Below are 56782 nucleotides of genomic sequence, written 5' to 3' on the forward strand. Positions count from 1 at the left end.
ACCACTTGTCTTTCGACACAGAAAATAGCGTACCATCTTTTCCCTTGACGTTTGAGAATCAGTTGCTTGATTGTTCCTTCGAGTGGTCTGTGAAGTATGATATCTATTTCTCCCAGCTTTGTATTGTATAATTTACCGTTATCAGAAAAAGACATGGCATAGCGATGCTTTCCATTTCGTTTGAACCCAAATTGCGGAAATGTCATACTCGTGTAGTCTTTATACTTTTTCTGTTTTGGATACTTTGCATCTTTACGAAAGAAATTATCAAACGCTTTTTTCAGACGCGCAAAAACTTCTTGTAGCGGCTGAGAAGGCATTTCTTTTAGAAAAGGATACGTATTCTTGTCCAATGTAAGTTGTCTTTGCATATCATAGCGATTGTAATTTTCTTTATTTTGCTTATATTTCCGTTCTTTGTCTAACAAGGCAGAATTGTAGGTTTGACGACAATATTGTAGCCAACAGTCTAGCACTTCTTTTTGCGCTTCTGTGGGAAAGATTTCATATTTTTGGTTCAACAACATTGTCATCACCCCCCATTCGTTTTGTCCTTGTGTTTCGGCATTGCTTTAGAATTTCTAATGGTGCACCGCCTACAGTCAGCAAACAATAACTTTGAGATCAAAGGTATTCTTTCTATAATTTCTGTCTTATTTGAGGAAATTCCTTTTTCATTCCTTTGGCTTACGCCAACCAAAATTCATCTCCTCCCTACTCATTGGGCTTCACCCTTCTCATTCCTTGAGGAAAGGGAATTCTTTTGGAAGTATGTTAAAGTCTTGCAGAAGCTTTTTAATGAAAATACCAAAACAAAAAGGCCGCTTTACACGGCCTTTTTACTCTTAGAAAGTGAATATTCCTTTTTAAGCTGAAGATCTTTATTTTGATTCCTTTCTGCCAACCAAAATGGATAGGACCGATAAAAGGATAAGAATACTTGCACATACAATAGAGTTAATTATATTCCCCGCATTGAACAAGAAGAAAATAAAAATAATTGCCAAGGCAGCTGCTGCAAACAAGGTGCTGTATGGAAAGAACCACACGCGAAAATACGGCATTTTAGGATACTGTTTACGCAACTTGAATTGCGCAAGGCAAATGCTAGTCCAAATGAGCAAAACAGTAAAGCCCGGGATAGACATCAAATAGCCAAAAACATGCTCTGGTGTAAGGAACGCGATAAAAGATCCAATTAATAAACCAGTGCAACTGACAAGAACTCCCCAGACAGGAACACCGCGCTTAGTAAGACGCGAGAATAAAGCAGGAGCTTCTTTATTTTGCGCTAGAGAGTACAAAATACGGGAAGTAGCATACATTCCTGAATTGGCAGCCGACAACACAGCGGTCAATAAAATAAAGTTCATAATATGTGCTACACCTTGTAATCCGGTTGCCGAGAAGACCTGTACGAAAGGACTGCCTTGCTTTCCTACTTCGTCCCAAGGGATAAGTCCAGTGATGATGAGAATAGGTAATGTGTAAAATAAGACCACTCGAAACATGACCCCTTTTATTACTTTAGGAAGCGTCTGTTCCACGTTTTTCGTTTCTGTTACAGTTAATCCGATTAATTCTGAGCCTCCGAAAGAAAAGACAACTATTAAGAGTGCTGTAAAAATACTTCCCCATCCTTTTGGAAAGAATCCGCCGTGACTTGTATAGTTTGTAAAATATGCTGCTTCATGATTTGGAATGAGGCCAAATAATAAGGCAAAACCAAGCAAAATAAATAAAACAAGCGTAATAATTTTGAAACTCGCAAGCCAAAACTCTATTTCACCGTAAAGTTTGACGCTAAACAAATTGATCAAGAGGAGAAGCGCAGTACATGCTAAACTAAGCAACCATAAAGGAGCGGATGGAATCCAGTATTGTAAAAAGCTCCCTCCTGCCAAAACCTCAACAATAATAACTAAAATCCAGTCGACCCAGTAGAGCCAACCAATGACAAAGGCGAAACGGGAACCGAAAGCTTTTTGAATCATCCCTTGAATATTTAAACCTGGATAAGCAATAGCCATTTCTGCTATTGCACTCATAACAATGAGAAGAAGAAACCCTGCAAATAAATAAGAAAAAACGATACCAGGTCCTGCAGCTGAAATCGTATCTGCACTTCCTTTGAAAATTCCTGTCCCAATCATCCCGCCTATTGCCATAAGCCTGATGTGGCGCGGTTGCAGTTCGCGTTTCAATTGTTGTTGTGCCATGTCTAATCCCCCTTTAGTAATAAAATAGAAACAAGATTAATATCTTTTTCTAGAAAGTGATTACGTAACATCACTAACTGCTGCATAGTTCTCCCTAGTTGATGTAATATTTAAACTATACAATAATCTTTTTGATTTTGGCATATATTTTTGAAGCGTATTTTGAGGAAATATGAGGGAGAACATTTCATAATCAACAGTTTTTGAAACATCCTAAGTTAGTAAAAAGAACCTTTTATAAAAAAAGCCATTTTATAAGTATGGTGATGTTTTTAATTTTTAGCTCTTAATTTTTGCTTAGAATAGAAATTTTTTTGTACAAAGAAAAAAAATAGTGGCGATTTTTTCATCGCCACCGTTGCATCAGTTTTTTCTATTTAGAATTGTTTTTGAGTATTTGAATGTTTTTATCTCTTTCTCCACCATCGGAAAGTTCCTCTGAAAATTCATGGTCTGCTTTCTTTCCTAACAGGAGTTCAGATGACCGAATTGTGCTGGATGACAAATTATTATTCGGTGCTGCCTGTTCATTCCATTTTCCCATCAAAATCACCTCTTTTTTATTATCGGATTTTTGTCACGATTTTATTAAAAATCACCGATAAAAAATGCTTGATTTCATTTTTGCTTAGCAAGGTATAATGATGGAAAAGCGTGTTCCCTTTCCTTTTTTACTCCTTATTTCTATATCTCCGTTTAATTCTTTAATAATACTATAAGCGATCATAGTACCTAATCCAGTTCCTTTTTCTTTTGTTGAATAAAACGGCGTAGCAATTCGCTTTATTTCTTGTGGAGACATTCCAATTCCCGAATCGATAATATCAATCACAATATTATTTTTTATTTTTTGTGCATGAATTTGTAATACTCCACCATCTTCCATAGCTTCAATTCCATTTTGGATAATATTGATTAAGCATTGTTTTAGTTTCTCAGAGTTAGCATTTATATACAGATTACTTGTAACACTGCTCTTTATTTCAACACTATATGAAAGTGCTAATGGTGAAATAATATTTGTTACCTCTTGAAAAATAAAATTAATATTTAGTAATTGTTTTATCGTATTTTGTGGTCTCGTTAGAGATACATAATTATTAATAATAAATTGTACTTTTTCCAATTCCATTAACATAATCTTTAAATAATTATCTTGAGATGTTTTTGAAATTTCATTTTCATGGAATAATTGAGTAAATCCATACACAGTAGTCAGTGGATTATGAATCTCATGCGCAATCGATGCAGCTAGTTCACTAACCGCATAAAATTTTTCTGCCCTTTGAATTTTTTCTTTCATTCTAAATTTCTCAATCATTCCCTCTACTAAATAAACAGATAACATTCCTGTGAAAATATTAATCATTACATAATTAGCCAAAAATTCAATAAAAACAGCTTCGATTTTACCACTTATTTTAATTTGAGTTATTGTAGCAAAGATAGAAAGAGCACTGGTACAAATCAAAATAAATAGTATGTTAAACAATATTTTTTTTCTCCTAAAATGAACGGGTAGAAAGTAACGGAATATTGTCGTAACAGCCGCAGTCATACTATATATAATAACTGATGGAAAAAAGCCGTTCCCACCTAAATAAAACCTATAAGAAATAAATACAATACCTATAAAAATAATGCTTCTTGTATTTCCGTATAGCAAAACTAAAAGAATTGGAATAAAACGTAAATCATAAATATATCCATCATGTAATCGAAAAGGGAATGTCATACAAAGAACAATTGCAATCGATGAAAGAAAGGAAATTAGTATATCGTTACGTGCTTTTTTTTCTGTCTTATCTAGCCAAAATACTTGATAACTAAGGATACAAATTATAATAATAAATGCATTTAATAGTAGCGTAGAGATTCCCAAATTCTATACCTCCCTAATTTTGGGTAAGGGGGATAATACATTCATTCCAGAGTGTATATCTTTACATTCCGATATTCAAATCAACGTTTATTAGGTTTTTTATCCTTTAAAATAACAGATAAGTAGTGGTACCTTTTACGGCTTATATTAAATTTAATAATCATTTGGTATAGAAAAAATACATGAAAAATATTTCTGAAAATTCAGTTAATTAATAAAGAAATAAAAAAATCCACTTTATTATTTATCTAAAAATAACATGAAAGCGCTCTAATTACAATTACCAAAACTGAAATTTCTACCTTTTTCGTCATTTCTCTCGCATTAACGAGCAGTAAGACCCCAACCTCAAGGTGCAGAAAGGAACAAGGAAGATAGGTGAGGGATAACTGCCCGTTAAAACCCGATTGGTGAGAGCTTTCCTTCAGTGTGGGATGAAGCCCCCACTGAAGGAAGTTTCACCTTATCCCGCTATTTGCGGACAATAAGACCCTAAGGAGATTTCACCTTATATGATATATAAGCTACCTTTGAAGCGAATATTTTTCATTTCATCCAAAACTCTATTGAAACAACTCGTTCAAGACTTGCATATGATACTAGGACAAGCTTTAAAAAGTCGTTTTCTAGGTAATGTAAACGATCAATTTGTCCTACAGAGACTCTTTTCCTAACGGGATAGTAACCGTCTAATCTATATCCGAGAAGGTCCACATACCTAAAAAAGAAAAAATCACCTAACGTTTACAAAAAAAAAAGGACACCCGATAGCTTGATTAGACTAGTATATAAATAGAAAGGTGTAATGTGAAACAATGTCTAAATCAAAAAGATTAATTAGAATGGAAATGCAGTCAAAAGATGAAAACATTACAGTAAGAAATGTAAATGCACTTGCAAATGGAACGAATATACCACTCCCTGGCACTAATTCACCGGAGAATGAACCGAGTGTAGCAGTTAATCCAATGAATCCCTTAACCATTATTGCTGTCTCCCATGATTATACAAAGAATGGATTTGCTCTTTTCCGCTCCTTTAATGGAGGCAATACATTTACTGGCTCGATTTTACCTGTTACCACCAGTTTTGATGTCTTGTCAGATCCAATTATAGATTTCGGTTTAAACAATATATCATTGATATCAGGAATCGCAGTTAAGAATGCAACAAATGAGGCATCTATAATTGTCTTTCGTTCAGTAGACGGTGGACAAAATTACGCGAATTCAATCATCGTTTCTACTGAAACAGGTAACGGAATCTTTGATGACAAAGAATACCTGGCCATCGATAAATCTCCGACAAGTCCCTTTGTGGGCAATGCATATATTAGCTACACCCGGTTCACGGGTAATTTCACTAATTCACAAATTTTACTTCAAAGATCGGTAAATGGCGGATTAAACTGGTTACCACCAGTTCCCATCACACCCGTACTTCCCGGACTTCCTTTTGTTCAAGGATCAAATGTTCAAGTAGGTCCAAATGGAGGAGTATATGTCGCTTGGACTGAAGGAGATTTTAATAATGCCTTGTTTAAAATACGCCGTTCAGATGATGGCGGAATTACATTTGGACCTACGATTACCGTGAGTAATATCGTTGAGGTTCCTTCTCCATTGAATGCCAAGGTCCCTCAATGGGGATTCCGTGTTCCCACATTTGCTTTTCTTGCGGTAGATACTTCAGGATGTTTTGGTTCTGCAGAGTTTGCAAGAGTTTATGCGGCGTGGCAGGACTTTCGATCTGGAAATGCTCACATCCTCTTGTCTTTTTCCGATGACGGCGGAGCCAACTGGTCTGCTCCTATACGAGTCGATAATAGCCCAGAGGGTTCTCAAAATTTTTTCCCATTTGTTACAGCTTCACCGTGTAGCGGCACCGTAAACGTGATTTACTATACAAACCGGGAATCTACTACCCTTCTAGATGTTTTTGGAGCAAAATCCCTTGATGGAGGCCTTTCATTTACAAGCAATTCACGAATAACAGACGTTTCTTTTAATCCTAATGCCGATCCGTCTTTTGGTGAACCATGCCAATTTATCGGTGACTATATTTTTGCAGCTATAAGCCCACCAAATGCGTCAGAACCAGAAAAATTAATCTCAGTATGGACTGATACGCTCAGCGGAAGTCAAGATATCTTTGCTAACATCGATGACCAAACTCGCACCCCCATCATCAGCTGCCCCGCCAACATCACTCAAAATAATGCCCCTGGTCAATGCGGGGCGGTAGTGGTATTTCCACCACCTTCCGTAAATAATATCTGCCCAGGTGCTACTGTTGCCTGTACACCAGCATCAGGTTCCTTTTTCCCTGTTGGGACTACAACTGTCACTTGCATGGCTACCGACCCTTGCGGAGGATCAGCACAATGCTCTTTTACCGTTACAGTAAAAGATATCGAACCGCCTACTATTGCCTGTCCTGCTAACATTACTCAAGTGAACGATCCGAGCAAATGTGGTGCTATTGTTCATTATCCAGCACCCGTCATTTCTGATAACTGTCCTGGTGTGACTGCTGTTTGTTCACCTGCATCTGGATCTTTCTTTCCTGTTGGGACTACAACTGTTACTTGTACCGCTACAGATACTGCTGGCAATACAGCTATATGCTCTTTTACCGTCACAGTGAAAGATATCGAACCGCCTACTATCACATGTTCTGCCAACATTACTCAGGCAAATGATCCAGGGGAATCTGGTGCTATTGTTCATTATCCAGCACCTGTCGTTTCTGATAACTGTCCTGGTGTGACTGCTGTTTGTTCACCTGCATCTGGATCTTTCTTTCCTGTTGGGACTACAATGGTCACTTGTACCGCTACCGATGCCACCGGTAATACAGCTACCTGCTCCTTTACTGTAACAGTTACGAATGAAGCGCCGCCTCCCCTTATACCTTGCCCTGCAAACATTATTAATTGTCGCTTGTATCCCAACATATGTTGTCAATAATACAGCTATATACTCTTTTACTGTAACGGTCATGAACATTATTATTACATTCGCTTTTTTAACAGAAAAATCATAAATCCATTTTTTACTACCGATAATCTTGATTAAATGAATCAAAAAAAGAGCGGCCATTACGGACGCTCTTTTCATTTCTAACGAATTAAATAAGCATTTGACTAAGTCTTCAAAACGCAATCATATCTCAATGCGAAAAACGTTACATTAGCACTCTTCAGGCTTACCAGCATTCGTTGCTGTGCGGAATGATGATCCACAGCCGCATGATGCAATAGCATTTGGATTGTCGATTGTAAACCCGCCGCCAAGCATTGATTGCTTATAATCGATTTTTACTCCTTTTACAATCGGAGCACTTTCTTTATCAATAACAAATTCAACACCGAAAAATTCAAGAACTGTGTCGTCTTCGTTCGGTTCTCTTTCAAATCCTAATCCGTAAGAAAGACCGCTACATCCACCGCCGTGCACTGCAAGGCGAACGTATTTCTCTCCATCTTCAGCATCTTTTAACATATCTTTAATTTGATATGCTGCTTGTTCTGTTACAGTAATCATAGAATCCACCTTCCTTTCTTCTTTCATTCTATTATACATCTTTACTCTTCAATCTTATAATAATATACACCGCTGCAAGTGACTTCTGCAGGCCCATTCATTAAAACTGTTCCTTCTTCTGTCCACGTAATCATTAAATCTCCACCTGCTAAATGAACAGTAATTTCTTGCCCGCGCTTCATCTTCCCGTTCAAGATTGCTGCTACAACTGCGGCGCATGCTCCTGTTCCACATGCTTGTGTAATACCAGAACCGCGTTCCCATACACGGAAATGCAATTCACGATCATTTAATACTTCAATAAATTCCACATTTACGCTTTCTGGAAACATCTCATGTGTTTCCAAAACAGGTCCTAATGTTGTCAGCGGCGCTTCATCAATATCATCCACGAAAATAACAGCATGTGGATTTCCCATTGAGACAGCTGTAAATATATAACGATGGTTACTGTACAAGAAATCTTCACGAATAAATGGCGTTTCACCTTCACCTAGCATCGGTAAATCAATGCGTTTTAATCGCGGTGCACCCATATCAATCGTAGCTGAAGTTACGATTCCATTTTCAACCTTTACTTCTGCTGTAACGATTCCTGCTAACGTTTCAATTGTAAAAACAGTCTCTTCTACTAATTTATGCTCATATGCATACTTTGCAACGCAGCGCAGCCCATTCCCGCAGCTTTTTCCTTCTGATCCGTCTTTATTAAAAATACGCATTTTCACAGGAGCAACTTCAGATGGACAAATTAAAATCATTCCATCAGAACCAATCCCCGTATTCACATTTGACACTTTTTCAGCAACTTCTGCTAAATGCTCTTCTGCAATTTGTTCTTCAAACATATTTACATAAATATAATTATTTCCAAGGCCGTGCATTTTCGTGAAAGAAAGTTGTTCCATATTGTTTCACTCCAAAATTTTTTATTGTTATAAGTATAAAATGAGCGCTTTTGGAAAACAATAAGAATGTCCCCCGTTTCTCATATTCAACGACATTTTAGCGTAACAAGGTCGTGCTTACACGTATCGTGTAAGAAAAAAGCCCTTCAACAAAGGGCTTTCTTTTTTTATATACGTTGCTGCATTAGTTAGACTGTTCCTTCAAGGTGATTTTATGCGTTTCCCCTTTACCAAATAAAAAAGACGCTGCCTCTTTGCAACGTCTTAAAACATCGGATTTTCATCTAAATAATCGTATATGTTTTTCACAAGTTCTTCCGGTGTTTCGCCTTTTACAACTTCACCGTTCACAAGTGCATACGGTCCTTCAAAACAAATACCGCAATAACCAAGACAGCCATACTCAATCACATCTAAATTCGGATCTTTCTCCAGTTGTTCCCGTGCCTTTTGCGCGCCACTTGCAAGGTTGCCGACACAAAATTCAATTAACGGTTTAATCACCCTAATCCCCCCTACATCTATATATTAACCCTTGTTTTATAACAGTAAAACTAAGATGTTTGTATAAGTCGAGTTAAAACGACTAAAATTTTCAATCGTTTCATTCTGTAATCCTTAATAAAAAGCACTTTTCGGTCAAAAACTGCAGCATTCTACAATTTTTTCACAAATCGCCCCACTTTTCTTCTTATTGTACAACAGATTATGCATTCATACATTGTTATTTGCTTCTAAATTCGATATAATTTGAGTGGGTAAAGTCAAAATATTTTTGTAATATAAAAACTTTTTATGATCAGGGGATATTTCAATAGAAAAGGGGTAATCCATCATGAAGCACCTCGTAATACTTGGTGGGGGCTACGGTGGAATGAGAGTTTTACAGCGTCTTCTTCCGAGCAACCAACTTCCGGATGATGTTCAAGTGACATTAATCGACAAGGTACCGTATCACTGTTTTAAAACAGAATACTACGCATTAGTAGCAGGAACGATTTCTGAAACGCATATTCGCATTCCATTTCCAGAACATCCACGACTTAATATTCAATATGGGACTATAACGAATGTTGATTTAGAAAACAAAGCCGTTCATCTTGATGACGGTGCAATTGTGAATTATGATGACTTAATTATTGGACTTGGTTGTGAAGACAACTATCACAACGTTCCAGGAGCGCAAGAAAATACGTATAGCCTTCAATCCATTGAACAAGTTCGTCAAACATATCAACAACTAAACGGTTTAGAGCCACACGCAACAGTTGCTGTTGTAGGAGCTGGGCTAAGCGGTGTTGAAGTAGCAAGCGAGCTTCGCGAAAGCCGTCCAGACTTAAACATCTATTTATTTGACCGAAAAGATCGCATTCTTTTCCCATTCCCAGAAAAATTAAGCAGATACGTAGAAGAGTGGTTTTTGAAACATAACGTTACAATCATTCGTAACTCGAACATTACAAAAGTAGAACCAAATATTGTGTATAATCACGATGAACCACTTGAATGCGATGCAATCGTATGGACAGCCGGCATTCAAGCGAGTGAAATTGTTCGTAATCTACCTGTCGAGCACGATAATAGCGGTCGGGTTGTATTAACAAAATATCATAATATCCCAGAATATGAGAACGTGTATGTGTTAGGTGACTGCGCTGCATTGCCGCATGCACCATCTGCTCAACTTGCAGAAGGACAAGGTGAACAAATTGTCCAAATATTATTAAAACGTTGGAATAATGAAACATTACCAGAAGAACTACCTGTTATTAAATTAAAAGGTGTTCTTGGTTCTCTTGGTAAAAAACACGGTTTCGGTTTACTCGCAAATCAGCCGTTAATGGGCCGCGTACCTCGCCTTTTAAAATCAGGTATTCTTTGGATGTATAAACATCATAATGGTTAAGCAAAAAAACAAGAGCCGCCATGCAGCTCTTGTTTTTTATTACCTATATATACATTGGAAGCGATTTCAATGAAAACAAACAAAAGTATGAACTTCTTTTATCCCGCTATTCGCGGGCAGTAAAACCCCCACTGACAGAAGTTTCACTTTATCCCGCATTAACGGGCAGTAAGACCCCACCTCAAGATTCAAGAGAAACAAGGAAGATAGGTGGGGATAACTGCCCGTAAAAGCCCGATTGGTGAGAGCTAACCATCAGTGGGGGGGTGAAAAAACCTCCCCCACTGATGGAAGTTTCACTTTATCTTCCCCACTTCTTCTTGCATTCCTCTATCCCAAACAATAAGTACTGCTTCGTCATCTTAGCACGTCTCCATCTCGATAAGGACGGTTTCATCCCTTCCTTTTGACGCATCCGATACACGTCTTGCAGCAACGGTTCCCACTTCTTAGAAGATTTCATCATATATTGCAGCCCTTCATCTTTAGAAACAATACGTTCCGTTTCTAACGTGTATATGATACGTCCCATTGTCACAACTGCAAACTCCACCCATTCTGTGGATAAAAATAAATAAGAGCGTTTTACTTTCTCGCTCCAATATTGTTCCACATTGTATTTCATTGTGCTCACAACATCATCCCACGTTACTGCATATGGAAGCTCGTTTGCTGTTTTCCCCAAAACAGTAATACCTTGATTTTTTAATGTCCACCACGTCACAGAATTAATATCCCAATGTCCTTCATTCGTTTTTCCATCTGAACAATATAAATACGGTGACATCTCATGATTTTGCTTTCCTACATCAACAAGCGGAATATACATACCATCCATTCTCTTACCAAGATTGTGTTTATAGAGTTTCTTATGTAGTTCACGTATCTTCACTTTCTCTGCTTCACTTACTTGTTCTGTTGTCACCGTTACAAAATCAACATCACTCGTTTCCAAATGAAACGCTCCTAATGCTAAAGAACCATACAAATACACACCAACTAGCTTTTCTTTAACAACGATTTCCTGAAGTCCATTCACGTATTTGTCTAATAAGAGTTTCACTTCTTCTGGTATAGAACGCTCCATTACGATACCCATAAATATACTCCTAACGCAGCTGCCACATTAGGAATCGCTGCAAACGCATTCGTTTTAGCAGATTGAAAACGAGATTCTTTTCGCGTTGGCTTTGCCGAAGCAAATGTCCCCCGCGCTCCTAAAATGAATCCATCTATACAAAGAAATGCTGCACTAACTAAGAAGAAGAGGCTCAGCCAACCTGCTAACGAGTAAATCATCGCTGCATCTCCTTCCATATAGGCAATACCGCTAACTGCAAAAAGCCCTATACTCCCTATTACAAAGCCCTTCTTCATCTCATCCACCCTTTCGAATACAAAAAAAGCCCCTGCGTTTCGTAGTCTACGTTGCAAGAGCTCTGTGAGTTATATTATAGATATTTCTCAATTTCTTCGTATACATCCTTTAAGCGGGGATTACCTTCTCCCACGATTTCACCGTTCACAAGTACAACGGGATAAAATAAGTCTTCTTCAATCACACGCTCAGCAAAAGTTCGTTTTTCTTCCTCTTCTTGCTGTTCGTGAATGTCCACATATTCAAAATGAAATTTCTCTTCTTGTCCTTCATACTTCCGGCCAATTGCTGCTTGCAGCCATTCATACGTTTCTGTTGAAGACGGCATCCCAACACAGCTAGCACATACAACTTTCGCTCCGTAAACGCTAACTTTTATCATATTCTCTCCCCCATTTGCACATACATTTCTTTCTACATCTTATTGTCACATATAAGCAGGAATTTTCCATAAACTATTTTGACAACATAAGAAAGATATTAAAAATAGATTTTCCCCTGTATCTTGATTATAATAAAACTAATGAAAGGAGTCGATAAAAATGGAAAACGAAAACTTACACGAACAAGTAGCAGAAGTATTAGATAAATTACGCCCATTCTTACTTCGCGATGGCGGTGACGTAGAATTAGTAGATGTAGAAGACGGTATCGTTAAATTACGCCTTCTAGGCGCTTGCGGTAGCTGCCCAAGTTCTACAATCACATTAAAAGCTGGTATCGAACGCGCACTTTTAGAAGAAGTACCAGGCGTAATCGAAGTAGAACAAGTATTTTAATATAAAAGCGGAAGCGGCTCACTTAGAAAGCCGCTAAAGCAAAAGGAAGAGACCCACTATGGTCTCTTTTTTCAAAATTACATATTACGTTAACCAATCTAACTTACGAATTTCTAACTTATCAACGGGTAAATGAATAAGGTCATAAAACTGCTTAAGAAATTGTTCTGATTGACCTACCTGCTGCAAAATAGTTTCTAACCGATCTTGGTATACATATTTCTGCGTCTCACTTCCAGCTAAATAGTATCCTTCAATTGTTTCAAAATAATGGAGAGGAAAGAGAAGACGCGCATAGAGCAGACGCCATCCAAAAGAAGATAATGGGTAGTTTCGTTCATAGTCAGTTACAAATTGAACAATTTCTTCTTTCCAGTTTTCCTTTTTTTCAAAAGAAACGTGACGGATCCACTCTGCTAAGTCACGACTTGGATGATCGTATACCCAGTCAACCGGCAGCTTTAATCGCTTCGTTTGCCGCCAAAGTAATGGCGTAAATCGTTCCTGACAAATCGTTGCAGCATCAGCAAGTTGAGGAATATCATCAATTTCTGTATCTACTACATATTGAATCGCATTTTCGGCAAGACCTAAGTAGTAAGGGAATGATTCAATAAATAATTGTTCAAACATATCAGTAGGATGACTCACTACTTTTGACTGCCAAAAGCGTTCGAGCTGATCTAATCGTTTTTCCCACAGCGCCTTCCATTCACCAATTCGGCTGAGATGTTCAACATCATCCGAAAAAAACGTTCCGCGCTTATGAAATAACGATAGCTCGCTTCCTGAAGACATTACATTGCGCTCTAACATACGCATTCCTTTTAGCAAACAATAATTTGCATCTTCTATCTCGCTAACATAATAGCCTTGTATGTTTGGAACAAAAGTCGCAACTGTAAGATCACCTTGCTGATTCATATAATCACTTAACTTCTTCATTTCAACAAGCTCTTCTTCTTGCAAATTTCCCGTCGCAAGAAGCACATAAATTTTATTTCGAACCCAAAAGCTTTGATAGGGCCCGAGGGTTGTAAGTTCTTTGACGTGTATATGATAATGCTCATAAATATGTTGAATCATCGTACTCGCCACCTACATTTTTTCTATATATATATGAGCTTCTGGTTAACTTTCATTCCTATGCACATAGTACACCTATACGTATACAATATTAAAAAGAAAAAAAGGTGATAATTATGACACAACGAAATGAACTACAAGAAAGAGCATTACAATTACTACAAGAACGCGGTGTAACAATTGACGATATTGCAGAACTCGTTCATTTTCTTCAAAAAAAATATCATCCCAATTTAGCAATGGAAGAGTGCCGTTATAACGTAGAACGCGTCTTATCCAAACGCGAAGTACAAAATGCACTCATTACAGGAATTGAGCTGGACGTCCTTGCTGAAAAAGGATTGTTAAGTGCACCTCTTCAAGACATCATCCGTCGTGACGAAGGATTATACGGTGTAGACGAAGTGGTTGCCTTATCTATCGTCAACGTATACGGTTCAATCGGTTTCACAAACTTTGGTTATATCGATAAATTAAAACCAGGTATTTTAGAATATTTAAATGACAAATCAACAGGTAAAGTTCATACATTCCTTGATGATATCGTCGGAGCGATTGCCGCTGCTGCATCAAGTCGTTTAGCGCATAGAGCTGCACATTCTGAATAATAAACCAATAAGAAAAACCAGCTTCTTTAAGCTGGTTTTTCTTATTGGTTTTCACATTCCGCTGCGTCATACTCCATAAGCAAAAATTCCCTTCCCCTGCTCATGAAAGAAACCTTCTTTTGAAAACCTGCTTTCATATACAGATGAATGGCACGTTCATTAAAAGCTGCAACACTTAAACGAATTTTCTCTGGTCTAAATTGCTCTTTCGCAAACTGCAGTCCAGCTTGTAAAAAAGATATCCCCAACCCCTTTCCAGTTAACGTCGGTTTCATTCCAAGTCCAATATCCACAACACACTCACCTGTGTATAACTTTGCATCTTTTCCGCCCGGCACTCGCGCATTATCCCCAAAACAAAAATAACCGATGAGTTCATTACGCTCATTACAAACACCATAATATGTACCGTCCAACAATTCCTCCAGCGTTTCAGACGCTCCGGTAAAACTATATAATTCATACGGCGCATCATATTGCCATACATTTATATCTTTCGCTTCTTCTAACATAAGTGTATGAATGTTCATTTGTACGTTCACCTTCTCTTTCCTTGTACATATTCGCTCACGCTAGTAAAACCCCTGTTTCTCAATCTGTAAAAAGCGTCTTCTTTGACTTCTCAATACAATGTAACTACAATTGTTACAGAATATGTTTTATTCACACTTTGAACATACTACTAACATATCCACAGACAGGAGGATTTGTAATGAAACATTTAATCGTTTATGCACACCCGAATCCACAAAGCTTTAACCATGCAATTTTAGAGACACTTCAAGGACAGTTGCAAGAAAAAGGACACGAAGTACGTGTTCGCGATCTATATGCGATAAACTTCAATCCTGTATTAGCTGCCAATGATTTCATTTCATTTTCACAAGGAAATACACCGGCTGATATTCAGGCAGAACAAGAACATATTACGTGGGCAGATGTCATCACATTTATTTATCCAGTTTGGTGGACAGGTCTTCCTGCTATCTTAAAAGGGTATGTAGAACGTGTATTTAGCCAAGGATTTGCTTTTACATACGGTCCAAATGGCGTTGATAAATTTTTAACAGGCAAAAAAGGGCTACTATTATCCACAATGGGCAATTCGAAAGAAAATTATGATGCAAGCGGCATGTTTGAGGCAATGAAGAAAACAACTGATGCAGGTATTTTTGATTTTACTGGTATCGAAACAGTAGAGCACGCTTTCTATACGAGTGTTCCTTCTGTGGATAATGAGACAAGAAAACAATACCTTGAAGAAGTAAAGGAACTTGTAAATCGTTTATTTTAACGAAAAATCCACCTTGTGAAGGTGGATTTTGTAGTCTCCAATAATTTTAGATATATCTTTGCAAAATCTCCTCTAACTCTTTTGTATCCTTTTATCCCTTCGACTATAAGCTACTGTATAAATGGTTGCCCCAATTAATATGGTAACAATAAAAACGAGTAGTAAATTACTATACAAGTACGCTTTAGCATTTTGTGTAGTGGAAAGTAACGGATAGTCTAGAATATGTTTTGTTAACAGCCCACCAACAATAGCCATCCCTAATCCCTCTGCTAAGAAGCAGGCGAAGCTGAGAAATCCCATACCTGCACCGATTTCCTTCGGCTCCAGAGCATCCGCAACACTCGTAGAAATTACTGTTTTAACGAAGGAAAGTCCACCAAACATTAGAATTAACATACCTGAAACTAACCATGGTGTTTGATCTGCAAATAATGAAATAATAAAAAAGCTCACAATAATGAAAGATGAGCCCAGCCATAGAACAAATGTAGTTCCTCGTTTATCAACTAGGTTACCACCAACTATACCGAATAACATTACACTCATAGTTCCCGGAAATATGATCCACCCAATCATACTTGCAGATAGCTGGTGTACACCTCTCATCATATAAGGGATCATTGATATACAACCTGCCACAGTACCTAGCAGAATACAAGCAGTTAGAACTCCCAATATGAACTTTCGATTTATAAATAATCGTGGTTCTATAAAAGGCGATTCAGCCTTGTGTATATGAAAAACGAATCCTGCAAACAACACAGAACTAATCGCCAAATACAACCAGTTATATTGCGCTGTATATATAGTAAATGTGACAATCCCACAGGACAGTAACGCTAATCCCCAAGTATCTACCCTCTCTCCCTTTGTGGATTCATTAGGAAGTTCTTTTAGAAAAAAAGGGATAGTGAAAAGTGTTAACATGGGAATCATAAAAAGAAATGACCATTGTACATAATGGGCAATTACCCCGCCAAGGGCTGGACCTATTCCTTCTCCCATAGCTACCAACGAGCCGATTATACCAAATGCTTTACCACGATTCTCTGATTTCACGTAGCGTGCCACGATTACCATAATAAGCGCTGGCACTGCTGATGCACCAACACCTTGAATAAAACGCGCAGCAATTACAGCAAAAAAATTAGAATGTGCCAACACACCTAAAAGTGACCCACCACTATAAGCTAGCAGACCGAAAACAAGTAATTTCTTCACACCATATTTATCACTTATTGTTCCGTACGTGATTGACCCAATAGCAAATGAAAGCATAAAACTTGTATTTACCCAGTTAGCCAAAGACGGTGATATACCAAGGTCTTTCGCGATATCAGGTAAAACTACATTAAAAACCATTTCGTTCAATACGCTGAAGAAAGCAAGAAAGCCAAGCCATAAAAAAGCCTTCTTCACATCAGTAAACACATAATTCGGTAAATCGGTTGCTGTAGTTGTTACATTACTATTCTTTAATTCTTGTAAATCTTTTTCCACTAGGATGATACCCCCATATTAAAGGGGAACCACGCAGTTTATAGGGTAAATGATGCGTTTTCCCCCTAAATTTGTACCCCCATCATTTTTGTGCACTTCATAAATACGCCTCCTCATCACATTTGTTCCATATTATACCATTCACCTGTTCAGCAAGGAAGGAATAAAACCTCACACAATTCGACCATATACATCACCAGAACGAATTTTTTTGTTATAAAAAAATAGGCAACCTTTTACGATTGCCTATCTCTTCTTACATCTTTTCAATCCACTCTGTCAAACTGTGGACAACGTGCGTCGGTTGCACATCATATTCTGTTAATTTTTCCACAGATGTGACTCCTGTGTGGACAAGAAGTGTATCCATCCCCGCATTCATACCAGCTAAAATGTCTGTATCGTAGTTATCCCCAACCATTAACGTTTCTTCTTTTGTTGTACCAAGCACTTTTAGAGCCTGTTCCATAATAATGGATTCTGGTTTACCAATGAAGATTGGATTTACAGTTGTGGATACCGCTACAACAGATGTTAAAGAACCGTTCCCTGGTAATAAGCCGCGTTCTGTTGGAATCGCAATATCACCGTTTGTTGAAATGAATGTTGCCCCATTTCGAACGGCTAAGCATGCTTTTGCTAGCTTTTCATATGTAATTTCACGATCTAATCCAACAACGACAAAGTCCGGATTACTATCCACAAGTGTGAATCCTTTTTCCACAAGGGCATCACGTAAGCCCTCTTCTCCAATCATATATACAGAAGCATTTTGCTTTCTTTCATATATAAAATTCGCCGTTGCCATACTTGTCGTAAATACTTGCTCTGAGCTAGCTGGAATATCAAACTGCAAAAGCTTGTCTGCAACTTGCTCTGGTTTACGCGTTGAGTTGTTCGTAACAAATAAATATGGTAAGTTACGTTCTTGCAGCGCTTTTATAAAATCACTTGCCTCTTCAATTCGTTCTTCGCCTCGATACATTGTTCCATCTAAGTCGATTAAATAGCCTTTATACATAGGTGCCACTCCTTCTTGATACATACTCTCTTCTTATCGTATCCTCTTTTTCAAAATAAAAAAACGCTTTTTCAAAAAGCGTCCTATAATGTTCATTTTTTTTCTTTTATTTGATACGAACAGAAGCAATCCCCATCACACATACTAGATAATACTTTCACATCAGCATCTGGCAAAAGTGTATCATACATGTTTTTCTCATCATGACAAATTTGCGGAAACTTTTCAGCTACCTCTATTAACGGACAATTTTGCTTTTGTAATAGGAAGGAATGTTCACTTTCTTGTTGTATGCACACCATATAACCATTTTTCTCTTGCACAACTGCAATTTCTTTTAATCGCTCTACTGTTGTTTCTTTTCGATTTATACGGTTTGCTAATTGTTCTTCCATACGGTTCGTACGTGCCCTTAAAAGCTTCTTAACGAGTTCCTCATCGCCAATATGCAGCAAGTCTTCTAGCATTTCGATTGCAAACTGCTTATATTGTTTCGGAAACAAGTCTTCCCCTTTTGTACTTAAACTATAAACATACATCGGTCTTCCGACATGTTGGCGTACCATCTTCGCTTCAATCAGCTCTTCCTTTTCAAGCCTGCTTACATGACGACGCACTGCCATCTCCGTAATTTGCAATGCTTCCGCTAACACCGCAACAGTTTGTTCTCCCCTTACTTTCAAAAGTTGAATAATTTCTTCTTTTGTAGAACGTGCTGCTTCCCCCATTTTTCTACCTTCTTCCCTTTAACAAACTTTAATGAGCAAAGTACATCATTGTCCATTAGAGCCACATGAATTCATCCCTTATTCGCAGGCAGTAAAACCCCCACCTCAAGATTGTGAGAAAACAAAGAAGAGAGGTGGGGACTGACTACTGGTATGCGCCTGCCTGGTAAGAGCTTTCCATCAATGGGGGTCAACCTCCACTAATGAAAGTTTCATTTTACTCTCCTGCAAATGCAGATACAGGACCAAGTTCTTGCTCCAAATAACGGCGAATATTAGCAGGATACTGTTTAATCATATCAATATGTTTTTGAACCGTATCATACACTTCTGTATGGTTCATATTTACATACTCTTGTACAATCATTTTACGAAGACGAACGACTTCTTTTAAACGTTCTCCTTCTTCATTTGTAACAACCTTTTCGTCCATTAAAATATCAATAATATCTTCATAACTACCTGGATCACGCATAATAAATCCATCAATCATGGCATTGCCTACGTCTAAAATACAATCAATCATAAGATGTGCCATGCGCTCTAATGCATATTCATCAAGCGCTCCGCGGTATTCTTGTTTTGTTTGAAATGCTGCAACAACTTTCTCTAAACACTGTAACATTTGTTCAATTTTTTTACGGTCTACAAAGTACATATATGTCACCTACCTGGAAATTAAAGCATTTTCATTCCCAATTGTACCCCTTTATTCAAAAAAAATCGACAATTTTTCGAATTCACCTTTTTCTCTTTCTTTGTTATAGTTATACGTGTATGATTTTCGGAATTGGGGGAATGACACCTTGGAACGTGAACTCGCACTAGAAATTGTCCGTGTAACAGAAGCAGCAGCCCTTGCATCAGCACAATGGATGGGCCGCGGTAAGAAAAATGAAGCAGATGATGCTGCAACGACTGCAATGCGTACGATGTTTGACTCTGTTAACATGGCAGGTACTGTTGTAATTGGAGAAGGGGAACTTGATGAAGCACCGATGCTTTACATCGGTGAAAAGCTTGGAACAGGAAACGGTCCAGAAGTAGATATCGCCGTTGATCCATTAGAAGGAACAAATATCGTAGCAAAAGGTCTTGCAAACGCAATGGCTGTTATCGCTATCGCTGATAAAGGAAACCTTCTACACGCTCCTGATATGTACATGGAAAAAATTGCGGTTGGCCCAAATGCAGCTGGTAAAATCAGCTTAGATGATCCAATCGAAAAGACTATTGAAATTGTAGCAAAAGCAAACAATAAAAAAATTCGCGACTTAACAGTTATCATACAAGAGCGTGAACGTCATCAAGACATTATCGATCGAGTTCGTGCAAAAGGTGCACGTGTAAAATTATTCGGTGACGGTGATGTTGGGGCATCTATCGCAACAGCTCTTCCTGGAACAGGTATCGACTTATTTATCGGTACTGGCGGTGCTCCGGAAGGCGTTATTTCTGCTGCAGCACTTAAATGTCTTGGCGGAGAGATGCAAGCACGTCTCGTTCCAATGAATGAAGAAGAAGAAGCACGTTGCCTTGCAATGGGCTTAGAAGACCCACGTCAACTTCTTATGCTAGATGATTTAGTATCCGGTGATGACGCAATCTTCTCAGCAACAGGTGTATCTGCTGGCGAGTTATTAGATGGTGTGAAATTCCTTGGCGGAGATTTAGCAGAAACATATTCAATCGTTATGCGTTATAAAACGCGAACAGTGCGCTTTATTAAAACGCACCACCATTTAGATCATAAACCACACTTAAATTTAGATATTTAAAAAGGAGTCATGTTCATGGAAGAACGCTTTTTTCTTTATGATGATACAGTAGAAACAAAAACGCGCTTCGTAAGCTTTATGGGAGAAAACGAGCGCCACGATTTAGCGCTTTTGTATTCTGACCGTCATTATGGCAAAACAATCGTCCTAGATATGCAGCGCAATAAATTTGCCATTATCGGTCGTGACGACTTAGAAGAACCTGGCTACTTAGAACATGCATTTTCTGTTTCTGAAGAAAATGCAGAAGAATTACGTTCATTTTTATTTGAACTGATGTAATCCCAATTACCAGCTTGCAACAAAGCTGGTAATTTTTTGCGCTATTTATTTTTAATTTTCAGTTTACTGTGATATACTAACGACAAATCTATTTGGATAGAAAGGATATTACACTACGTATGCCAACATATACTTTGTAATGGATCAGCAACTGGATAGTATTACTCTCAAAAAAGCACAACGCTTTTTTCAAGGGAGTAGTCTGCCCAATTCCCATTACAAAGGAACGTAGCACATCTGTAGTATGATTGTTACGAAGGTTCCTCACAGGGGAACCTTCTTTTATTTTTCTCTTTTTTCTATATTTCATACTGCAAGACATCCAAATAGATGTCTCACGTTCCTTTATCTAAATACGAGGTGAAGGAAAATGCAGAACGTACAACTTTCTTGGAATTTATATAAGGCAGAATTAGAAGCAACTGTAGAAAAACATTGTAAAAACTGTGGTCATACAGCTCTTTTTACTGATACACATATTCGTAGACATAACGCGAATGGTAAAAACATTTATCGTTTTGCGATTTACAAATGCGAAAAAGGACATACATGGAATAAGAAATTACACATTTATAAAACGTATTCTGAACATGTTGAAACAATCGATATGCCTCAAGAAGAACGCCAAGAAACATTAAACGCCACTTCAATGATGCTCTATAAAAATGCAGGAACAACGCAATTAACTATTTTATTAAAATTTGTGCACGGTTCGTTTCGCATCGATAAAGCACTTGCAAGCTACATTTCAGACTGGAGCCGAACAGTGATTACGGGGAAAATTAAAGACGGCTCTATTCATTTAAACGGTCAACACATTAAACCAAATGCCAAACTTTCTGCTGGCGATTGTATTTCTATATACCTGTAATTGATATAACAATGTTAAAAAAATTCCTCTTACAACGGTGTAAGAGGAATTCTTTTACTTCTTCACTTTTCGCAGTACAAAGTATGCACATCCAAAATTACAATACTCGTATAAATATTCCGATAACGTACTAATTTTCGTATCATACGTTGCACGCTGGTTGCTATCATCAAAGAATCCGCGCAGTCGAAGCTGATCATAGCCCCAATCACCCACGATATAATCATATTTATTTAAAATTTCTGCGTAGCGAGCTTTAAATGCTTCTTCATTAAATCCATTTCGATGTTCTTGTATTACTTCATAGTGGATATTATTCACGTAAACTGTAGTGCGACTCTCCTGCTTCTGCTCCATCTTCCATTCCCTTTCCTATTCTTTCTTCTTTTTATCGTATCATAAAGCCACAAAACCAACAATTTCAAATACAAAAAACCCCCTAAATGGGAAATGCTATAGAGTGACACTTCCCTTTGGAGCGTTTTTCTCCAAAAGGTTAGTTAAACCAATCTGGTTCTTACGGACAGTTATCTCCCACCTATCTTCTTTAGAAAAGCGGAAGCGGCTCGCTCAGAATCGCAGGACGCCCGCGCCCAAGGCAGAGAGGCGCTTTTTGCCTCGTCCGAGGGAGGCGAAACGACCGGAGATTCTAGCCGCTAGAGCTGGACAATGCTTTCATCGAATTTTGAGGTGGGGGTATTACCGCCCGCAAATAGCGAGCCAATAAGGAGGAAACAATGATGAAAAAACAACTGTTCTTATCCCTTCTCACTCTTTCCATCTTTGCTGGATGCCAAACAAACAAAGCGGAAATGAAAAAGGAAGAAGGAAGCCGCGTACTCTTGTCTGCGCATAGAGACATATACGGGAAAGACGTGCCAAACGACACACTGACAAAAGTCGGCTATTCTCAAAAACAAAAAGATGAAGTATCCAATCGCCAAGTTGGTACAATTAACAAGGAACGATTAGCAGAAATGATTACAGATTTAACTGTGAAACTACCCGATGTCATGAATGCAGCAACACTTGTAACAGATGATGAAGTGTTTGTTGTATACCGAGCAAACACGACAAATCCAGATTTAGTTGCTGATCAAGTACAAAAAACAGCACTGTCTATAGTTCCCCGCTATTACAAAGCATATGTATCAACAGAACAAAAATTAATATCCCAAATTCAAGGACTGAAATCTGGCACATTAAACGATAAAGAATATGCACAAACAGTTGATATGCTCAAGCATGAAATGAGCAAAAATCCGCATTTAAGTAATACGCAAAATAATACGCTCCCTAATACAATGAAATAACCTGAGAACACACTCTCAGGTTATTTCACTATTTTTATCCCGGATTCAAGAACATAAAGGGCAAAGCTCGAGTCTAAGTTTGAATATGCTGCACACGTTTTCATGTAGTGAAACACTTCCTGCACTTCCTCCCTTTGGGTTATTTTTTGAAAAAAATTTTCCAATCAATGTATAATAAGGCTATAAACTAGTGAAAAGTGGTGAACTTTATGGTTTCAAATGCAGCAATTGGAAGTATGATTGTGCAAATTGCTCTTTCTGTTCTTATCCCAATTATTGTTCTCGTTTACTGTCGAAAGAAATATAGAATCTCTTTCAAAATTGTCGGTGTCGGGCTTGTATTTTTTATCGGATTCTCACAAATTTTAGAGAAAACGTTACATGTCTTTGTATTTGGAAATCCAACAACAGCTGAGCTATTAAAAAATCCATTTGTATATGCCATATATGGCGGGTTAACAGCGGGTATATTTGAAGAACTGGCACGTTTTATCGCCTTTTTCTATTTACTTAAGAAATACCAGGAGTATAAAGACGGCCTTGCTTATGGAATCGGTCACGGAGGAATCGAATCATTATTAATCGGGGCAACTGTCGGATTGCAAAGTCTTATGTTTGCTCTCTCCATTAATAATGGAACCTTCGCTAAAATGATTGAGAAAATCCCACAGCTTAGCGCTGTCCAAGACGCATTACTACATAATCCACCTTACTTCTACTTATTTGGTGCAGTAGAGCGGCTCGTTGCTTTTATCATGCAAATTGCTCTTACAATGCTCGTCTTATATGCTGTAAAATATAAGAAATACATATTTATAGGGCTGGCAGTATTCCTTCATGCATTTATTGACTTTTTCGCAGCACTCTACCAACGTGGACTCATCCATTTATTTGTAATAGAAGGACTTATGGTACTGTTTGGTATTGGTGCTTACATCTTAATTCGTAAAATGAAAACAAAATTCCTAGCAGAACATGCAAGCTAAGCCGAATCGGCTTAGCTTTTATTTTGAACTCGCCACTTCCCAATAATTAGAAAAAAGAGGATTCCTCACTCTATTTGTCGAAGTACGTACAAATTCGTCTATTCATAAGTGAGGGATACATTTTGAAAAAATTAATTGTTGTCCGTCATTGCGCTGCCACCGGGCAAGAACATGATGCACCACTTACAGCAGCAGGCCAGCAGCAAGCAAAAACTCTTGCAAATTTTCTTATCACAGAACAACTTCCTATCGAAAAAATTATCTCGAGTCCATTCGCTCGTGCTGTTCATTCGATTGCACCTTATGCGTCACAAGTACAGCTTCCTATCCAAGAAGATGATCGACTAGCTGAACGTATATTAAGTGATATACCGCTAGATAATTGGTTACAAATACTAGAACAAACATTTACAGAAATCGATGTCGCCTTTCCTGGAGGAGAATCGACGCGCCAAGCGACAGAACGAGTACAACCACTTATCCACAGCATATTGCAACATCAAGAGCAAGAAGTAACGCTGCTCGTTACACACGGTAACTTATTCACACTAATCTTAAGAATTTTTGACGAAAGTATCGGATTTTCCACATGGAAAAGCTTAAGCAATCCAGATGTATACGAAATTACATTAGAAAAACATGCAACGACTATCCACAGATTGTGGAAAAAACAATTTGAAGATCACTACGTTAGCCACTGATAACCTTAAATCAGGGCATATTTACTGTGCACCAACGGGGAATATTTCACATATGAAAATTGAATGAAAACATTAGAACTATAAAAGCGAAGAGAAAGGAGTCTGTATTACGATGTACGAAGAAGTCATCTCGTTACTGCATGAAACAAATGTTTTATATGAAAAATTTGAACATGAACCAGTTCTAGATTATGAAACAGATCGAATCGTTCGAGAACGTCTCGGTCTAGAAGGCGCACCAAGTAAAAGCCTCTTTATGAAAACAAAATCCGGTGCTTACTATGTCTTTTTTACGTTAGAAGGAACTCGCCTTGATATGAAGCAACTGAAAGATATGATTGGTACACGCATCTCTCCTTGTTCACCTGATGAACTAAGAGAAAAAACAGGATGTATTCCAGGATGTGTTGCTCCTTTTGGTTATACAGAGGATATAACAATTATTGTGGATTCTTCTATTTATGAATATGAAAAAATACTGATTTCACCTGGTGTTCCTGAATTTACGATTTCTTTATCCACAGAAGAATTACGTAAAATTTTATCCACATGTGGAAATACCATACTAGAATACAGATAAAAGAGCTGACACTTCCAGCTCTTTTTTAATGTGCACCCGAACTCGACATATTTAATACAACAACTCCACCAATAATAAGGACTAAACCTACAAATGTTTGCCATGTAAAAGCATCCTTCCAAATGAGAACACCAATTAATGCCGTTAGCGCTGTACCAACTCCGGACCAAATCGCATAAGCGGTGCTAATTTGAAGATATTGCAGTGTTTGTGATAAAAAGTAAAATGCAGATGCAAAACCAAGAACAACACCGATACTTGGCCATACTTTCGTAAATCCGTCTGACAACTTCAGCATCGTTGTCCCAAATACTTCACTCACAATTGCAATCGCTAAAAAAACAAATCCTTTCATGAAATTCCTCCCTCCTTTATTATTTCTACAATATTCTTCATAAAAAAATCCCCCTTAGTTGATTCACTAAGAAGGATTTTTTCTCATTATTTTGCTTCTACTGTATTTTCTCTTGCAGATTGTACTTGCTCATCTGCATGGTAAGAAGAACGTACAAGCGGACCAGCCTCGCAGTGACTAAATCCTTTGCTAAGTGCAATTTCTTTTAGCTCTGCAAATTCTGCTGGTGTGTAATACTTAATAACTGGTAAATGCTTTTTAGATGGTTGCAAATATTGACCAAGCGTTAAAATATTAACGTTGTTTGCACGCAAGTCATCCATTGCTTCAATAAGGTCTTCTTTTGTTTCCCCAAGTCCTACCATGATGCTTGATTTTGTCGGAATGTCAGGCTGCATTTCTTTTGCACGACGTAAAAATTCTAGAGAACGATCATATTTTGCTCTAGCGCGAACTCGGTCAGATAATCGACGTACTGTTTCAATGTTATGGTTTAAAATATCCGGACGTGCATCCATTAACATTTTTAAATTCTCTTCTACTCCACCCATATCAGATGGTAAAACTTCAATAGACGTAAATGGATTTTTGCGACGAACCGCGCGCACTGTTTCAGCAAAAACAGCTGCTCCTCCGTCTTTCAAATCATCACGTGCAACTGCTGTTATAACAACGTGTTTTAAGCCCATTTGTTCTACAGAATCTGCTACGCGTTCTGGCTCTTGTAGATCAAGCTCTGTTGGTAAGCCTGTTTTAACCGCACAGAAACGGCATGCGCGTGTACAAACTGCACCTAAAATCATAAATGTTGCTGTTTTACGAACAGCCCAGCATTCATGAATATTCGGACACTTCGCCTCTTCACAAACTGTATGAAGGTTCTTAGAACGCATCATTTTCTTTAAGCCTGTATAGTTTTCATTCGTGTTTAATTTAATTTTCAACCACTCGGGCTTGCGAATATATTCTGTTTGTTTTGTCATGTTCATCAACTCCGCACAATATAAAATAGTTTACCATGTTCGCTTCTTTCAATGTAACATATCTATTTTATCGTATGAAAGCGATTTGCTCAAATGAAGATTCAAAGAATTCCTTCCAATTATTACTTATAATGAAATATCGTGTATATCCCACACTAAAGGTAGTGATTTCGAAAGGAGCTTACTGCCGTGCATCGAAAATTTTTCCTTCTGCTTTCTATCTGTTTTCTTCTCCAAACAAACATTGTGTATGGACAAGAAAACAATCAAGAAGACATATATATGAAGCGAATGACATTATACAAAGAAATAGAGACAGTCTTCCATATTCCATGGTACTACTTTGCTGCCATCGATCAATACGAGCGAAATATCCGTGCTGTTCGCCGTGACATTCCTAAGAAGCCAGATGCTATTATCTCTATTTACTTCAAACCAGAAGTATGGTCCGGGCCAGCAAATCCAGACCCTCATGATACGAAACCGTATACAATCTCCTTATTTGGAGGCATGGGGTTAGACGGAAACAAAGATGGATTGGCAGACGCAAATAATGAGCAAGATGTTCTCTATACAATGGCTACTATATTAGGAAAACGCGGGACAAATCGAGAACAGTTAAAAATTATGTTGTGGGAATATTATCAGCGATCTAAAACAGTAGAGTTAATATTAGGTTATGTTCGTATGTACAAACATTACGATCGAATTAATTTAGAAGGTAACGCCTTTCCTCTGCCGATTCGCAGCGATCATAGTTACCGTAGTACATTTGGCGCTAAACGAAGCTTTGGCGGACGCCGTATGCATGAAGGCACAGATATTTTCGCCGGCTATGGTGTACCTGTTCGTTCTACTTGCTATGGCATCATTGAAACGAAAGGATGGAATCGTCTTGGCGGCTGGCGCATTGGTATTCGCGACCTATATAACAATTATCATTACTACGCACACTTAGGCGGATTTTCAAAAGAAATACAGCTTGGACAAATCGTTGAACCTGGAACTGTTATTGGATTTGTCGGCAGCACTGGTTATGGTCCTCCTGGGACAGCTGGCAAGTTTCCGCCTCACTTGCATTTTGGATTGTATAAAGATAACGGCTATATAGAATGGGCGTTTGATCCATATATGCATTTAAGCTTATGGGAGCGAAAAGAGCGAATGAATTCAAAAAAATAATCGCAGTTTAATGCTACAGTTATCTCAAATTAACAATTCCTTTATCTAAAAAGCGGATAACATTAGTTATCCGCTTTTTTCTCCTTTTTCTCCGGTACAACAACTCCGCCGTTTCCGTAATAGCCAGGCACTTCGCCTTGAATGATACGTGTGGCTATCGGAATATCTTGCTTCACAGTTACTTCCTTCGTATGGAATGGAATAATAACCTGAAGAGCCACTTCAATTTCCATCACAATTTTAATAGCCGTATTGTTAATTCCTTGCTGCTGAAAATCTTGTTTAATATTCGTGGATACATGACCAATTGTTGTAAACGTAATTGGAATATTTGGTCCTATATTACCAAGCAATGCATTATCCGTAATTCTACCAAGCGGAACGGATAGTGCCGTTCCATCTTCCTCTGATAATCCTAACGCTTTCGTATCCCCTTTCTCGACTTGATGTAAATATTTCTCTATATCCGCTGTTGTCGATGTTAAAATCTCATTTACTGCTTCTGTGTTTAAATCCATTGTCGATACTTTTCCATTCTTATCAGTTTGCATCTTCATTAAAGAATCGACATCGATCCCTTGTGCAACCCTATCTTTCACTGCTTTCGTCATGACAACTGTTGCTGTTCGCTTCGTCTGCATTTCTGCATATTTCATTAACGTTGGCTGGATGCTTTTGTTCACAAGCCACAATCCTTGTAAGGTAAGTATAATAAAAATAGCAAATGAAATAAGCAATACGTAACGAAATGGCAGTGGCCCTTTCCGAAACCGAGAAGTCCGGGGGCGAAACGCACGCATAACAAATCCCTCCTTCTTACACATGTATATGCAAAAAAGAGGGACGATATATTTAGATCATTTTTAGCAGTGCATCTTTTCCAATTGTGCCAGTTGTAATTCCTAACCTTTCTGCTTCAATCGTAACCGATTCAAGCGGCGCTTCTAACAACTGCTCAATCGTTCTTACGCCAACAGCGCGCCCTGCAAGAATGCCGCGATCGCTTAACTTTTCGTTTAACAATCCCACATCTAACGCACCGCACATAATATATCCTTTATCGCTCATAACAGCTAACAAATTTGTCTTTGGAAGCTTTACACTCACTGCTATAAACGTGTATTCACTTATTATAATTGGTTCTATATTAACCATAGTTCACACTCCTCTCTCCTTTAACTGTATGAGAGTAGAAAAAAGAATGTGAATACAAAAAGCCTACCGCAATTAGTAGGCTATAACTTTACAGATAATGCATATTTCATTAATGTATCCTTCAAAACATCACGGAGCAATTCCGGCATGTAATACTCTTTTTCCGGCACGACCGCAAGCTCTGGGTATAAGTAACCGAATGTGAACATATCAATCGTTCCTAATGTGTAGATTCGTTCTAAATCTAATGATTCTCCGTTAATGATTACGTCCTCGAGTAAAACTTTATTACCTGGAATCGTATCTGGCACAACTTCTACGCCAGCATATATCATTTTCCCCATGACTTTCCCGCGAAAACCTAAACCTTTTACTTCAAGCTGTTCCATGTTTGGGCGGCGTGCTTTCAAAATCACATCTCGCAATGTTTTCCCTTTCACTTGCAAACGGCATGGATTAATCGGATGTGGACAAATGCGATGAATATCTCCTCTGGTAACCACACCTTCCTGCAATCCTTCGAGTAATACACCCGCATTTACCATACCAATTTCAGCATCGCACCACTCTCTAAGGGATTCGGCAAGCATATGAGCAAATTTCGTTTCCTGAAACCAATCAACTTCTAGTGATTCTTTTAAATTTACAACGGGCTCTGCCATGATGAACTTACTTTCTTGTTCAAGCTCCTCTAACAAAGCATGAGGTCCTCCATATGCTCCGAATCGCTTCGTATTAATTGCTCGTCCATCTTTTTTTATCACTTGCTTTGTTTGTAAATCCACTGTTATTTGTACATGCCCTACATAATGTCCCCACTTCTCGCAGCAGCAAAGAAGTGTTCCATTCACTAATACGCCGCGTTCAAATAAATGATGGGTATGTGCGCCTAAAATAACATCTATATCATAATGCTCTGCCATATATTCATCTGCATTCTTTCCTAAATGAGACAATACAATAATGACATCCGCCTTTGAACGTACCTCTTCTAAAATAGCTTCTAAATGTAGATATGGATCTTCAATATGCCAATCTAACTTCGCATAAAAATCAGGATACGCCACTGTTAAACCGATAAAAGCAATTGTAATCCCATTATCAAGTGTTTGCAGCACATATGGTTTTACCCAGCTAGGACGTGTTTGATTTGTTTCAAATAAATTCGCAACGAGCACTTCAAAATTTGCATCGTCATATAAATGATCCAATTGCTCTTTCGCAAGTGTGATCCCCTCATTGTTACCAATCGTTACATAATCGTACAGCGCTTCATTTAATAGCTGCACATTTCCTTTTCCGCTCGTTGCCTCAGAAATCATATGAAAGCGATCAACGTGATCGCCAATATCTAATGTAAAGACCGCTTCACCAGCAGCAAGACGACGCTTTTTCTCTTCTACAACAAACTGAGAAATTTGCGACCAATTTTCAAAATGACTATGTATATCATTTGTATGATAAAGATGAATTGTTACTTCTGTATCTATATTCAGAGAAAAAACCTCCTCTCAATTCCATACTTCTTGTTTACGCTATATGTAAGCTTGAATCCTGTAAATACTTTTCGTCTTTTCTTGCTATTTTACATTGTACTCTCATTGATGGAAAAAGCAAAAGTTTCTTCTTTTTATCATAAAAAAGAAACACTACCTTGTAACACGACATATGTCGTGTTACAATCCCATTATAAGGTGGTGAACCATAAAATGGATAAAGAGATATTAAAAGGAAGTATTGATATTTTACTCCTCTCCATCATTCAGCAACATGATACATATGGCTATGAAATCATTCAAAAATTAAAAGAAAATAGTAAAGACGCCTATAACATGAGTCAAGGCACTTTATACCCTGCTCTCAAACGTTTGGAACAAAAAGAACTCATTACCTCTTATTGGGGAGAATCCAAAACGGGGATGAAAAGAAAATTTTATCGCATCACTGATAACGGAGAAAAAATACTACAAGAAAAACTAACAGCATGGGATCAAATTACTGCTTTAATTAAAGTGTGTAAGAAGGGGGCCTATAGCTGATGACGCTAGAAGAATATATTAAGCGTATTATAAAAGAAACACATTTACCAAAAAGGGAAAAGGAAGAACTATACCTTGAACTATACGACCACCTGACAAGCCTACAACAAGAGTTTATCAATCAAGGAAAATCAGTAGAGGAAGCAACACAATTAGCTATTCAAAATTTTGGAGAGGCCAATGTATTAGGAATAGAGATTAAGAAAGTGATGAATTCCTCTCATAAATATATAAAGTGGCTTGCTTGGGGACTATTTATTCCATACTCACTCATCTTGGTATTCCAGCTTTTACTAAGCAGACCCCTTTTTGATTACTTCCGCAATGTAACATACTTCTTAGAAACAGGGAACTGGTCTGCAATTAATCATCTAGTAAATGTAATTCCTTTTGCAAGCACATTCAAATATATCATGAATTTCGATCATTATAACTTAGATATATGGCTTATGAATACGATAGGGAATGTTGTAATGTTCATTCCTTTCGGTTTTTTCATCCCTCTATTATTCCCGAAAATAAACGACTGGAAATTAACTTGCAAGCTTTTTATCAAAATCGTATTCTTTATCGAGTTACTGCAATTAATAACTTTCACTGGTATCTTCGATGTAGATGATATTATTTTGAACACCACGGGCGCACTAATCGGCTACAGCATTTACATTGGAATGAAAAAATTATGGATTCGCTATAAGCGTACCGATAAAGCCACCTCATTTTGATGATGAGGTGGCTTTTGGCTTGTCGAATATCATCGGAAGGTCTTTATATTGTAAAAAGAGCCGATAAATGTCTTATTTGTACCGTTATATTTGCGCCCATGAAAAAAGCGCCCTGTAAACAGGGCGCTTCGGACGTATACATTCCCTTTAATTATAACTAATATTAGCACTTGGGTATAATGTCGTTCCTCCAATTGAAACTTTGATTTCTTTTGATAATGGAACATTTTGTTCATTAATAACGGTTCTCCACCATTCCCATGCAAGACCTGTGCATTCCCATGCTACGACTTTTATATTTTTTGAATTAGGTGGAAGTGGTATTACTGTAGAGAAATGAGCCGTTTTGTCTTTGTCGTTTCCTTCCCAATTTTTATGGGATAGTACTTCCTTTCCATTTTCATCATATGAAAATTCATCCCAAGATACTTCAAATTGAGCAACATATGCACCATAATGATCAAGCGTCATTTTAGCACTGGAATATTCTGTAGTTGTAGTCTCGATATAATCTGTATTATTATGAACAGCAGCAGTTGCATTATCTTTTAAGAAAGAGCTTGTATATGAAATTGGGTATGCTGGATTTTTAGAACTTAATTCTGCATTATCTTTAATGATATTTCGTATTTCATTAAAATCTTTTGAAACAACCTTGTTATGCTCCTTTGCATCTCCGCCTAATACTACAGCGGTAAATGTACTGTCTTCAAAAATATCTTTGTACTGTCCACTCGTTTCAACGCTGTTATTCTTAAGTAAGGCTTTAAAAGCAGCTTGTACATCTTTGCTCTTAGAAGTTGTTTCTAATTTTACATAAATTGTTCTGCCGTAAGCTACATTTGACACCATAACAGGCGGAGCCGTATTACTTACCCCTTTACGAGTTAACTCTTCAAAAGTAACGCTATTATCAAAAAGGTCTGATGGATTGTTAGGTAGTTCTGCACTTACGGTATAAAATATTTGTTTATATGCCGCAACCATCACTTTTTTCTCTCCATTTGCAATCGCATTAAAGTCAATGTTCAGTCCATTATCAAGATATTTAGCATTAACATTAAGAGCACTTGCTATTTGAGATTTACTATAAACCATAGATTCCGTATACTGCATTCGTGCAGGTAACGTATGTGTTGATGAATACTTTTCATTCCAAGTAGATACTAAATCATCTACTGCTCCAGACACATTACTATATGTTGGATTTTGGACAGTTACTGTATTTTCTTTTCTCATGCCTGGTAAGTCTATACTAATATTCAAAGGTTTTCTCTTAGCCACTAATAAATCAGGTTGATTGTCTGCAAAAGCTTTATTTGCAAGTTGTACTGCTCCTGGATATGTACGATTAGTCATAGAATCAATAATTGAAATATCCACTGGCGAAGTTGTAAGTGATTTTTTCTCACGTTCAACCACTACAAATTTACCATTTGAATTGATACCTTCTTTCGGCACAAAACTCTCTACTTTATCACCATTTACTGCTAAAACATCTTGATTACTATACTTTAAATTTGCTATACCAGTATCAATGTTACTAGCATTTGTTGTTGCATCAGCTGAATTACTTGTTTGTGTTTCAGCGAAGGAAATAAACGAATAATTAATAGTGCATAAACTAACTAATAAACATGCTAGAAACTTTATTCCTTCAAAACTTTTTATAATTTTCAAAAAATTCAACTCCTTTTTTAGAATAATTTTGTTACATCAGCTGAATTACTTGTTTAAGTTTCAGCGAAAGGAATAAACGAATAATTAATAGTGCATAAACTAACTAATAAACATACTATGAATTTTATTCCCTCAATAAAGTTTAGAATTCTCTAAAAACTAACCTCCTTTTTCAAAAAATTATATCATAAAATGTCGATTTTTGTATATTGATAAAATTTTTTCAGATAGTTTTTTAGCTACTTTCATGCACCCGGTCCTTTTTTACTTCTTAACATCTTCAAGCCTATACCATCAGTGAGAATAGCATCATTGACGGAAGTTTCACTTTATATCGCGTTGAAGCGCCGTTATTTCAAAAATAATGCTAATATATCGGGAGAAACGGTTGATATATTTGCACCCAATAAAAAAAGCGCCCTGTAAACAGGACGCTTCCACTTTTCTTTCATTATCCAGTTCCAGCGGCTAGAATGCTCGGTGGCTTCGCTTCTTCCTGCGAGGCAAAGAACGCCTCTACGTCAGAAGCTCCATCCCCCTCACATTCTGAACGAGCCGCTTCCACTTTCAAATACTGTCCAGCTCCGCCTCCTAGACCCTCATGTCTAAGAACCTTCCGCACCAGAAGATAAAAAGCATCTTCTGTGCGAAAGAACCTTAGCCAACGGGTCTGAACAGTCGGCTCCGCATTTCTAATTAACCGATAGAACCTTCCATCTCGAATTTGATTAGACGGTTCATTTCTACTGCGTATTCCATTGGAAGTTCGCGAGTGAATGGCTCGATGAAGCCCATTACGATCATTTCTGTTGCTTCTTGCTCAGAAATACCGCGGCTCATTAGGTAGAATAATTGTTCTTCTGATACTTTTGATACTTTCGCTTCATGCTCAAGTGATACGTGATCATTTTTGATCTCGTTGTAAGGAATTGTATCAGATGTAGATTGGTTATCCATGATTAACGTGTCACACTCGATGTTAGAGCGAGAGTTTGTCGCTTTTGGTCCGAAGTGTACGATACCACGGTATGTTACTTTACCACCATGTTTTGCAATCGATTTAGAAACGATTGTTGAAGATGTGTTTGGTGCTAAGTGAATCATTTTCGCACCAGCATCTTGGTGTTGGCCTTTACCAGCAATCGCGATTGATAATGTTAAACCACGAGCGCCTTCGCCTTTTAAGATAACAGCTGGGTATTTCATCGTTAATTTAGATCCGATGTTACCGTCAATCCATTCCATCGTTGCGTTTGCTTCACAAACCGCACGTTTTGTAACTAGGTTGTATACGTTGTTTGCCCAGTTTTGGATTGTTGTATAACGGCAATATGCATCTTTCTTAATGATGATTTCTACTACCGCACTGTGAAGTGAGTTTGTTGTGTAAACAGGTGCTGTACAACCTTCTACATAGTGTACATGTGCGCCTTCGTCTACGATAATAAGCGTACGCTCGAATTGTCCCATATTTTCAGAGTTAATACGGAAATACGCTTGAAGTGGTGTATCTACTTTCACACCTTTTGGAACGTAGATGAATGATCCACCAGACCAAACTGCAGAGTTTAATGCAGAGAATTTGTTATCAGTTGGTGGGATTACTTTTCCGAAATGCTCACGGAAAATATCTTCGTTCTCTTTTAATGCGCTATCTGTATCTTTAAATACGATTCCTAGAGCTTCTAGGTCTTCTTTCATGTTGTGATATACAACTTCAGATTCGTACTGTGCAGATACACCCGCTAAATATTTTTGTTCAGCTTCTGGAATACCTAATTTATCAAACGTTGCTTTAATTTCATCAGGTACTTCATCCCAAGACTTCTCAGATTTCTCAGATGGTTTTACATAGTACGTAATTTCGTCGAAATCTAAGTCATTTAAGTCGCCGCCCCATTGTGGCATTGGCATTTCATAGAAGTGATCCAGTGATTTTAAACGGAAGTCTAACATCCACTGTGGTTCTTCTTTCATACGTGAAATCTCTTCTACGATTTCTTTTGTTAAACCGCGCTCAGCACGGAAAATTGAAACGTCCTTATCTTTGAAACCATATTTATAATCGCCGATATCTGGCAGCTGTTTCGCCATGTTCGTATGTCCCTCCTTGGATAAACTTCGTATTTAGGAACCTATTTGCATTACTTGTCTTCGTTCAAGCCTTTTTCTAACGCTTTCCAAGCTAATGTTGCACACTTAATACGCGCTGGAAACTTGCATACACCTTGTAACGCTTCAATATCTCCTAAATCAATGCTGTCATCATACTCTTTTCCTAGCATCATATCCGAGAAAATTTTTGAAAGCTGAAGTGCCTCTTCAATTTTCTTTCCTTTTACTGCTTGCGTCATCATAGAAGCGGAAGACATAGAGATGGAACAGCCTTCTCCTTCAAACTTCGCTTCTTGAACAATTCCGTCGTCTACTTTCATTGTAAGTTGAATGCGGTCACCGCAAGTTGGATTGTTCAAATTAACCGTAACACTATCTTCTAATACGCCATGGTTCCGTGGATTTTTATAATGATCCATAATAACTTGACGATATAACGTATCTAAATTATTAAATGACATTTGTGAAATACTCCTTTGTTTTCGTCAGCGCTTCGACAAATGTATCAATTTCTTCTTTTGTGTTATATAAATAGAAGCTTGCACGTGCTGTAGAAGAAGCTTTTAGCCACTTCATTAACGGCTGTGCACAATGATGACCTGCACGAACCGCAATACCTTCTACATCTAATACTGTTGCAACATCGTGTGGATGTACGTCATCAATATTAAATGTAACAAGACCTGCACGATGCTTTGGACCATAAATTGTAACACCGTCTACTTCTGATAGTCTTTCTAAAGCATACTGCGCTAATTCATGTTCATGCTTTTCAATATTATCAAGACCGATTTCTTCTAAGAAATCAATTGCAGCTCCAAGTCCGATTGCGTTGCCGATAATCGGTGTACCTGCTTCGAATTTCCAAGGAAGCTCTTTCCACGTAGACTCTTGTAAACCTACGAAATCGATCATTTCGCCGCCAAATTCAATTGGCTCCATATTTTCAAGCAATTCCTTCTTACCATATAATACGCCAATACCTGTAGGTCCGCACATTTTATGAGCGGATAAAGCGTAAAAATCACAGTTTAAATCTTGTACGTCCACTTTCATATGCGGCGTACTTTGTGCACCATCAACGACCATAATTGCACCGTTTTGGTGTGCAATTTCTGCAATTTCTTTTACAGGGTTAATCGTTCCAAGTACGTTTGATACATACATAATAGATACGATTTTCGTATTTGACGTAATCGTTTGACGAGCATCCTCTAATGAAATTGTCCCGTCTGGCTGAAGCGGAAGATATTTTAATGTTGCGCCTGTTTTCTTCGCAACTTGTTGCCAAGGAATAATGTTACTATGGTGCTCCATGTAAGAGATGACAATTTCATCGCCTTCTTTTACATGTTCCAGGCCATAGCTTGCCGCAACTGTATTTAACGCTGTTGTTGTACCACGCGTAAAAATAATCTCTTCCATAGACTTCGCATTAATAAACTTGCGAACTTTCTCGCGTGCGCCCTCATACGCATCGGTTGCTTTTGTACCGAGCGTATGAACACCGCGATGAACGTTAGAGTTATATTCTTTATAGTAACGTTCTAACGTTTCAATGACTTGAATTGGTTTTTGAGAAGTTGCCGCACTATCGAAATAAACAAGTTGTTTGCCGTTCACCTTTTGATCAAGAATTGGAAACTGTTTGCGTATTTCATGAATATCCATTAGCGAACTTTCCTTTCAATTACCTCAATAAGCTGTGCTTTTACTCCTTCGATTGGAAGCTCATTTACTACAGGTGCTAAGAATCCATGGATGACTAAACGTTCTGCTTCTTTCTTCGGAATACCACGGCTCATTAGGTAGTATAGTTGTGTAGGATCTACGCGTCCTACAGAAGCTGCGTGACCTGCCATTACATCATCTTCATCGATTAAAAGAATTGGGTTTGCATCGCCGCGTGCTTTTTCGTTTAACATCAGAACGCGAGAAGATTGTTGTGCGTTTGATTTAGAAGCACCGTGCTCGATTTTACCAATTCCGTTAAAGATAGATGTTGCACTATCTTTTTGTACACCATGTTTTAAGATAAAGCCTTCAGAGTGTTTACCGAAGTGAACAACTTTTGTTGTAAAGTTTTGTGTTTGGTTACCACGGCCAATTGTTACTGTTTTTGTATCAGCAAATGAACCGTCGCCCATTAAGTTCGTTACGTTCTCAGAAATTGTGTTTCCATCGTTCATAAGACCTAATGCCCACTCTAGACGTCCATCTCGTCCAACTACGCCGCGGCGGTTTACGTAAGATGTTACATCTTTTGCTAATAAGTCAACTGCACCAAATTTCACTTGTGCGCCTTGCTCTACAATTACTTCTGCCACGATATTTGCAATACCAGTAACATTTTCATTTGCCACGTAGTTTTCTACATATGTTGCAGAACTATTTGCATCTGCTACAAATAGTACGTGGTTATAAACGTTTGCTTCTTCGCCATCTACTAAGAATACAGCTTGAAGTGGTGTTTCAAGAACAACGTTTTTCGGAACGTATACGAACGCACCGCCGTTGATTAATGCAGCATGAAGTGCTGTTAAACGATGCTCATCAACTTTCACGCCGTCTTTCATTAAATACTTTTGTAAAAGTTCAGCATGCTCAGTTGCAGCTGTTACGATATCTGTAAAAATAACGCCTTTTGTTTTCGCTTCTTCTGATAAAGAAACAAATGCAGTTGTACCGCTGCGCTGTACAAGAACGTTATTCTTTTCATCAATTAAATTTTTCACTGCTTCTGGAAGTTCTTCTAAAGAACGTACAGGCTCTTGCTTTGCAGTTTTACCTTTGCCGATAAAATCCCATTTATCAATTTTTGTTTTATCAGGCGTTGGCATTGGAAGTTCAGTTGCCTTTGCAAGAGCTTGTAAGCGGAACTCAGTCAACCAAGCAGCTTCATTCGCTTCGCTTGCCTGCTGACGGATAGAATCTTGATCGAAAGGTAATGTACCAATTGTCATGTTTATGCTCCTCTCTTACGCTTCTTGCTCTTCTGTTTCGTCTTCAATACCTAGTTCTTTTTTAATCCAGTCGTAACCTTCAGCTTCTAAACGTTGTGCAAGCTCAGGGCCGCCAGATTTCACAACACGACCATTCATCATAACGTGTACATGATCTGGAGTGATGTAATTTAATAAACGTTGGTAGTGCGTAATCATTAAGCAACCAAAATCTTCACCGCGCATTTCGTTAATACCTTTAGATACAACTTTTAATGCATCGATATCAAGACCAGAGTCAATTTCGTCTAAGATTGCGATTTTTGGCTGAATCATCATTAATTGAAGAATTTCATTACGTTTTTTCTCACCGCCAGAGAAACCTTCGTTTAAGTAACGTTGTGCCATTGATGGATCCATTTCTAGGAATTCCATGTTTTTATCTAATGTACGGATAAATTTCATAAGAGAAATTTCATCACCTTCTTCACGACGTGCATTAATTGCAGAACGTAAGAAGTCAGCGTTTGTTACTCCGCTAATTTCACTTGGATATTGCATTGCTAGGAATAGACCAGCTTGTGCACGCTCATCTACTTCCATTTCTAATACATCTTCACCATCGATGATGATGCTTCCTTGTGTTACTTCATATTTTGGGTGACCCATAATTGCAGAAGATAAAGTTGATTTACCTGTTCCGTTAGGTCCCATAATTGCGTGGATCTCTCCACCTTTTACTTCAAGGTTTACACCCTTTAAAATTTCTTTGCCATCGATTGATACATGTAAATCTTTAATCGTTAATGTAGAACCAGCCATCTCAATACCTCCATTAATCATCTATATACATTTTAAAAATTCCTAAAACGTTCACATTCTCATTTTATTCTCATTCTAATTTTATATCAAATAAAATGATATCGCAAACGTTGAAAAAAAGTAACAATTTTTCTACAAATACGAGCAGGAATTTTCTGCACATTATATTATGATACACCTTTCTTCCTACTTATATAAAGAAAAAAGGGCTAAGAAATTTCAGCCCTTTTTTCACCTTATTCACTTACAGGAAGTACAGCTCCTTTGTACTCTTTCTTAATGAAATCTTGAATTTCTTTTGAATGCAATACTTCAACAAGTGCTTTAATTTCTTTTCTGTTTTCGTCACCTTTACGAACAGCAATAATATTTGCATAAGGAGAGTCTGCTCCTTCAAGTGCAATTGCATCTTTTGTCGGATTTAATTTTGCATCAATCGCGTAGTTTGAGTTAATGAATAATGCATCGCCTTCATTGTTTTCATATAATTTTGGTAAAAGTCCTGGCTCAACATCTGTTTTAAATTTTAAGTTTTTCGGATTTTCTACAATATCTTTTTCTGTTGCTTTTACGATATCTACACCATCTTTAAGTTTGATAACGCCGCCTTTTTGCAGAAGTGCTAACATACGTCCGCGCTCTGCTACGTTATTACTCATAATCACTGTCGCACCATTTGGAAGGTCTTTTAAACTTTTATATTTCTTAGAGTAAATCCCCATAGGCTCTAAATGAATTTTTCCTGCATTTACAATTTTATAACCTTTTTCTTGGATTTCTTTCTCTAAGTACGGAATGTGCTGGAAATAGTTCGCGTCAATTTCTTTATCGGCTAATGCTTTATTTGGCAGTACATAGTCTTGGAATGGTTGAATTTTTAATGTAATACCCTGTTTCTCTAATAGTGGTTTCGCTTTTTCTAAAATAACTGCATGCGGTACGTTAGAAGCACCAACTACAAGTGTCTTCTTATCTTTTCCACCGCCGCCACAAGCAGCTAATGCAAATACAAATACAGCAAGAAGTGCTGAAAATAATACCTTCTTCATGTTATAACATCCCTTCTTTTTCCAATATTCAAAATATAAAATCTATAGGGAGTTTTCGTGTTAGACGAAAACTCTTTATCCCAATAATCCCTAAACTTCTCTTTACCTTTTATCAAGTTGCTTTGTAAGAAAATCACCAAACATTTGAATAATAAATACAATAACAAGCACAAAAATTGTTGCCATGAGAGTGACATCGCCATTATTGCGTTGGAATCCCTCTAAATAAGCAAGTGTACCAAGACCGCCTGCTCCAACAACTCCAGCCATCGCTGTATAGCCTACAAGTGCAATTGCCGTTACCGTAATACCCGAAATAAGTGCTGGCAAAGATTCTGGTATCAGTACTTTTAAGATAATTGTACTCGTCTTTGCTCCCATCGCTTTCGATGCTTCAATAACCCCCTTATCAATTTCACGAAGCGCAATTTCAACCATTCTCGCATAGAACGGTGCTGCTCCAACAATTAATGCTGGCAATGCGGCACTTGCTCCAAGAATTGTATTAAGAAGAAACTTCGTAAATGGAATCAGTAAAATGATTAAAATAATAAACGGAATAGAGCGAAAAATATTTACAAACGCGCTAATTACAATATTAACTGGCTTGTTCTCCCATAGATTATCTTTTCCTGTGAGAAACAGTACTAATCCGAGAATAAGACCTAATACAAACGTTGCAAGTGTAGCAATTACCGTCATGTATAACGTATCTTGCGTAGCTTCTAGCATTTTGTTCCAATCAACATTTTGAAACAAATTATCCATGTGCAATCACCTCCAGCTCTACTTGCTCTTGTTGAATTGTTGCGACTGCCTCTGCAACTACATCTTCGTCACCTTTTAAATGAACAATTAAGCTTCCATACGCCCCGTTTGTCGTTTGAGCAATATTCCCTTGCAGAATGCTCACTTCAATTCCATCTTTCTTCATTAATTTCTGCAGAACTGGTCTTTCCACTGCTTCACCAATAAATTGCAGTTTCACGACTTTTCCTTCTGGGTACTTCTCTACTAAATGTTCAATTGTTTCATCTGCATCTTCAGAATCTGTTATTTGCTTAACGAAGCGCTTTGTAATGTCTTGCTGCGGATTACGAAATACATCTAAAACGCTGCCGCTTTCAACAATCTTCCCTTTCTCCATAACAGCAACACGATTACAAATTTTTTGAATCACATGCATTTCATGCGTAATGAGTACAATCGTTAAATCGAGGCGTTTATTAATATCGAGAAGCAAATCTAAAATTTGATCTGTTGTTTCTGGGTCTAATGCTGATGTTGCTTCATCGCATAATAATACTTTCGGGTTATTTGCTAATGCTCTCGCAATACCAACGCGCTGCTTTTGTCCACCACTTAGTTGAGATGGATACGCATCTCCTCGTCCTTCCAAACCAACAAGGCGAATCAATTCATCTACACGCTGTTTTCTTTTCTCTTTTTCCACTCCAGCAATTTCAAGCGGAAAAGCAATATTTTCACGAACAGTTCGTGACCAAAGTAAGTTAAAGTGCTGGAAAATCATCCCGATTTCTTGACGCGCTTCCCGAAGTTCTCTTCCTCTGATCGCTGAAATCACACGCTCTCCAATAGTAATCTTTCCAGACGTCGGTTTCTCCAGTTGATTAAACAAGCGAATTAAGGAACTCTTTCCGGCACCGCTATATCCGATAACTCCGAAAATTTCGCCTTTTTCTATTTGTAAATTCGCATTATCAACCGCAGTAACATCGCCGTTTTTGGAGCGATATATTTTCTTTACATTTTCTAACACAATCATTGATGTCACCCCTTTTTAGTTAAAAAGCGTAAGCGGCTCGTTCAGCTCTGACCGGCTAAGGTTCTCTCGCACAAAAGGTGCTTTTTACCTTTTCGTGCGGGAGGTTCTTAGACGCGAAGAGTTTGCCGCTGGAGCTAGATTATAAAAACGATTTGTCGTTTGAGCGTCCTCCTACACTGAAACAACAAAAAAACCTTTCTGCTTTAAAATGAGCAGAAAGGTTTATATACATAAATTACTATTATCCTTTCCTCTCATCTCTCAAAGCATTCGCTTTGCAGGAATTGGCACCATTTCAACATAAGTTGACGGTTGCCGGGTTTCATAGGGCACAGTCCCTCCACCTCTCTTGATAAGAGAAAATCAGATGTAAATTTCGTCTGATTTTGTCGTTATGAAGTTTTCATTATTTCATGTTTTGAATTGTATCAACGCATGAAATAGATGTCAACAGAAATTTTTGCAAAGAATAAACTTTCTGAAACTTACGCACCTACTCGTAGCGGCTTACAAATATGAAATACAGATTCTAATAATAACATGGTTTGGTATGTCCCTTTATATGTAATGGCTTTTCGACGTAACAGTGACTGCAAGCGAACTTGTCCTGTAATCAATAACTGCAAATCAGCTTCATGAAAACAAACAAGTTCTTCCGTTCCCAGTACACCATTCGTAAGCTCAATTTTCTCTCTTGAAATCTTCAATGAATAACGCTCATCTTGAAAAATAAAACAAACAGCCCTTTCAAATTGCGGCAGTAGCGGCTCTAAATGATATTGCGTATTGGCATATGTTACAAATGATTGAAGCAGTGAATATAATTTCATCTCCGTCACCCTCCTCATATCACGTTCTATATAATACCATTCCATTTCTATAACGAGCTCTCCTGTATCTTTCTCTCGACAAAAGTTGTACGAAAAGCAATCTGTTGCTTATATTTCCCAAGAAATATGTCGAGGCGGCAAAATATTTGCCGCCTATTGTAATTCTATATATAAATATTCTACAGATTGAAATGCATAGATTTTCTTCACAAGTTGATTCTTCTCAAATATAAGTAAACACGGAACACTTTCAATTTCATACTCCCGCGCAAAATGCGGTGCATAATTTACATTCAACATCCCGATTTCCAAATGGGGTAATGCGGCTTCAACAACCGTTAACATTTTTTTAGCAAGTTGACACGTACCGCACATTGGTGTATACACGTATAGTACCGTTTTATTTTGATCTCTAACTGCAGCTACAGCTTCATTCCCTGTCCAATCGATCATTCTACCATTCCTTATCGTAAAAATTCTGTATAAACGTCGATGTCAGCTCCCCATAAAACGTTCGCTAAATGATTTGATGGTGCAGTTGCAACCTCACGATACGAACGATCAATATAAATATGTTCAGCATGTGGAAATTCTCGGCGAAACTGTTTGCGTAGCTTCTCTCCTGCATCATCTGCGTCCACAAGCACATACACTTCTTTATCGTACAGCTGATCAATAAGTTCATCCATTTTCGACAAACTAATTGTACCATTTGTACAAACAATTTCCACCGGTTCTCTAATAATCGTCTCAATCTTCTTCTTATCTGATTTACCTTCAACAATAATTACTTTTTCCACATAGACCACTTGGCATCACCCGATCACCATATACTATGATACAACCTTACCTTTAGTATATATTATATTCGATATTTCAATGTTGTTTCCTGTTTATTTTTGTGAATGAAAGCGGAAGTGGCTCGTTCAGAATCGTAGAACGTTGGAACTTCAGGCCGATAGAGCGAAACGACTGAAGATTCTAGCTACTGGAGTCGGCACAAATAAAAAAGGACAGCTATTAGCTGCCCTTTCCATATTAGTCTTGATTGATCATTTCTTCGTATTGTTCTGCAGTTAATAAGTTATCCACTTGACCTGCATCTTCAATCTCAACTTTAATCATCCATGCACCTTCGTATGGAGATTCGTTAACAAGCTCTGGCTTGTCGTTTAATTCTTCGTTTACTGCTACAACTTTACCTGCTACAGGTGCGTATAACTCAGAAACTGTTTTAACAGATTCTACGCTTCCGAATGGCTCGTCAGCTTCGATTGTTGCACCAACTTCAGGAAGTTCCACGAATACGATATCTCCTAATTCGTGTTGTGCGAAATCTGTAATGCCGATAACAACTTGGTTGCCATCAACTTTTACCCATTCGTGTTCTTCAGAGTAACGTAATTGTTTTGGAATGCTCATGTCTGTACCTCCAATGAATGTATTAATTATGTAAAAATACCTTATTGGTACTTTTTCCACACGCTTTCAAATTGCTCTTCATTAAATCCAACTGTTACATGATTATTGCCTGTTACAATTGGTCGTTTGATTAACATGCCATCAGAAGCGAGCATGTCTAACATTTCCTCTTCACTTGCATCTTTTAGCTTATCCTTTAAACCAAGCTCGCGGTAACGCATTCCACTTGTGTTAAAGAACTTTTTTAATGGCAATTCGCTTTTTTCATATAAACTGCGAAGTTCTTCCTTAGAAGGCGGATTTTCAACAATATGGATCATTTCATATGCTACATCATTTGCTTCTAACCATTTTTTTGCCTTTTGGCATGTTCCACATTTTGGATATGAATAAAATGTTACTGACATACATTCACCTACTTTTCACTAACCTTTACCTTATCATATAGAAAATATTTTTTCATTTCAAACTTTAACTTAATTCGCCAAAAATTTCTTTTATCCTGCAAAATCTTTTAATTTTCTTAAATTATCAAAAAATACTTTACTGCCCTAAAGAAATTATTTCATCATAATATTTATTATGTTAAATATATGGTTTTTAAAATACAAAATATTAAATCAATTTATATTGTTTTTTAGTAATTTGTCATGTATTCTCTTTAAGGAAGAATAAAAATATTTAATCCTTTTTACTACTTGAAACTGTTGTATTAATTCTTTTGTTCTATATTTTTGTCTTTATAGTACATAAATAAAAGGAGGTTATTTAACTATATGGAACTACAAATTCATTCGGTCATCCAGGAACACATTCAACATCATTCAGATCAAACTACTATCCATTTTCAACTTGAAGAACTTGATGAATTAACAGACACAAAATTAAAGTCAACAACATTGTCTATTACTATAAACAAAGACATTCTCCAGTTTCAAATGGTAACACAAACCGGAATAAACAGTACGAATTCATACCGTAAAACATATGTCATTCCTGTAAGAGCATTTCACTACATTCTCGTATCAACACAAGAAGATTCAGAACAAATGAATGCTAATTTACAAGTATTTGGACATCACGGTGAATTTCTCTTAAACGAGAAACTCTCTTTAAAGCATGTAGATCATATTCGTGCAAATAGTTCAGAATTCACAAACTTTTTCGCGACATTAAATGAAAAGGTAACTACATACATAAACGAATATCATTCATCCATTCAAGCCCTTATATAATATTTTGTTAAAATAATAAAATTCTAACTATTTTTATTATAATATATTTAGAAGCAGAAAAACACTTCATTTTTTTGAGAAGAGTTTTTTTATTTTTTTCAAGAAAGATGTGCAGCATTATAGAACATATATCTTAATCAAACGTTTAATTAATACTATAAAATCGAACATACATCTTAATCAAACGTTTAATTAAGACCAAAAAATCGAACATACGTCTTAATCAAACATTTATTTAATAAAGTTCACTTTTATTGAAAATGCAAACGAACTATATCGTCACTATAGAATATCCTATAGTGAAAACGCTTCAAAAAAATCAATCACTCATTTATATTTTTCTATTATAATTTTCCATCAGTGCGAGGTTCTTCATCCCCCACTGATGGAAAGCTCTCACCAATCGGGCGCATGCCAGCAGTTATCCCCCACCCATCTTCTGTAGAAAAGCGGAAGCGGCTCGCCCAGAATTGCAGGACGCCCGCGCCCAAGGCAGAGAGGCGCTTTTTGCCTCGTCCGAGGGGGCGAAACGACTGGAGATTCTAGCCGCTAGAGCTGGACAACGCTCCTCTCTGAATCTTTAGGTGGGGGTCTTACTGCCCACGAATAGCCGGATAAACTCGAACATACATCTTAAACAAACTTTTGTTTACTGACAGCTCCTCTACATCAAAAATACAAATGAATAATATCGTCACCTTACAATATGATATAGTGAAAGCGCTTTAAAAAATTGATAGCTCATTTACATTTTTTCTATTTATAACTTCTCAGGTTTTATCTCATTACATTAGAAATAGGAGAACTGCTATGGGAAATAATAAACTTTCATCCTTTCTTCCATTCTGTTATATATTGCTACTTGTACTCGTAAGTCCTCTTTATGGCGTACTGAATCACTCAACAGTAGGCGCTGTGAATGTAACAACAAAAATAGACGCATGGATTCCATTTACAAAAGAATTTATCGTTCCATATTTACTTTGGTTTCCTTACTTATACGGTGCTCTTATTTATTACTGCTTTGCCGACCGAAAGCTCTACTACATTACATTAAGTAGTGTTATATTAGGTAACCTCACTTCCTTTAGCATTTATTATATGTGGCAAACAACGGTAACACGTCCCGAGGTAACCGGCAATGATGTGTTTGCTAATTTAGTGCACTATATTTACAGTATCGATCAACCTGTAAATTGCTTTCCTAGCATTCACGTACTCACAACATTTGTCATTATGATTACAGCACATAAGAGAAAAAAGCAGAACAAATGGGAATATGGCATATTAACATTCGTTGGCGTGCTCATTATTTTATCTACTTTGTTTACAAAACAGCATGCCTTTATGGATGCAGTAGCAGGCATCGTCGTCGCAAGCTTCCTCTATGCAGCTATGCAATCTGTATTTGAATTACGTAAACAAAAGATTAAAGCCCCTGCTGGACAATCATATAATCTATGAAAACAAAAGCAGATGCGGCTTCTTCAGTCTGCTTTTATCTATGTAAGAAGAGATTTTCAAATTGACATATTATAGTCTCTAAGATTGTGGTACAGTCATGTCGCCAGGTTTAATGCGACCTGCTTTTTTCAAAATCATATACAGTATATAAGAAACAGCTACTGGAATTATGATATAAGTAATTACCATCGCTGGAACAACACTCAATCCTTTGCTTGAAATTAAGTTAATTGGTGCGATTAAAGAACTAAGTCCAAGACCTGCAATTTCTTTCCCCGCTGTCATTTGGAATACAAGCGCCGATACAGGACCTACAATTGCACTGGCGACAACAGTTGGTACAAGAATCATTGGGTTCTTAGTAATATTCGGAAGCTGTACTTTCGGTGTACAAAGAGCTTGTGCTAAAATACCGCCTAAATTATTTTCTTTCGCAGAGATAACAGCGAATCCGATAAATTGAGCGACGCATCCTGCAAGTGCAGCACCGCCTGCTACGCCGTCTAGACTAAGGGCAATCGCTAAAGCTGCTGATGACGCTGGAGAAATTAATAATAATCCCCAAACAACTGAAAGTAAAATAGAAGCAATAAACGTACTGCCTGCTGAGCTATCTTTAATAAATGCTCCAACCGCATTTAAAACCGGGCTAATATTGTGGGATAACCAAATACCAACTAAACCTGAACCTAATATTGCAGCAAACGGAACAAGCATCATATCTAAAGCAGTTTTTCCGCTTAATCGTTTACCGATATAAACTGCTAGTGTTGCAGTTAATAACGCACCGACTGGTTCACCCGTTTTAATCATCAAACCGGCTGCAGTAATAGAAATTGATCCAGCTCCAATCGCTCCTGCAACCATCGCTGAGAAAATGACAAGTCCATTTGCTCCGAGCATAAAAGCAATTCCTGCTCCAATTGCTGGTGCCATAAGTGATTTTGCAACAACTCCAATTGTAATTAACATAGGAATATCAGCAATTCTTCCTATATTTTCGATGAGCAGACCAATTCCAAGAGATACGAAAATACCTTGTGCAATTCCTGCAGATCCTTTGAATATACGAGGCATGATATATTCCTTCATCTGTTTCACCTTCTCCTAGTTTAGTAACCGATTGTTTTCATGTAGTCGCGTAAAATGTCATTTGATTTTGCAAATCGGCTTTCTTCAGCTTCTGTTAAGTTCAGTTCGACAAGTTCTTTTATACCATTTCTTGTAATGATAGCTGGTACACCTGTGGAAATTTCATACTCACCGTATTCACCGTCTAAAACAGCTGATACAGCAATAATACAGTGATCATCATTAAAAATAGAACGTGCAATATAAGCTAACGCATTCCCAATACCGTAATAAGTAGTTCCTTTCCGTTTATAAATCTCCCAACCAGCTTTTGCTGTTTCTTCTACAATTTCATCTAAATCAAGTTCACCTAGACGCTCTTTTTGCCCTTCTAAAATTTGTAGAATCGGCTTTCCACCAACTGTTACGTGAGACCAGGCAACCATTTGTGAATCGCCATGTTCCCCTAACGAATAGCCTTGAATGCTACGAGGATCAACATCTAGCAATTCAGACAAAATTGTTCTTAAACGAGAAGAATCTAATGATGTCCCAGTACCAAGAACACGATTTCTTGGCAAACCTGATAATTTCCAAACTTGATAAGTAATAATATCAACTGGGTTTGATGCAATTAGGAAGATGCCATCAAATCCGCTCTCCATTACACTTGGTACAATACTTTCCATAACTTTTGCACTTGCTCCTAAAGTATCAAGTCGACTTTGACCTGGCTTTGGAGCAGGTCCTGCTGTAATAATAACAATGTCCATATCTTTGCAGTCTTCATAAGTTCCTGCGTATACTTTTGTTCTTGTATTTGTAAAATTAATGCAGTGTGATAAATCCATTGCTTCGCCAACTGCTCGCTCATGATTAAGATCAATTAACGCTAATTCTTCACAGATTCCTTGATTCACAATAGAATACGCACAGCTCGATCCAACTAATCCAGTACCAATAATCGCAATCTTCCTTGTATTTCTATTCATGACAATCTCACCTGCTTCTTAGTGTAATTTTCTTTGTGTTGTGTTCTTTACACTTTTTATCATGGAAGTTTTTTCCATGTAAGCTATGTGTAATTTGTGAAATACTTCACAAATAATATGGACATTTTATGTCCCCTTGCATATAATTTCGACAAAGTCACGAACATTTCACTTTCACAAAAAAACGGGTAACGTCTCGGTTACGTCACCCGCTTTAAAATCTCTTTTCTTATTGCGCACTTAATTGATTCTTCAACTGCTGAACAATCGTTGGATTGGCTGGAGCTGCTGGTTGATAATAGTTCTTTTGTTTTGCGTATTGATACAGATTACGTTGACGCATTTCGTCTTGATTACGAATCTGAATTAACGTTTGATATAATTGATCGTTATTCGTTTGAGCAATGTAATTCGCATAGCCGGTTAAACTTGCATTTAATTCAGCTAAATAATCATTTACCATATCTTTTTCATTCATGTTCTTTACCCCCCTATCCTAAAAAAGACATTAATTGTTGTTTCGTATTTTGTGCATCTTGCACATCTTTTTGCAGCATCTGCTTCAGCTGCGGATCCGTACATGCTTGTGCATACTCTTGTAATTTGTTAATAACTGTTGCATGCCCACCAATAAGATGACGTAAATTCTCCACTTCAAGCTCGTTTAAATTTTGCATCGTAACAGCCTTCCTTTCTTTGTTCATTCAACATTTAGTATCTATTTATTTTTAGATTGTATGCACTAAAAAACCTTAGAATCGCTTCTAAGGTTTCCTTTTATTCATACTCAAGCCGCAAAGCCAAATACATCTGTAATTAACGAAAGAATTAATAACACAACTACTACACCGCCGGCTACTCTTGCTATCAATTTCTTTCGTTGCTCTACACTCGAAACAACAAATCGGAAATATAATATACCACCTAACGCAATAAGAATACATTCCAATGCAATACTAATAGCTGGAAATCTCCATAGCTCAAAACCCAGCAAAGGAAAGTCTCCAAAATTCCCTGGAAGTAACGGCAAATCAGCACGATGCACAAGTAAATCAAGAACCCAATGACTAAAAACTACCGCTCCAATAACAAGGCCACTTCTTCTTCCCCAAAACTTTCTACCCACTATTCCTGCAAAAAAGGCAATACACAGTGCCCCTATTAAAGAGTGTGAATAATCTGCATGAATCACCGCTTCACCATAACCATTACCACCAATAGGCTCTATTGTCTCTACTCCTAAAACATAAAGTGGCACAAAGATGACGTCCAATAGTTGTGTGCTTAACATGAGAGCCCAAAGCGGTATTTTCGGTGACTTCGCTTTCACTGCTGCAGCTAAGCCAAAATGTCCTGCAAACATTTCACTTCACATCCTTTAGCATTTTCGCCTCTAACAAACCGCAACCTACTGTAAAAAGAAGCATGAACAGCAAAAAATTCATGGTTTCTCTCTCCTTATTCACTCTTTTATAACATGCAGTCCTTTAATAAACGTTTCCAGTAATAAATGTAAACTTGCATCTAAATCCAGTGGCGACCCAAATCCACCTTGCTGTTCAATCGATGCAAATCCGTGACAAATACTCCTTAGTCCGCGCGTAGCATGAAGCGCCTGCTCACCTTCTAAACCGTATTGTTGTAAAACACGAAGACAAAGCTCTACAGTTCCATCACCTGCTTGTTGCACTTCTTCATCTCGTAAAAAAGTTGCTTCATACAATCCAGGATGTTTTCGGACAAACGACACGTACGCTTCTCCTAATGCATGAATTGCTTCATCCATCCTTTTACCCTCTACTGCCTCTTTCAGCGCCTCGTGCAGCTGTTCTATTCCGTAAACACCAAGATTTTTTCGTACGTCTTGTAAACCTTTCACATGATTATATAGTGAGGGAGAGCGTATTCCCAGCCTTTGCGATAATGACGCTAATGTTACTTCTTGTATTCCATTTGTATCTGCGATTTCTGCCGCTGTGTCTACAATTTTCTGTAATGTAAGTCCGATTCTCGGTGACATAAATTAGCCCTCTTTCATACTTTCTATATTTCGCTTTGCTTCCTCAATGGCACTGTCTATTGCAGCGCCTGGATCCTTTATCATTTTCCCATGCCCTGCCGCAAGCAAGGAAGGCTCATATTCTCTTAGCTTCTCTGCACTCTGTAATGCTATTTCTTTACTCCACGTTGCCATCGCAGGAAACGGAAACCAAAATTTCATTTGTCCCGAAACAGCAGTGCCTCCTCTTGTTTGAAATGCATCCCCGACAATGAGGGCGTTATTTCGCGTATCAAGAAACGACATGGAACCTGGTGTATGTCCCGGCGTCATGATCGCAAGAAGCGATCCAATCCGATCTCCATCCTCTAATAAGATATCTGGTCTCGTCTTCACTTTTTTAGGTACACCGCCTTTTATTGGCGTATTCGGTTCATCTCTTTGTAATGTCATATCTCCTTCTAACAACCTTGCGTCCCGCTTAGAAATATAAACAGGAACATTAGGAAGTGCTTCCTTTAATGCATCTAGCGCACCGATGTGATCATCATGTGCATGTGTTAATACAATATTAGTAATCGGTTTCCCTATTTGCTGAGCCGCTTGTAAGATGCCTTTCACGCTATATGGCAGTGCAGCATCAATTAAAGTTAAACCGTCTTCTTCCTCCACAAAGTAACAATTCACAGGAAACACTCTTGGCAAAAACGACAATTGATATACCGTTTTCTCATGTATCATTCTCATATTTCCAGCTCCCTTTCAAAAACTAATGGTGTTAGTTTTATTATAACTAATGATATTAGTTTTTGTCACTGAAAATTCCATTTTTGGGCAAAAAAAAGGCAAAAGTCGCTCTAAACGACTCCTGCCTTTTACATATTAAACTGTATAACGCTCATCCTCTAACACTTTCGCTGCGATTTCACGTTTCTTTGGAATCACATTAAGCGGTGTGTGACGAGTGAATTTACGAAGCGCAGATAACATCATGCGCAGCATATCACCATTTTCAACAGCGATAATTGTTTCTTTTGCATCTGCTTCGATTTGATTGAATGCTTCTTGGCAGAATACTTCTGTATATAATACTTTCTGTTTGTTCTTCTCAAGGCCAGTTGTTTTGATTGCTTTTTCTGTACGAAGAACTGCTGATTCCATTGCATATAGGTTGCTTACGATATCAGCGATGTTAACAAGAACTTCTTGTTCTTTATCTAAAGCTTTACCGTATTTTTGAACAGCTAAACCAGCAACCATTAAGCCGATTTTCTTCGCGTTCTTTACTAAATGTTTTTGAAGTGCTAATGGCTCATCGCCTACTTCTTCCGGCATCATCATCATTAATTCTTCTTGTAATTTTTGTGCTTTTTGCAGAAGTGGTAATTCACCTTTCATTGCTTTACGCAAGAACGTACCTGGTACGATTAAGCGGTTAATTTCATTCGTACCTTCAAAGATACGGTTAATGCGAGAATCGCGGTACATTCTTTCAATCTCGTACTCTGCCATAAATCCGTAACCACCATGAATTTGAACACCTTCGTCTACTACGTAATCTAATACTTCAGAACCAAATACTTTATTTAAAGAACACTCAATTGCATATTCAGCGATAGAAGCTGCTACAGCTTTCCCGTCTTTTACTTCTTCTTCTGATAATGTACTCATACGGCTTTCAAATAAACCAACTGTACGATATACAGAGCTTTCAGCTGCATAAATTTTCGCTGCCATATTTGCAAGCTTCTCTTGAATTAATGGGAAGCGAGCAATTGGTTGCTTAAACTGCTGACGTTGATTTGCATATTGCGCTGAAATTTCTAACGCACGTTTTGATGAACCAACTGTACCAACACCTAATTTATAGCGGCCGATATTTAAAATGTTAAAGGCAATTACATGACCTTTACCAATTTCACCAAGTACATTTTCTTTTGGCACTAATGCGTCTTCTAAGATTAACGTACGAGTAGAAGAACACTTAATACCCATTTTCTTTTCTTCCGGGCTTGTAGATACGCCAGCGTATTCTTTCTCTACGATAAACGCTGTGAAATGCTCGCCATCTACTTTTGCGTATACAACAAATACATCAGCGAAAGCGGAGTTTGTAATCCACTGTTTTTCACCGTTTAATACATAATGTGTACCTTCCGCATTTAAGCGAGCCGTTGTTTTTGCTCCTAATGCATCAGATCCAGAACCTGGCTCAGTTAATGCGTAAGCAGCTAGCTTTTCGCCTGTTGCTAATGCAGGAAGATATGTTTTCTTTTGCTCCTCGTTACCGAATAATACGATTGGTAACGATCCGATACCAACGTGAGCACCGTGCGTAATTGCAAAGCCGCCCGCACGAGAGAATTTCTCTGCAATTAACGCAGAACTCACTTTATCAAGGCCAATGCCGCCGTACTCTTCTGGTACATCAGCACCTAATAATCCAAGCTCACCTGCTTCTTTTAATAAACGAACAGAACGATCAAACTCATGCTGCTCTAAATATTCAAGTTCTGGTAATACTTCATTTACGATAAAGTCCTCTGTCGTTTTCGCAATCATTTTATGCTCATCTGTATAATCCTCAGGTGTAAACACTTGATCAATTGTAATATCATCAACTAAAAAGCTGCCGCCTTTCACTGCACTTCCCACTATTTTTTCCATGAAAAATTCCTCCTTCATATTTTCATAGGCTGCTTCTCCCATTTTAAGAGAAACTGGCCCTCCCTTTATTTCCGTACCCTATCGTCGCTTCCATTCTTTATCTATCTAGCTTCACTTTTATTGAATTCAGTTCCAGCGGCTAGAATGTTTGGTGGCTTCACTTCTTCCACCTCACATTCTGAGCAAGCCGCTTCCACTTTTTACTTTTATAATAATTCAAATACCCCAGCAGCACCCATGCCGCCACCGATACACATTGTTACGATACCGAATTGTTCATTACGGCGTTTCATTTCATGGATAAGAGATAATGTTAGTTTCGATCCTGTACAGCCAAGTGGATGTCCAAGAGCAATCGCGCCGCCGTTTACGTTTACTTTTTCTTCATCTAATCCAAGTTCGCGAATAACTTGAATCGATTGAGAAGCGAATGCTTCATTTAGTTCAAATAAACCGATATCAGATAATTCTAAGCCTGCTAATTTTAACGCTTTTGGAATCGCTGCAATTGGACCGATTCCCATTACTTCTGGCGGTACACCAGCTACTGCGAAGGAACGGAATCTTGCAAGCGGCTTTAATCCGTCGCTTACTGCTTTTTCACGATCCATCAGTAATACTGCTGCTGCGCCGTCGCTCAGCTGCGAAGAATTTCCAGCTGTTACCGAACCACGCACGTTAAATGCTGGTCGTAGTTTCCCAAGCACATCTAACGTCGTATCTGCTCTTACACCTTCATCTTGTGAGAACACAAGTGTTTCTTCTTGTAACTTATTGTTTGCTGAAACAGTTCGAAGTGTTACATCCACTGGTACTGTTTCATCTACGAACTTTCCTTCCGCTAATGCTTTTGCTGCACGCTGATGGCTTCTTACTGCAAACGCATCTTGCTCTTCACGGGAAATTCCATATTTCATCGCTACTTGCTCCGCTGTATGTCCCATGCTCATATAATATTCTGGGGCTGCTTCAACAAGGCGGTTGTTTGGGCGAACAACGTGTCCCATCATCGGTACTAAACTCATGGATTCAGCACCGCCGGATAATACTGCTTCCGAATGGCCAAGCATAATACGCTCTGCACCGTAAGCGATACTTTGCAGCCCAGAAGAGCAGTAACGGTTAATTGTAATAGCTGGAACATTATAAGAAAGTCCTGCTAGCCCGCCGATATTACGCGCCATATTTAGGCCTTGCTCTGCTTCTGGCGTCGCACAACCAAAAATTAAATCATCAATTGGACCGTCATAGTTATTCGCACGTTTTAATGTTTCTTTTACAACTAATGCCCCTAAATCATCGGGACGTACTGTTTTTAATGATCCTCTCTTCGCTTTCCCAACTGGCGTTCTTGCGCCTGCAACAATAACAGCTTCTCTCATGAACATTCTTCCTCCTTAGTTACGTAATGGTTTTCCTTTTACAAGCATGTGCTGCATTCTTGCTTGTGATTTCATTTCGCTCACTAAACTAATAAATGCTTCGCGTTCCACATCTAATAAATATTGTTCATCAACTTCTGTTCCATATGGGATTTTTCCGCCAGCAATGACATATGCAAGTTTTTTCGCAATGTGTAAGTCATATTCGGAAATATAGCCAGATAAGTGCATTGCTTCTGCCCCAAGCACGAGCGCTGCATATCCTGTTTCACCGACAACTGGAATCTTTTTACAGATTGGTGCTTTATAGCCCGCTTCATATAAAGCAAGTGCCTTTTGTTTTGCATCATATAGTAAGTGATCGCCATTGACGCTAATACCATCTTTATCGCCTAAGAAGTTATGAGAAGCTGCTTCTTGTGCAGATGTTGAAACTTTCGCCATCGCTACTGTTTCAAACACTTTGTTTGCAACTTTTTGCAGGTCAAACTCAACACCGTTTGCCATTTTGTTCAAATGTTTAATGTATAACTCTTTGTTGCCGCCTCCGCCAGGGATTAAACCAACACCAACTTCTACTAATCCCATGTACGTTTCGCTAGAAGCTTGAATGCTAGCTGCTGGTAAGCAAACCTCTGTACCGCCGCCAAGCGTCATTCCATAAGGCGCTGCCACGACTGGTTTTGAACAGTACTTCATTCTCATCATTGCATCTTGGAAGTTTTTCACGACCCACTCAATTTCAAAGTAGTTATCGTCTTGCGCTTCCATTAAAATCATCGCAAGGTTTGCACCTACGCAGAAGTTCTTTGATTGATTTCCAATGACAAGTCCTTTGTAATTCTTCTCTACTTCATCGACAGCGTAATTAATCATTTGCGTAATATCCATGCCGATTGCGTTGCTCTTAGAATGGAACTCTAAGCAAAGAATGCCGTCTCCTAAATCAATTAAGCTCGCACCGCTGTTTTTCTTTAATACGCCATTTTTCTCTTTCAGTTGTTTTAGAGAAATTGCCTTTTTATTACGAACGATTTGTTTGTATTCACCGTTATCATAGTAATAGCTCTCGCCATTATCATGTTTATAGAACGATGTAACACCGTTCTCGATCATTTCTTTTACCCAAGCTGGAACAACTTGACCATTCTCTTCCATCTTCTGAACGGACTTCTCAACGCCAATTGCATCCCAAATTTCAAATGGACCTTGTTCCCAGCCGAAGCCCCACTTCATCGCATTATCAATTGCGACAATATCATCAGCAATTTCTTTCGTAAGCTTTGCTGCATATAGAAGCGTCGGTGTAATAATGTTCCATAACAATTCACCAGCGCGGTCTTTTGCATATATAAGCGCTTTCAATTTATTCGCTAATCCTTTTTCCTGTTTGCTTAATTCAACAGAAGCCGCTTTCAATTTTTTGCGTTCTTCGTATTCCATTGTTTCAGGATTTAACTCTAAAATCTCTTTTCCTTGTTTTAAGAAGAAGCCTTGACCTGTTTTGCTTCCAAGCCAT

63 protein-coding genes, 1 pseudogene and 1 riboswitch (1 of these 65 running past the window's edge) are annotated in these 56782 nt (G+C 37.9%); of the genes and pseudogenes, 17 read left to right on the forward strand and 47 right to left on the reverse strand.

What is annotated here, in order from left to right; all coding sequences use genetic code 11:
• The 4 genes from ACFQZ1_RS00335 to ACFQZ1_RS00350 form a co-directional block, all read right to left on the reverse strand.
• Positions 1–533 (reverse strand): RNA-guided endonuclease InsQ/TnpB family protein (locus ACFQZ1_RS00335; RefSeq protein ID WP_377880118.1); only part of this gene is annotated, 533 nt, incomplete at its 3' end.
• A gap of 348 nt (positions 534–881) precedes the next feature.
• Positions 882–2219: an amino acid permease gene (locus ACFQZ1_RS00340; RefSeq protein WP_377880119.1), complete on the reverse strand. Its 1338-nt coding sequence runs from the start codon at positions 2217–2219 to the stop codon at positions 882–884.
• Positions 2220–2592: 373 nt separating this feature from the next.
• Positions 2593–2763 (reverse strand): hypothetical protein, encoded by a 171-nt coding sequence (locus ACFQZ1_RS00345; RefSeq protein WP_377880120.1) that lies wholly within the window; start codon positions 2761–2763, stop codon positions 2593–2595.
• Positions 2764–2847: 84 nt separating this feature from the next.
• The gene (locus ACFQZ1_RS00350; RefSeq protein ID WP_377880121.1) at positions 2848–4101 is read right to left on the reverse strand and encodes an ATP-binding protein; all 1254 of its coding nucleotides are present in this window, start codon (positions 4099–4101) and stop codon (positions 2848–2850) included.
• Between the two features lie 815 nt (positions 4102–4916).
• Here ACFQZ1_RS00350 and ACFQZ1_RS00355 point away from each other — a divergent pair.
• Positions 4917–7070: an HYR domain-containing protein gene (locus ACFQZ1_RS00355; protein WP_377880122.1), complete on the forward strand. Its 2154-nt coding sequence runs from the start codon at positions 4917–4919 to the stop codon at positions 7068–7070.
• A 222-nt stretch (positions 7071–7292) separates the two neighbouring features.
• On the opposite strand, the gene ACFQZ1_RS00360 is transcribed toward ACFQZ1_RS00355, so the two are convergent.
• From ACFQZ1_RS00360 to ACFQZ1_RS00370, 3 genes are all read right to left on the reverse strand, one after another.
• Complete coding sequence (locus ACFQZ1_RS00360; protein WP_098308732.1) at positions 7293–7646, reverse strand: HesB/IscA family protein; 354 nt, start codon at positions 7644–7646, stop codon at positions 7293–7295.
• 41 nt (positions 7647–7687) lie between these two features.
• Positions 7688–8554 carry a diaminopimelate epimerase gene (gene dapF / locus ACFQZ1_RS00365; protein WP_377880123.1) on the reverse strand — a complete coding sequence of 289 codons (867 nt, stop codon included), beginning with the start codon at positions 8552–8554 and terminating at the stop codon, positions 7688–7690.
• 264 nt (positions 8555–8818) lie between these two features.
• A complete protein-coding gene (locus ACFQZ1_RS00370; protein WP_098308736.1) occupies positions 8819–9058 on the reverse strand; it encodes a YuzB family protein in 240 nt (79 codons plus the stop codon).
• Between the two features lie 331 nt (positions 9059–9389).
• Between ACFQZ1_RS00370 and ACFQZ1_RS00375 the strand changes: the two genes are divergently transcribed.
• The gene (locus tag ACFQZ1_RS00375; RefSeq protein ID WP_377880124.1) at positions 9390–10460 is read left to right on the forward strand and encodes an NAD(P)/FAD-dependent oxidoreductase; all 1071 of its coding nucleotides are present in this window, start codon (positions 9390–9392) and stop codon (positions 10458–10460) included.
• A 301-nt stretch (positions 10461–10761) separates the two neighbouring features.
• Here ACFQZ1_RS00375 and ACFQZ1_RS00380 read toward each other — a convergent pair whose 3' ends face one another.
• From ACFQZ1_RS00380 to ACFQZ1_RS00390, 3 genes are all read right to left on the reverse strand, one after another.
• The gene (locus ACFQZ1_RS00380; RefSeq protein ID WP_377880125.1) at positions 10762–11559 is read right to left on the reverse strand and encodes a nucleotidyltransferase domain-containing protein; all 798 of its coding nucleotides are present in this window, start codon (positions 11557–11559) and stop codon (positions 10762–10764) included.
• Positions 11547–11837, reverse strand: a complete 291-nt coding sequence (locus ACFQZ1_RS00385) for a hypothetical protein (protein WP_377880127.1) — start codon at positions 11835–11837, stop codon at positions 11547–11549. Before ACFQZ1_RS00385 ends, ACFQZ1_RS00380 begins: the two co-directional genes overlap by 13 nt.
• Positions 11838–11911: 74 nt before the next feature.
• Positions 11912–12220: a YuzD family protein gene (locus ACFQZ1_RS00390; protein ID WP_377880128.1), complete on the reverse strand. Its 309-nt coding sequence runs from the start codon at positions 12218–12220 to the stop codon at positions 11912–11914.
• 178 nt (positions 12221–12398) lie between these two features.
• Here ACFQZ1_RS00390 and ACFQZ1_RS00395 point away from each other — a divergent pair.
• Positions 12399–12617, forward strand: a pseudogene (locus ACFQZ1_RS00395) (NifU family protein); the annotation flags it as partial.
• A gap of 84 nt (positions 12618–12701) precedes the next feature.
• On the opposite strand, the gene yutH reads toward ACFQZ1_RS00395, so the two are convergent.
• Positions 12702–13703, reverse strand: coding sequence for a spore coat putative kinase YutH (gene yutH, locus ACFQZ1_RS00400; protein WP_377880129.1), 1002 nt, complete (start codon positions 13701–13703; stop codon positions 12702–12704).
• Positions 13704–13819: 116 nt separating this feature from the next.
• On the opposite strand from yutH, the gene ACFQZ1_RS00405 reads away from it, so the two are divergent.
• Positions 13820–14311: a phosphatidylglycerophosphatase A family protein gene (locus ACFQZ1_RS00405; RefSeq protein WP_377880130.1), complete on the forward strand. Its 492-nt coding sequence runs from the start codon at positions 13820–13822 to the stop codon at positions 14309–14311.
• Between the two features lie 41 nt (positions 14312–14352).
• On the opposite strand, the gene ACFQZ1_RS00410 is transcribed toward ACFQZ1_RS00405, so the two are convergent.
• A complete protein-coding gene (locus tag ACFQZ1_RS00410) occupies positions 14353–14841 on the reverse strand; it encodes a GNAT family N-acetyltransferase (protein WP_377880131.1) in 489 nt (162 codons plus the stop codon).
• A gap of 182 nt (positions 14842–15023) precedes the next feature.
• Here ACFQZ1_RS00410 and ACFQZ1_RS00415 point away from each other — a divergent pair, with 182 nt between their 5' ends.
• The gene (locus tag ACFQZ1_RS00415) at positions 15024–15605 is read left to right on the forward strand and encodes an NAD(P)H-dependent oxidoreductase (RefSeq protein WP_377880132.1); all 582 of its coding nucleotides are present in this window, start codon (positions 15024–15026) and stop codon (positions 15603–15605) included.
• Positions 15606–15677: 72 nt separating this feature from the next.
• Here the strand turns inward: ACFQZ1_RS00415 and ACFQZ1_RS00420 are convergent, their stop codons facing one another.
• The 4 genes from ACFQZ1_RS00420 to hepT form a co-directional block, all read right to left on the reverse strand.
• Positions 15678–17039: an MFS transporter gene (locus ACFQZ1_RS00420; RefSeq protein WP_377880271.1), complete on the reverse strand. Its 1362-nt coding sequence runs from the start codon at positions 17037–17039 to the stop codon at positions 15678–15680.
• A 325-nt stretch (positions 17040–17364) separates the two neighbouring features.
• A complete protein-coding gene (locus tag ACFQZ1_RS00425) occupies positions 17365–18129 on the reverse strand; it encodes a TIGR01457 family HAD-type hydrolase (RefSeq protein WP_377880133.1) in 765 nt (254 codons plus the stop codon).
• Between the two features lie 92 nt (positions 18130–18221).
• A complete protein-coding gene (locus ACFQZ1_RS00430) occupies positions 18222–18857 on the reverse strand; it encodes a helix-turn-helix transcriptional regulator (protein WP_377880134.1) in 636 nt (211 codons plus the stop codon).
• A gap of 217 nt (positions 18858–19074) precedes the next feature.
• The gene (gene hepT / locus ACFQZ1_RS00435; RefSeq protein ID WP_098308800.1) at positions 19075–19515 is read right to left on the reverse strand and encodes a type VII toxin-antitoxin system HepT family RNase toxin; all 441 of its coding nucleotides are present in this window, start codon (positions 19513–19515) and stop codon (positions 19075–19077) included.
• Positions 19516–19663: 148 nt separating this feature from the next.
• Between hepT and glpX the strand changes: the two genes are divergently transcribed.
• The 3 genes from glpX to ACFQZ1_RS00450 all read left to right on the forward strand — a co-directional run bounded on the left by glpX (position 19664) and on the right by ACFQZ1_RS00450 (position 21788).
• Positions 19664–20635, forward strand: a complete 972-nt coding sequence (gene glpX / locus ACFQZ1_RS00440; RefSeq protein ID WP_377880135.1) for a class II fructose-bisphosphatase — start codon at positions 19664–19666, stop codon at positions 20633–20635.
• Between the two features lie 15 nt (positions 20636–20650).
• A complete protein-coding gene (locus ACFQZ1_RS00445; RefSeq protein ID WP_377880136.1) occupies positions 20651–20917 on the forward strand; it encodes a DUF3055 domain-containing protein in 267 nt (88 codons plus the stop codon).
• 370 nt (positions 20918–21287) lie between these two features.
• Positions 21288–21788 (forward strand): RNA-binding S4 domain-containing protein, encoded by a 501-nt coding sequence (locus tag ACFQZ1_RS00450; protein WP_377880137.1) that lies wholly within the window; start codon positions 21288–21290, stop codon positions 21786–21788.
• Positions 21789–21842: 54 nt separating this feature from the next.
• On the opposite strand, the gene ACFQZ1_RS00455 is transcribed toward ACFQZ1_RS00450, so the two are convergent.
• Entirely contained in the window at positions 21843–22145 is a 303-nt protein-coding gene (locus ACFQZ1_RS00455; protein ID WP_377880138.1) for a YutD family protein, read from the reverse strand.
• A gap of 383 nt (positions 22146–22528) precedes the next feature.
• On the opposite strand from ACFQZ1_RS00455, the gene ACFQZ1_RS00460 reads away from it, so the two are divergent.
• The 4 genes from ACFQZ1_RS00460 (at position 22529) to ACFQZ1_RS00475 (ending at position 25368) form a co-directional block, all read left to right on the forward strand.
• Complete coding sequence (locus ACFQZ1_RS00460; RefSeq protein WP_377880272.1) at positions 22529–23101, forward strand: YhcN/YlaJ family sporulation lipoprotein; 573 nt, start codon at positions 22529–22531, stop codon at positions 23099–23101.
• A 209-nt stretch (positions 23102–23310) separates the two neighbouring features.
• Positions 23311–24087 carry a YhfC family intramembrane metalloprotease gene (locus ACFQZ1_RS00465; RefSeq protein WP_377880139.1) on the forward strand — a complete coding sequence of 259 codons (777 nt, stop codon included), beginning with the start codon at positions 23311–23313 and terminating at the stop codon, positions 24085–24087.
• 122 nt (positions 24088–24209) lie between these two features.
• Positions 24210–24788, forward strand: a complete 579-nt coding sequence (locus ACFQZ1_RS00470) for a histidine phosphatase family protein (protein WP_377880140.1) — start codon at positions 24210–24212, stop codon at positions 24786–24788.
• A gap of 112 nt (positions 24789–24900) precedes the next feature.
• Positions 24901–25368 carry a YbaK/EbsC family protein gene (locus ACFQZ1_RS00475; protein ID WP_377880141.1) on the forward strand — a complete coding sequence of 156 codons (468 nt, stop codon included), beginning with the start codon at positions 24901–24903 and terminating at the stop codon, positions 25366–25368.
• Positions 25369–25393: 25 nt separating this feature from the next.
• Here ACFQZ1_RS00475 and ACFQZ1_RS00480 read toward each other — a convergent pair whose 3' ends face one another.
• Positions 25394–25723: a DMT family transporter gene (locus tag ACFQZ1_RS00480; protein ID WP_377880142.1), complete on the reverse strand. Its 330-nt coding sequence runs from the start codon at positions 25721–25723 to the stop codon at positions 25394–25396.
• 86 nt (positions 25724–25809) lie between these two features.
• The gene (lipA, locus tag ACFQZ1_RS00485) at positions 25810–26706 is read right to left on the reverse strand and encodes a lipoyl synthase (protein ID WP_377880143.1); all 897 of its coding nucleotides are present in this window, start codon (positions 26704–26706) and stop codon (positions 25810–25812) included.
• A 189-nt stretch (positions 26707–26895) separates the two neighbouring features.
• Between lipA and ACFQZ1_RS00490 the strand changes: the two genes are divergently transcribed.
• The gene (locus ACFQZ1_RS00490) at positions 26896–27888 is read left to right on the forward strand and encodes a M23 family metallopeptidase (RefSeq protein ID WP_377880144.1); all 993 of its coding nucleotides are present in this window, start codon (positions 26896–26898) and stop codon (positions 27886–27888) included.
• Positions 27889–27950: 62 nt separating this feature from the next.
• On the opposite strand, the gene yunB is transcribed toward ACFQZ1_RS00490, so the two are convergent.
• The 3 genes from yunB to ACFQZ1_RS00505 all read right to left on the reverse strand — a co-directional run bounded on the left by yunB (position 27951) and on the right by ACFQZ1_RS00505 (position 30539).
• On the reverse strand, positions 27951–28688 hold the full coding sequence (yunB, locus tag ACFQZ1_RS00495) for a sporulation protein YunB (protein ID WP_377880145.1): 738 nt from the start codon (positions 28686–28688) through the stop codon (positions 27951–27953).
• Between the two features lie 52 nt (positions 28689–28740).
• A complete protein-coding gene (locus ACFQZ1_RS00500) occupies positions 28741–29043 on the reverse strand; it encodes a YunC family protein (RefSeq protein ID WP_377880146.1) in 303 nt (100 codons plus the stop codon).
• An 80-nt stretch (positions 29044–29123) separates the two neighbouring features.
• Positions 29124–30539, reverse strand: a complete 1416-nt coding sequence (locus ACFQZ1_RS00505) for a bifunctional metallophosphatase/5'-nucleotidase (RefSeq protein ID WP_377880274.1) — start codon at positions 30537–30539, stop codon at positions 29124–29126.
• Positions 30540–30752: 213 nt separating this feature from the next.
• Here ACFQZ1_RS00505 and ACFQZ1_RS00510 point away from each other — a divergent pair, with 213 nt between their 5' ends.
• Together ACFQZ1_RS00510 and ACFQZ1_RS00515 are read left to right on the forward strand one after the other, a co-directional pair.
• Positions 30753–31082, forward strand: coding sequence for a PadR family transcriptional regulator (locus ACFQZ1_RS00510; RefSeq protein WP_377880147.1), 330 nt, complete (start codon positions 30753–30755; stop codon positions 31080–31082).
• Positions 31082–31807, forward strand: coding sequence for a VanZ family protein (locus ACFQZ1_RS00515; protein WP_377880148.1), 726 nt, complete (start codon positions 31082–31084; stop codon positions 31805–31807). Before ACFQZ1_RS00510 ends, ACFQZ1_RS00515 begins: the two co-directional genes overlap by 1 nt.
• Positions 31808–31954: 147 nt before the next feature.
• On the opposite strand, the gene ACFQZ1_RS00520 is transcribed toward ACFQZ1_RS00515, so the two are convergent.
• The 15 genes from ACFQZ1_RS00520 to ACFQZ1_RS00590 form a co-directional block, all read right to left on the reverse strand.
• On the reverse strand, positions 31955–33496 hold the full coding sequence (locus ACFQZ1_RS00520) for a thiol-activated cytolysin family protein (RefSeq protein WP_377880150.1): 1542 nt from the start codon (positions 33494–33496) through the stop codon (positions 31955–31957).
• A gap of 442 nt (positions 33497–33938) precedes the next feature.
• The gene (locus ACFQZ1_RS00525; protein ID WP_377880151.1) at positions 33939–34109 is read right to left on the reverse strand and encodes a hypothetical protein; all 171 of its coding nucleotides are present in this window, start codon (positions 34107–34109) and stop codon (positions 33939–33941) included.
• A 74-nt stretch (positions 34110–34183) separates the two neighbouring features.
• Entirely contained in the window at positions 34184–35581 is a 1398-nt protein-coding gene (gene sufB / locus ACFQZ1_RS00530; protein WP_377880152.1) for a Fe-S cluster assembly protein SufB, read from the reverse strand.
• A 50-nt stretch (positions 35582–35631) separates the two neighbouring features.
• On the reverse strand, positions 35632–36063 hold the full coding sequence (gene sufU / locus ACFQZ1_RS00535; RefSeq protein ID WP_377880153.1) for a Fe-S cluster assembly sulfur transfer protein SufU: 432 nt from the start codon (positions 36061–36063) through the stop codon (positions 35632–35634).
• Positions 36053–37273, reverse strand: coding sequence for a cysteine desulfurase SufS (sufS, locus tag ACFQZ1_RS00540; RefSeq protein WP_377880154.1), 1221 nt, complete (start codon positions 37271–37273; stop codon positions 36053–36055). Before sufS ends, sufU begins: the two co-directional genes overlap by 11 nt.
• Positions 37273–38565, reverse strand: a complete 1293-nt coding sequence (gene sufD, locus ACFQZ1_RS00545) for a Fe-S cluster assembly protein SufD (RefSeq protein WP_377880155.1) — start codon at positions 38563–38565, stop codon at positions 37273–37275. The genes sufS and sufD overlap by 1 nt, the downstream gene beginning before the upstream one ends.
• Before the next feature lie 15 nt (positions 38566–38580).
• Positions 38581–39366, reverse strand: a complete 786-nt coding sequence (gene sufC, locus ACFQZ1_RS00550) for a Fe-S cluster assembly ATPase SufC (protein ID WP_035433106.1) — start codon at positions 39364–39366, stop codon at positions 38581–38583.
• 236 nt (positions 39367–39602) lie between these two features.
• Entirely contained in the window at positions 39603–40415 is an 813-nt protein-coding gene (gene metQ / locus ACFQZ1_RS00555) for a methionine ABC transporter substrate-binding lipoprotein MetQ (protein ID WP_377880156.1), read from the reverse strand.
• A gap of 102 nt (positions 40416–40517) precedes the next feature.
• Positions 40518–41183, reverse strand: coding sequence for a methionine ABC transporter permease (locus tag ACFQZ1_RS00560; protein ID WP_377880157.1), 666 nt, complete (start codon positions 41181–41183; stop codon positions 40518–40520).
• Positions 41176–42201, reverse strand: coding sequence for a methionine ABC transporter ATP-binding protein (locus ACFQZ1_RS00565; protein ID WP_377880159.1), 1026 nt, complete (start codon positions 42199–42201; stop codon positions 41176–41178). The genes ACFQZ1_RS00560 and ACFQZ1_RS00565 overlap by 8 nt, the downstream gene beginning before the upstream one ends.
• Before the next feature lie 251 nt (positions 42202–42452).
• Positions 42453–42560: riboswitch (SAM riboswitch) on the reverse strand.
• Between the two features lie 126 nt (positions 42561–42686).
• Positions 42687–43031, reverse strand: coding sequence for a hypothetical protein (locus ACFQZ1_RS00570; protein WP_377880160.1), 345 nt, complete (start codon positions 43029–43031; stop codon positions 42687–42689).
• Positions 43032–43184: 153 nt separating this feature from the next.
• A complete protein-coding gene (locus ACFQZ1_RS00575; protein ID WP_377880161.1) occupies positions 43185–43484 on the reverse strand; it encodes a thioredoxin family protein in 300 nt (99 codons plus the stop codon).
• Between the two features lie 11 nt (positions 43485–43495).
• Positions 43496–43840, reverse strand: coding sequence for a toprim domain-containing protein (locus ACFQZ1_RS00580; RefSeq protein WP_098308849.1), 345 nt, complete (start codon positions 43838–43840; stop codon positions 43496–43498).
• Between the two features lie 229 nt (positions 43841–44069).
• Complete coding sequence (gcvH, locus tag ACFQZ1_RS00585; RefSeq protein ID WP_098308851.1) at positions 44070–44453, reverse strand: glycine cleavage system protein GcvH; 384 nt, start codon at positions 44451–44453, stop codon at positions 44070–44072.
• Between the two features lie 41 nt (positions 44454–44494).
• On the reverse strand, positions 44495–44860 hold the full coding sequence (locus ACFQZ1_RS00590) for an arsenate reductase family protein (RefSeq protein ID WP_377880162.1): 366 nt from the start codon (positions 44858–44860) through the stop codon (positions 44495–44497).
• 369 nt (positions 44861–45229) lie between these two features.
• Here ACFQZ1_RS00590 and ACFQZ1_RS00595 point away from each other — a divergent pair, with 369 nt between their 5' ends.
• Positions 45230–45688: a DUF3978 family protein gene (locus tag ACFQZ1_RS00595; RefSeq protein ID WP_377880163.1), complete on the forward strand. Its 459-nt coding sequence runs from the start codon at positions 45230–45232 to the stop codon at positions 45686–45688.
• A gap of 810 nt (positions 45689–46498) precedes the next feature.
• Positions 46499–47152, forward strand: a complete 654-nt coding sequence (locus ACFQZ1_RS00600) for a phosphatase PAP2 family protein (protein WP_377880164.1) — start codon at positions 46499–46501, stop codon at positions 47150–47152.
• Positions 47153–47230: 78 nt separating this feature from the next.
• Here ACFQZ1_RS00600 and ACFQZ1_RS00605 read toward each other — a convergent pair whose 3' ends face one another.
• The 10 genes from ACFQZ1_RS00605 to ACFQZ1_RS00650 form a co-directional block, all read right to left on the reverse strand.
• Positions 47231–48244 (reverse strand): PTS sugar transporter subunit IIC, encoded by a 1014-nt coding sequence (locus tag ACFQZ1_RS00605; protein WP_377880165.1) that lies wholly within the window; start codon positions 48242–48244, stop codon positions 47231–47233.
• Positions 48245–48264: 20 nt separating this feature from the next.
• On the reverse strand, positions 48265–49215 hold the full coding sequence (locus ACFQZ1_RS00610; protein WP_377880166.1) for an L-lactate dehydrogenase: 951 nt from the start codon (positions 49213–49215) through the stop codon (positions 48265–48267).
• Between the two features lie 229 nt (positions 49216–49444).
• Positions 49445–49693: a spore coat protein gene (locus ACFQZ1_RS00615; RefSeq protein WP_230574684.1), complete on the reverse strand. Its 249-nt coding sequence runs from the start codon at positions 49691–49693 to the stop codon at positions 49445–49447.
• Between the two features lie 13 nt (positions 49694–49706).
• A complete protein-coding gene (locus tag ACFQZ1_RS00620; RefSeq protein WP_098308865.1) occupies positions 49707–49892 on the reverse strand; it encodes a hypothetical protein in 186 nt (61 codons plus the stop codon).
• Between the two features lie 110 nt (positions 49893–50002).
• Positions 50003–50578 (reverse strand): permease, encoded by a 576-nt coding sequence (locus ACFQZ1_RS00625; protein WP_377880167.1) that lies wholly within the window; start codon positions 50576–50578, stop codon positions 50003–50005.
• A 99-nt stretch (positions 50579–50677) separates the two neighbouring features.
• Positions 50678–51235 carry a TetR/AcrR family transcriptional regulator gene (locus ACFQZ1_RS00630; protein ID WP_377880168.1) on the reverse strand — a complete coding sequence of 186 codons (558 nt, stop codon included), beginning with the start codon at positions 51233–51235 and terminating at the stop codon, positions 50678–50680.
• A gap of 3 nt (positions 51236–51238) precedes the next feature.
• Positions 51239–51961 (reverse strand): MBL fold metallo-hydrolase, encoded by a 723-nt coding sequence (locus ACFQZ1_RS00635; RefSeq protein ID WP_377880169.1) that lies wholly within the window; start codon positions 51959–51961, stop codon positions 51239–51241.
• 135 nt (positions 51962–52096) lie between these two features.
• A complete protein-coding gene (locus ACFQZ1_RS00640; RefSeq protein ID WP_377880170.1) occupies positions 52097–53881 on the reverse strand; it encodes an acyl-CoA dehydrogenase family protein in 1785 nt (594 codons plus the stop codon).
• A gap of 206 nt (positions 53882–54087) precedes the next feature.
• Positions 54088–55263 carry an acetyl-CoA C-acetyltransferase gene (locus tag ACFQZ1_RS00645; RefSeq protein ID WP_377880171.1) on the reverse strand — a complete coding sequence of 392 codons (1176 nt, stop codon included), beginning with the start codon at positions 55261–55263 and terminating at the stop codon, positions 54088–54090.
• Between the two features lie 15 nt (positions 55264–55278).
• Positions 55279–56782: the 3' portion of a 3-hydroxyacyl-CoA dehydrogenase NAD-binding domain-containing protein gene (locus tag ACFQZ1_RS00650; RefSeq protein ID WP_377880173.1), read on the reverse strand. It continues 878 nt past the right edge of the window; only the last 1504 of its 2382 coding nucleotides appear in the window; its start codon lies off the right edge, out of view; its stop codon occupies positions 55279–55281.

It is taken from the genome of Bacillus sp. CGMCC 1.60114 (assembly GCF_042676365.1).
Lineage (GTDB): Bacteria > Bacillota > Bacilli > Bacillales > Bacillaceae_G > Bacillus_A > Bacillus_A rhizoplanae_A.

What these genes read in the sequence shown, in the direction of transcription:
- ACFQZ1_RS00340 (WP_377880119.1), bottom strand. Translation starts at nt 2,219, where the DNA reads ATGGCACAACAACAATTGAAACGCGAACTGCAACCGCGCCACATCAGG.
- ACFQZ1_RS00345 (WP_377880120.1), bottom strand. Translation starts at nt 2,763, where the DNA reads ATGGGAAAATGGAATGAACAGGCAGCACCGAATAATAATTTGTCATCC.
- ACFQZ1_RS00355 (WP_377880122.1), top strand. Translation starts at nt 4,917, where the DNA reads ATGTCTAAATCAAAAAGATTAATTAGAATGGAAATGCAGTCAAAAGAT.
- ACFQZ1_RS00360 (WP_098308732.1), bottom strand. Translation starts at nt 7,646, where the DNA reads ATGATTACTGTAACAGAACAAGCAGCATATCAAATTAAAGATATGTTA.
- dapF (WP_377880123.1), bottom strand. Translation starts at nt 8,554, where the DNA reads ATGGAACAACTTTCTTTCACGAAAATGCACGGCCTTGGAAATAATTAT.
- ACFQZ1_RS00375 (WP_377880124.1), top strand. Translation starts at nt 9,390, where the DNA reads ATGAAGCACCTCGTAATACTTGGTGGGGGCTACGGTGGAATGAGAGTT.
- ACFQZ1_RS00380 (WP_377880125.1), bottom strand. Translation starts at nt 11,559, where the DNA reads ATGGGTATCGTAATGGAGCGTTCTATACCAGAAGAAGTGAAACTCTTA.
- ACFQZ1_RS00385 (WP_377880127.1), bottom strand. Translation starts at nt 11,837, where the DNA reads ATGAAGAAGGGCTTTGTAATAGGGAGTATAGGGCTTTTTGCAGTTAGC.
- ACFQZ1_RS00390 (WP_377880128.1), bottom strand. Translation starts at nt 12,220, where the DNA reads ATGATAAAAGTTAGCGTTTACGGAGCGAAAGTTGTATGTGCTAGCTGT.
- yutH (WP_377880129.1), bottom strand. Translation starts at nt 13,703, where the DNA reads ATGATTCAACATATTTATGAGCATTATCATATACACGTCAAAGAACTT.
- ACFQZ1_RS00405 (WP_377880130.1), top strand. Translation starts at nt 13,820, where the DNA reads ATGACACAACGAAATGAACTACAAGAAAGAGCATTACAATTACTACAA.
- ACFQZ1_RS00410 (WP_377880131.1), bottom strand. Translation starts at nt 14,841, where the DNA reads ATGAACATTCATACACTTATGTTAGAAGAAGCGAAAGATATAAATGTA.
- ACFQZ1_RS00415 (WP_377880132.1), top strand. Translation starts at nt 15,024, where the DNA reads ATGAAACATTTAATCGTTTATGCACACCCGAATCCACAAAGCTTTAAC.
- ACFQZ1_RS00425 (WP_377880133.1), bottom strand. Translation starts at nt 18,129, where the DNA reads ATGTATAAAGGCTATTTAATCGACTTAGATGGAACAATGTATCGAGGC.
- ACFQZ1_RS00430 (WP_377880134.1), bottom strand. Translation starts at nt 18,857, where the DNA reads ATGGGGGAAGCAGCACGTTCTACAAAAGAAGAAATTATTCAACTTTTG.
- hepT (WP_098308800.1), bottom strand. Translation starts at nt 19,515, where the DNA reads ATGTACTTTGTAGACCGTAAAAAAATTGAACAAATGTTACAGTGTTTA.
- ACFQZ1_RS00445 (WP_377880136.1), top strand. Translation starts at nt 20,651, where the DNA reads ATGGAAGAACGCTTTTTTCTTTATGATGATACAGTAGAAACAAAAACG.
- ACFQZ1_RS00450 (WP_377880137.1), top strand. Translation starts at nt 21,288, where the DNA reads ATGCAGAACGTACAACTTTCTTGGAATTTATATAAGGCAGAATTAGAA.
- ACFQZ1_RS00455 (WP_377880138.1), bottom strand. Translation starts at nt 22,145, where the DNA reads ATGGAGCAGAAGCAGGAGAGTCGCACTACAGTTTACGTGAATAATATC.
- ACFQZ1_RS00460 (WP_377880272.1), top strand. Translation starts at nt 22,529, where the DNA reads ATGAAAAAACAACTGTTCTTATCCCTTCTCACTCTTTCCATCTTTGCT.
- ACFQZ1_RS00465 (WP_377880139.1), top strand. Translation starts at nt 23,311, where the DNA reads ATGGTTTCAAATGCAGCAATTGGAAGTATGATTGTGCAAATTGCTCTT.
- ACFQZ1_RS00475 (WP_377880141.1), top strand. Translation starts at nt 24,901, where the DNA reads ATGTACGAAGAAGTCATCTCGTTACTGCATGAAACAAATGTTTTATAT.
- ACFQZ1_RS00480 (WP_377880142.1), bottom strand. Translation starts at nt 25,723, where the DNA reads ATGAAAGGATTTGTTTTTTTAGCGATTGCAATTGTGAGTGAAGTATTT.
- lipA (WP_377880143.1), bottom strand. Translation starts at nt 26,706, where the DNA reads ATGACAAAACAAACAGAATATATTCGCAAGCCCGAGTGGTTGAAAATT.
- yunB (WP_377880145.1), bottom strand. Translation starts at nt 28,688, where the DNA reads ATGCGTGCGTTTCGCCCCCGGACTTCTCGGTTTCGGAAAGGGCCACTG.
- ACFQZ1_RS00500 (WP_377880146.1), bottom strand. Translation starts at nt 29,043, where the DNA reads ATGGTTAATATAGAACCAATTATAATAAGTGAATACACGTTTATAGCA.
- ACFQZ1_RS00510 (WP_377880147.1), top strand. Translation starts at nt 30,753, where the DNA reads ATGGATAAAGAGATATTAAAAGGAAGTATTGATATTTTACTCCTCTCC.
- ACFQZ1_RS00515 (WP_377880148.1), top strand. Translation starts at nt 31,082, where the DNA reads ATGACGCTAGAAGAATATATTAAGCGTATTATAAAAGAAACACATTTA.
- sufB (WP_377880152.1), bottom strand. Translation starts at nt 35,581, where the DNA reads ATGGCGAAACAGCTGCCAGATATCGGCGATTATAAATATGGTTTCAAA.
- sufU (WP_377880153.1), bottom strand. Translation starts at nt 36,063, where the DNA reads ATGTCATTTAATAATTTAGATACGTTATATCGTCAAGTTATTATGGAT.
- sufS (WP_377880154.1), bottom strand. Translation starts at nt 37,273, where the DNA reads ATGGATATTCATGAAATACGCAAACAGTTTCCAATTCTTGATCAAAAG.
- sufD (WP_377880155.1), bottom strand. Translation starts at nt 38,565, where the DNA reads ATGACAATTGGTACATTACCTTTCGATCAAGATTCTATCCGTCAGCAG.
- sufC (WP_035433106.1), bottom strand. Translation starts at nt 39,366, where the DNA reads ATGGCTGGTTCTACATTAACGATTAAAGATTTACATGTATCAATCGAT.
- metQ (WP_377880156.1), bottom strand. Translation starts at nt 40,415, where the DNA reads ATGAAGAAGGTATTATTTTCAGCACTTCTTGCTGTATTTGTATTTGCA.
- ACFQZ1_RS00560 (WP_377880157.1), bottom strand. Translation starts at nt 41,183, where the DNA reads ATGGATAATTTGTTTCAAAATGTTGATTGGAACAAAATGCTAGAAGCT.
- ACFQZ1_RS00565 (WP_377880159.1), bottom strand. Translation starts at nt 42,201, where the DNA reads ATGATTGTGTTAGAAAATGTAAAGAAAATATATCGCTCCAAAAACGGC.
- ACFQZ1_RS00570 (WP_377880160.1), bottom strand. Translation starts at nt 43,031, where the DNA reads ATGAAATTATATTCACTGCTTCAATCATTTGTAACATATGCCAATACG.
- ACFQZ1_RS00575 (WP_377880161.1), bottom strand. Translation starts at nt 43,484, where the DNA reads ATGATCGATTGGACAGGGAATGAAGCTGTAGCTGCAGTTAGAGATCAA.
- gcvH (WP_098308851.1), bottom strand. Translation starts at nt 44,453, where the DNA reads ATGAGCATTCCAAAACAATTACGTTACTCTGAAGAACACGAATGGGTA.
- ACFQZ1_RS00590 (WP_377880162.1), bottom strand. Translation starts at nt 44,860, where the DNA reads ATGTCAGTAACATTTTATTCATATCCAAAATGTGGAACATGCCAAAAG.
- ACFQZ1_RS00595 (WP_377880163.1), top strand. Translation starts at nt 45,230, where the DNA reads ATGGAACTACAAATTCATTCGGTCATCCAGGAACACATTCAACATCAT.
- ACFQZ1_RS00600 (WP_377880164.1), top strand. Translation starts at nt 46,499, where the DNA reads ATGGGAAATAATAAACTTTCATCCTTTCTTCCATTCTGTTATATATTG.
- ACFQZ1_RS00605 (WP_377880165.1), bottom strand. Translation starts at nt 48,244, where the DNA reads ATGAAGGAATATATCATGCCTCGTATATTCAAAGGATCTGCAGGAATT.
- ACFQZ1_RS00610 (WP_377880166.1), bottom strand. Translation starts at nt 49,215, where the DNA reads ATGAATAGAAATACAAGGAAGATTGCGATTATTGGTACTGGATTAGTT.
- ACFQZ1_RS00615 (WP_230574684.1), bottom strand. Translation starts at nt 49,693, where the DNA reads ATGAATGAAAAAGATATGGTAAATGATTATTTAGCTGAATTAAATGCA.
- ACFQZ1_RS00620 (WP_098308865.1), bottom strand. Translation starts at nt 49,892, where the DNA reads ATGCAAAATTTAAACGAGCTTGAAGTGGAGAATTTACGTCATCTTATT.
- ACFQZ1_RS00625 (WP_377880167.1), bottom strand. Translation starts at nt 50,578, where the DNA reads ATGTTTGCAGGACATTTTGGCTTAGCTGCAGCAGTGAAAGCGAAGTCA.
- ACFQZ1_RS00630 (WP_377880168.1), bottom strand. Translation starts at nt 51,235, where the DNA reads ATGTCACCGAGAATCGGACTTACATTACAGAAAATTGTAGACACAGCG.
- ACFQZ1_RS00635 (WP_377880169.1), bottom strand. Translation starts at nt 51,961, where the DNA reads ATGAGAATGATACATGAGAAAACGGTATATCAATTGTCGTTTTTGCCA.
- ACFQZ1_RS00640 (WP_377880170.1), bottom strand. Translation starts at nt 53,881, where the DNA reads ATGGAAAAAATAGTGGGAAGTGCAGTGAAAGGCGGCAGCTTTTTAGTT.
- ACFQZ1_RS00645 (WP_377880171.1), bottom strand. Translation starts at nt 55,263, where the DNA reads ATGAGAGAAGCTGTTATTGTTGCAGGCGCAAGAACGCCAGTTGGGAAA.